The organism is Bartonella sp. AP30XZML, from assembly GCF_042195945.1.
Lineage (GTDB): Bacteria > Pseudomonadota > Alphaproteobacteria > Rhizobiales > Rhizobiaceae > Bartonella.
The window spans coordinates 1-56750 of the sequence record NZ_JBHIPJ010000113.1; the positions used below are offsets into that span (position 1 = coordinate 1).

Annotated in this window: 63 protein-coding genes, 1 tRNA gene, 1 other RNA gene and 2 pseudogenes; 22 read left to right on the plus strand and 45 right to left on the minus strand. The window is 40.0% G+C overall.

All coding sequences use genetic code 11. The features are described 5' to 3' along the window. Nucleotides 1-534 precede the first annotated feature (534 nt). Nucleotides 535-777: a hypothetical protein gene (locus ACFIL2_RS08595; protein ID WP_375631866.1), complete on the plus strand. Its 243-nt coding sequence runs from the start codon at nucleotides 535-537 to the stop codon at nucleotides 775-777. A 753-nt stretch (nucleotides 778-1530) separates the two neighbouring features. Here the strand turns inward: ACFIL2_RS08595 and ACFIL2_RS08600 are convergent. Together ACFIL2_RS08600 and ACFIL2_RS08605 are read right to left on the minus strand one after the other, a co-directional pair. After that, nucleotides 1531-2112, minus strand: a complete 582-nt coding sequence (locus tag ACFIL2_RS08600) for a disulfide bond formation protein B (RefSeq protein WP_375613594.1) — start codon at nucleotides 2110-2112, stop codon at nucleotides 1531-1533. A gap of 10 nt (nucleotides 2113-2122) precedes the next feature. Beyond that, the gene (locus ACFIL2_RS08605; protein WP_273790835.1) at nucleotides 2123-2275 is read right to left on the minus strand and encodes a DUF5993 family protein; all 153 of its coding nucleotides are present in this window, start codon (nucleotides 2273-2275) and stop codon (nucleotides 2123-2125) included. A gap of 819 nt (nucleotides 2276-3094) precedes the next feature. Here ACFIL2_RS08605 and purE point away from each other — a divergent pair. Both purE and ACFIL2_RS08615 read left to right on the plus strand, forming a co-directional pair. Next, a complete protein-coding gene (purE, locus tag ACFIL2_RS08610) occupies nucleotides 3095-3592 on the plus strand; it encodes a 5-(carboxyamino)imidazole ribonucleotide mutase (protein ID WP_375610656.1) in 498 nt (165 codons plus the stop codon). A gap of 1 nt (nucleotide 3593) precedes the next feature. Next, the gene (locus ACFIL2_RS08615) at nucleotides 3594-4814 is read left to right on the plus strand and encodes a 5-(carboxyamino)imidazole ribonucleotide synthase (protein WP_375680313.1); all 1221 of its coding nucleotides are present in this window, start codon (nucleotides 3594-3596) and stop codon (nucleotides 4812-4814) included. A gap of 195 nt (nucleotides 4815-5009) precedes the next feature. On the opposite strand, the gene ACFIL2_RS08620 is transcribed toward ACFIL2_RS08615, so the two are convergent. After that, on the minus strand, nucleotides 5010-5135 hold the full coding sequence (locus ACFIL2_RS08620) for a hypothetical protein (protein WP_375640053.1): 126 nt from the start codon (nucleotides 5133-5135) through the stop codon (nucleotides 5010-5012). 1056 nt (nucleotides 5136-6191) lie between these two features. Here ACFIL2_RS08620 and ACFIL2_RS08625 point away from each other — a divergent pair. The 6 genes from ACFIL2_RS08625 to ACFIL2_RS08650 all read left to right on the plus strand — a co-directional run bounded on the left by ACFIL2_RS08625 (nucleotide 6192) and on the right by ACFIL2_RS08650 (nucleotide 11754). Next, nucleotides 6192-6572, plus strand: coding sequence for a hypothetical protein (locus tag ACFIL2_RS08625; protein ID WP_375680314.1), 381 nt, complete (start codon nucleotides 6192-6194; stop codon nucleotides 6570-6572). A gap of 1386 nt (nucleotides 6573-7958) precedes the next feature. Continuing rightward, nucleotides 7959-8084: a type B 50S ribosomal protein L36 gene (gene ykgO, locus ACFIL2_RS08630; RefSeq protein WP_004863016.1), complete on the plus strand. Its 126-nt coding sequence runs from the start codon at nucleotides 7959-7961 to the stop codon at nucleotides 8082-8084. A 141-nt stretch (nucleotides 8085-8225) separates the two neighbouring features. Further along, complete coding sequence (locus tag ACFIL2_RS08635) at nucleotides 8226-9011, plus strand: tetratricopeptide repeat protein (protein ID WP_375633330.1); 786 nt, start codon at nucleotides 8226-8228, stop codon at nucleotides 9009-9011. 811 nt (nucleotides 9012-9822) lie between these two features. Beyond that, nucleotides 9823-9983, plus strand: a non-coding RNA gene (gene ssrS / locus ACFIL2_RS08640) — 6S RNA. A 325-nt stretch (nucleotides 9984-10308) separates the two neighbouring features. Further along, the gene (locus ACFIL2_RS08645; protein ID WP_375627769.1) at nucleotides 10309-10914 is read left to right on the plus strand and encodes a 5-formyltetrahydrofolate cyclo-ligase; all 606 of its coding nucleotides are present in this window, start codon (nucleotides 10309-10311) and stop codon (nucleotides 10912-10914) included. An 18-nt stretch (nucleotides 10915-10932) separates the two neighbouring features. Beyond that, nucleotides 10933-11754, plus strand: a complete 822-nt coding sequence (locus tag ACFIL2_RS08650; protein WP_375680315.1) for a TIGR00282 family metallophosphoesterase — start codon at nucleotides 10933-10935, stop codon at nucleotides 11752-11754. A gap of 333 nt (nucleotides 11755-12087) precedes the next feature. Here ACFIL2_RS08650 and ACFIL2_RS08655 read toward each other — a convergent pair whose 3' ends face one another. The 6 genes from ACFIL2_RS08655 to ACFIL2_RS08680 all read right to left on the minus strand — a co-directional run bounded on the left by ACFIL2_RS08655 (nucleotide 12088) and on the right by ACFIL2_RS08680 (nucleotide 16835). Further along, nucleotides 12088-12552: a helix-turn-helix domain-containing protein gene (locus ACFIL2_RS08655; protein ID WP_375640056.1), complete on the minus strand. Its 465-nt coding sequence runs from the start codon at nucleotides 12550-12552 to the stop codon at nucleotides 12088-12090. A gap of 171 nt (nucleotides 12553-12723) precedes the next feature. After that, nucleotides 12724-13263, minus strand: a complete 540-nt coding sequence (locus ACFIL2_RS08660; RefSeq protein ID WP_375677038.1) for a helix-turn-helix domain-containing protein — start codon at nucleotides 13261-13263, stop codon at nucleotides 12724-12726. 95 nt (nucleotides 13264-13358) lie between these two features. Beyond that, nucleotides 13359-13811, minus strand: a complete 453-nt coding sequence (locus ACFIL2_RS08665; protein WP_375640057.1) for a helix-turn-helix domain-containing protein — start codon at nucleotides 13809-13811, stop codon at nucleotides 13359-13361. A gap of 185 nt (nucleotides 13812-13996) precedes the next feature. Further along, nucleotides 13997-14389 (minus strand): helix-turn-helix domain-containing protein, encoded by a 393-nt coding sequence (locus tag ACFIL2_RS08670; protein ID WP_375677037.1) that lies wholly within the window; start codon nucleotides 14387-14389, stop codon nucleotides 13997-13999. Nucleotides 14390-15210: 821 nt separating this feature from the next. Further along, nucleotides 15211-16506 carry a UDP-N-acetylglucosamine 1-carboxyvinyltransferase gene (murA, locus tag ACFIL2_RS08675; RefSeq protein WP_375680316.1) on the minus strand — a complete coding sequence of 432 codons (1296 nt, stop codon included), beginning with the start codon at nucleotides 16504-16506 and terminating at the stop codon, nucleotides 15211-15213. 176 nt (nucleotides 16507-16682) lie between these two features. Further along, nucleotides 16683-16835 (minus strand): hypothetical protein, encoded by a 153-nt coding sequence (locus ACFIL2_RS08680; RefSeq protein ID WP_375607050.1) that lies wholly within the window; start codon nucleotides 16833-16835, stop codon nucleotides 16683-16685. Between the two features lie 176 nt (nucleotides 16836-17011). On the opposite strand from ACFIL2_RS08680, the gene ACFIL2_RS08685 reads away from it, so the two are divergent. Next, nucleotides 17012-17086: transfer RNA gene (locus tag ACFIL2_RS08685), tRNA-Thr, on the plus strand. 674 nt (nucleotides 17087-17760) lie between these two features. Here the strand turns inward: ACFIL2_RS08685 and ACFIL2_RS08690 are convergent. Together ACFIL2_RS08690 and ACFIL2_RS08695 are read right to left on the minus strand one after the other, a co-directional pair. After that, nucleotides 17761-17934, minus strand: a complete 174-nt coding sequence (locus ACFIL2_RS08690) for a hypothetical protein (protein WP_375617965.1) — start codon at nucleotides 17932-17934, stop codon at nucleotides 17761-17763. Between the two features lie 254 nt (nucleotides 17935-18188). Next, nucleotides 18189-18332 carry a hypothetical protein gene (locus tag ACFIL2_RS08695; protein WP_375653631.1) on the minus strand — a complete coding sequence of 48 codons (144 nt, stop codon included), beginning with the start codon at nucleotides 18330-18332 and terminating at the stop codon, nucleotides 18189-18191. Nucleotides 18333-19580: 1248 nt separating this feature from the next. Between ACFIL2_RS08695 and ACFIL2_RS08700 the strand changes: the two are divergent. Beyond that, nucleotides 19581-19814, plus strand: a pseudogene (locus tag ACFIL2_RS08700) (DnaJ domain-containing protein); the annotation flags it as partial. A gap of 508 nt (nucleotides 19815-20322) precedes the next feature. On the opposite strand, the gene ACFIL2_RS08705 reads toward ACFIL2_RS08700, so the two are convergent. The 5 genes from ACFIL2_RS08705 to ACFIL2_RS08725 form a co-directional block, all read right to left on the minus strand. Next, entirely contained in the window at nucleotides 20323-20460 is a 138-nt protein-coding gene (locus ACFIL2_RS08705; RefSeq protein WP_375633335.1) for a hypothetical protein, read from the minus strand. Between the two features lie 452 nt (nucleotides 20461-20912). After that, the gene (locus ACFIL2_RS08710) at nucleotides 20913-21677 is read right to left on the minus strand and encodes a YqaJ viral recombinase family protein (protein WP_375680317.1); all 765 of its coding nucleotides are present in this window, start codon (nucleotides 21675-21677) and stop codon (nucleotides 20913-20915) included. A gap of 526 nt (nucleotides 21678-22203) precedes the next feature. Further along, nucleotides 22204-22392, minus strand: coding sequence for a hypothetical protein (locus ACFIL2_RS08715; protein WP_375633339.1), 189 nt, complete (start codon nucleotides 22390-22392; stop codon nucleotides 22204-22206). Between the two features lie 2 nt (nucleotides 22393-22394). After that, nucleotides 22395-22784: a hypothetical protein gene (locus tag ACFIL2_RS08720; protein ID WP_375634523.1), complete on the minus strand. Its 390-nt coding sequence runs from the start codon at nucleotides 22782-22784 to the stop codon at nucleotides 22395-22397. 312 nt (nucleotides 22785-23096) lie between these two features. After that, nucleotides 23097-23414, minus strand: a complete 318-nt coding sequence (locus tag ACFIL2_RS08725; protein WP_273790852.1) for an XRE family transcriptional regulator — start codon at nucleotides 23412-23414, stop codon at nucleotides 23097-23099. 415 nt (nucleotides 23415-23829) lie between these two features. On the opposite strand from ACFIL2_RS08725, the gene ACFIL2_RS08730 reads away from it, so the two are divergent. Continuing rightward, nucleotides 23830-24900: a DUF1376 domain-containing protein gene (locus tag ACFIL2_RS08730; protein ID WP_375680318.1), complete on the plus strand. Its 1071-nt coding sequence runs from the start codon at nucleotides 23830-23832 to the stop codon at nucleotides 24898-24900. A 166-nt stretch (nucleotides 24901-25066) separates the two neighbouring features. Here ACFIL2_RS08730 and ACFIL2_RS08735 read toward each other — a convergent pair whose 3' ends face one another. Next, entirely contained in the window at nucleotides 25067-25300 is a 234-nt protein-coding gene (locus ACFIL2_RS08735) for a hypothetical protein (protein ID WP_375680319.1), read from the minus strand. A gap of 149 nt (nucleotides 25301-25449) precedes the next feature. On the opposite strand from ACFIL2_RS08735, the pseudogene ACFIL2_RS08740 reads away from it, so the two are divergent. Continuing rightward, a pseudogene (locus ACFIL2_RS08740) lies at nucleotides 25450-28140 on the plus strand (toprim domain-containing protein); the annotation flags it as partial. On the opposite strand, the gene ACFIL2_RS08745 reads toward ACFIL2_RS08740, so the two are convergent. The 6 genes from ACFIL2_RS08745 to ACFIL2_RS08770 all read right to left on the minus strand — a co-directional run bounded on the left by ACFIL2_RS08745 (nucleotide 28134) and on the right by ACFIL2_RS08770 (nucleotide 31371). Continuing rightward, nucleotides 28134-28694: a hypothetical protein gene (locus ACFIL2_RS08745; RefSeq protein WP_375679246.1), complete on the minus strand. Its 561-nt coding sequence runs from the start codon at nucleotides 28692-28694 to the stop codon at nucleotides 28134-28136. The pseudogene ACFIL2_RS08740 and the gene ACFIL2_RS08745 sit on opposite strands and share 7 nt — an antisense overlap. A 59-nt stretch (nucleotides 28695-28753) precedes the next feature. Further along, nucleotides 28754-29437 (minus strand): hypothetical protein, encoded by a 684-nt coding sequence (locus ACFIL2_RS08750; protein WP_375680321.1) that lies wholly within the window; start codon nucleotides 29435-29437, stop codon nucleotides 28754-28756. A gap of 90 nt (nucleotides 29438-29527) precedes the next feature. After that, complete coding sequence (locus ACFIL2_RS08755; protein ID WP_375680322.1) at nucleotides 29528-29713, minus strand: hypothetical protein; 186 nt, start codon at nucleotides 29711-29713, stop codon at nucleotides 29528-29530. Nucleotides 29714-29771: 58 nt separating this feature from the next. Continuing rightward, nucleotides 29772-30095 (minus strand): hypothetical protein, encoded by a 324-nt coding sequence (locus ACFIL2_RS08760; RefSeq protein ID WP_375680323.1) that lies wholly within the window; start codon nucleotides 30093-30095, stop codon nucleotides 29772-29774. Nucleotides 30096-30119: 24 nt separating this feature from the next. Next, nucleotides 30120-30743 (minus strand): hypothetical protein, encoded by a 624-nt coding sequence (locus tag ACFIL2_RS08765; RefSeq protein ID WP_375680324.1) that lies wholly within the window; start codon nucleotides 30741-30743, stop codon nucleotides 30120-30122. Nucleotides 30744-30801: 58 nt separating this feature from the next. Beyond that, entirely contained in the window at nucleotides 30802-31371 is a 570-nt protein-coding gene (locus tag ACFIL2_RS08770) for a hypothetical protein (RefSeq protein ID WP_375680325.1), read from the minus strand. A gap of 86 nt (nucleotides 31372-31457) precedes the next feature. On the opposite strand from ACFIL2_RS08770, the gene ACFIL2_RS08775 reads away from it, so the two are divergent. Together ACFIL2_RS08775 and ACFIL2_RS08780 are read left to right on the plus strand one after the other, a co-directional pair. Next, nucleotides 31458-32027: a hypothetical protein gene (locus ACFIL2_RS08775; protein WP_375679254.1), complete on the plus strand. Its 570-nt coding sequence runs from the start codon at nucleotides 31458-31460 to the stop codon at nucleotides 32025-32027. Between the two features lie 565 nt (nucleotides 32028-32592). After that, nucleotides 32593-32973 carry a hypothetical protein gene (locus ACFIL2_RS08780; protein ID WP_375640075.1) on the plus strand — a complete coding sequence of 127 codons (381 nt, stop codon included), beginning with the start codon at nucleotides 32593-32595 and terminating at the stop codon, nucleotides 32971-32973. A gap of 1112 nt (nucleotides 32974-34085) precedes the next feature. Here the strand turns inward: ACFIL2_RS08780 and ACFIL2_RS08785 are convergent. From ACFIL2_RS08785 to ACFIL2_RS08795, 3 genes are all read right to left on the minus strand, one after another. After that, the gene (locus tag ACFIL2_RS08785; protein WP_375679255.1) at nucleotides 34086-34226 is read right to left on the minus strand and encodes a hypothetical protein; all 141 of its coding nucleotides are present in this window, start codon (nucleotides 34224-34226) and stop codon (nucleotides 34086-34088) included. A gap of 84 nt (nucleotides 34227-34310) precedes the next feature. Next, nucleotides 34311-34586 (minus strand): hypothetical protein, encoded by a 276-nt coding sequence (locus ACFIL2_RS08790; protein ID WP_375681728.1) that lies wholly within the window; start codon nucleotides 34584-34586, stop codon nucleotides 34311-34313. Further along, nucleotides 34573-34773, minus strand: a complete 201-nt coding sequence (locus ACFIL2_RS08795; RefSeq protein WP_375680326.1) for a hypothetical protein — start codon at nucleotides 34771-34773, stop codon at nucleotides 34573-34575. The genes ACFIL2_RS08790 and ACFIL2_RS08795 overlap by 14 nt, the downstream gene beginning before the upstream one ends. 332 nt (nucleotides 34774-35105) lie before the next feature. On the opposite strand from ACFIL2_RS08795, the gene ACFIL2_RS08800 reads away from it, so the two are divergent. Beyond that, entirely contained in the window at nucleotides 35106-35429 is a 324-nt protein-coding gene (locus tag ACFIL2_RS08800) for a hypothetical protein (protein ID WP_375613621.1), read from the plus strand. A gap of 909 nt (nucleotides 35430-36338) precedes the next feature. Here the strand turns inward: ACFIL2_RS08800 and ACFIL2_RS08805 are convergent. From ACFIL2_RS08805 to ACFIL2_RS08835, 7 genes are all read right to left on the minus strand, one after another. Then, nucleotides 36339-37499: a DUF6990 domain-containing protein gene (locus ACFIL2_RS08805; protein WP_375680327.1), complete on the minus strand. Its 1161-nt coding sequence runs from the start codon at nucleotides 37497-37499 to the stop codon at nucleotides 36339-36341. Between the two features lie 10 nt (nucleotides 37500-37509). Continuing rightward, nucleotides 37510-37887 (minus strand): hypothetical protein, encoded by a 378-nt coding sequence (locus ACFIL2_RS08810; protein WP_375680328.1) that lies wholly within the window; start codon nucleotides 37885-37887, stop codon nucleotides 37510-37512. Between the two features lie 356 nt (nucleotides 37888-38243). Then, nucleotides 38244-38450, minus strand: a complete 207-nt coding sequence (locus ACFIL2_RS08815; RefSeq protein WP_375680329.1) for a hypothetical protein — start codon at nucleotides 38448-38450, stop codon at nucleotides 38244-38246. Further along, on the minus strand, nucleotides 38404-38562 hold the full coding sequence (locus tag ACFIL2_RS08820) for a hypothetical protein (protein ID WP_375680330.1): 159 nt from the start codon (nucleotides 38560-38562) through the stop codon (nucleotides 38404-38406). Before ACFIL2_RS08820 ends, ACFIL2_RS08815 begins: the two co-directional genes overlap by 47 nt. Before the next feature lie 24 nt (nucleotides 38563-38586). Then, the gene (locus ACFIL2_RS08825) at nucleotides 38587-38994 is read right to left on the minus strand and encodes a hypothetical protein (RefSeq protein ID WP_375680331.1); all 408 of its coding nucleotides are present in this window, start codon (nucleotides 38992-38994) and stop codon (nucleotides 38587-38589) included. A gap of 425 nt (nucleotides 38995-39419) precedes the next feature. After that, entirely contained in the window at nucleotides 39420-39977 is a 558-nt protein-coding gene (locus ACFIL2_RS08830) for a hypothetical protein (RefSeq protein WP_375680332.1), read from the minus strand. A 350-nt stretch (nucleotides 39978-40327) separates the two neighbouring features. After that, a complete protein-coding gene (locus ACFIL2_RS08835) occupies nucleotides 40328-40477 on the minus strand; it encodes a hypothetical protein (RefSeq protein WP_375680333.1) in 150 nt (49 codons plus the stop codon). 479 nt (nucleotides 40478-40956) lie between these two features. Here ACFIL2_RS08835 and ACFIL2_RS08840 point away from each other — a divergent pair, with 479 nt between their 5' ends. From ACFIL2_RS08840 to ACFIL2_RS08850, 3 genes are all read left to right on the plus strand, one after another. After that, nucleotides 40957-41520 (plus strand): NADPH-dependent FMN reductase, encoded by a 564-nt coding sequence (locus tag ACFIL2_RS08840; protein ID WP_375680334.1) that lies wholly within the window; start codon nucleotides 40957-40959, stop codon nucleotides 41518-41520. An 18-nt stretch (nucleotides 41521-41538) separates the two neighbouring features. Further along, complete coding sequence (locus tag ACFIL2_RS08845) at nucleotides 41539-42045, plus strand: short-chain dehydrogenase (RefSeq protein WP_375680335.1); 507 nt, start codon at nucleotides 41539-41541, stop codon at nucleotides 42043-42045. A 108-nt stretch (nucleotides 42046-42153) separates the two neighbouring features. Next, nucleotides 42154-42462, plus strand: coding sequence for a hypothetical protein (locus ACFIL2_RS08850; protein ID WP_375680336.1), 309 nt, complete (start codon nucleotides 42154-42156; stop codon nucleotides 42460-42462). A gap of 78 nt (nucleotides 42463-42540) precedes the next feature. On the opposite strand, the gene ACFIL2_RS08855 is transcribed toward ACFIL2_RS08850, so the two are convergent. The 11 genes from ACFIL2_RS08855 to ACFIL2_RS08905 all read right to left on the minus strand — a co-directional run bounded on the left by ACFIL2_RS08855 (nucleotide 42541) and on the right by ACFIL2_RS08905 (nucleotide 50073). Next, entirely contained in the window at nucleotides 42541-42717 is a 177-nt protein-coding gene (locus ACFIL2_RS08855) for a hypothetical protein (RefSeq protein WP_273790878.1), read from the minus strand. A gap of 597 nt (nucleotides 42718-43314) precedes the next feature. Further along, nucleotides 43315-43677 carry a hypothetical protein gene (locus tag ACFIL2_RS08860; protein WP_375640308.1) on the minus strand — a complete coding sequence of 121 codons (363 nt, stop codon included), beginning with the start codon at nucleotides 43675-43677 and terminating at the stop codon, nucleotides 43315-43317. Nucleotides 43678-43765: 88 nt separating this feature from the next. Next, on the minus strand, nucleotides 43766-44902 hold the full coding sequence (locus tag ACFIL2_RS08865) for a DUF6990 domain-containing protein (protein WP_375640401.1): 1137 nt from the start codon (nucleotides 44900-44902) through the stop codon (nucleotides 43766-43768). Nucleotides 44903-44930: 28 nt separating this feature from the next. After that, on the minus strand, nucleotides 44931-45296 hold the full coding sequence (locus tag ACFIL2_RS08870) for a hypothetical protein (protein ID WP_375680337.1): 366 nt from the start codon (nucleotides 45294-45296) through the stop codon (nucleotides 44931-44933). Nucleotides 45297-45524: 228 nt separating this feature from the next. After that, entirely contained in the window at nucleotides 45525-45887 is a 363-nt protein-coding gene (locus ACFIL2_RS08875) for a hypothetical protein (RefSeq protein WP_375680338.1), read from the minus strand. A 230-nt stretch (nucleotides 45888-46117) separates the two neighbouring features. After that, nucleotides 46118-46483, minus strand: coding sequence for a hypothetical protein (locus ACFIL2_RS08880; RefSeq protein WP_375636897.1), 366 nt, complete (start codon nucleotides 46481-46483; stop codon nucleotides 46118-46120). 2 nt (nucleotides 46484-46485) lie between these two features. Further along, on the minus strand, nucleotides 46486-46659 hold the full coding sequence (locus tag ACFIL2_RS08885; RefSeq protein ID WP_375636896.1) for a hypothetical protein: 174 nt from the start codon (nucleotides 46657-46659) through the stop codon (nucleotides 46486-46488). A 1173-nt stretch (nucleotides 46660-47832) separates the two neighbouring features. After that, nucleotides 47833-48165, minus strand: a complete 333-nt coding sequence (locus ACFIL2_RS08890) for a hypothetical protein (RefSeq protein ID WP_375677009.1) — start codon at nucleotides 48163-48165, stop codon at nucleotides 47833-47835. A gap of 198 nt (nucleotides 48166-48363) precedes the next feature. Continuing rightward, nucleotides 48364-48954, minus strand: coding sequence for a hypothetical protein (locus ACFIL2_RS08895; RefSeq protein WP_375677007.1), 591 nt, complete (start codon nucleotides 48952-48954; stop codon nucleotides 48364-48366). A gap of 48 nt (nucleotides 48955-49002) precedes the next feature. Then, on the minus strand, nucleotides 49003-49359 hold the full coding sequence (locus ACFIL2_RS08900; protein ID WP_375680339.1) for a hypothetical protein: 357 nt from the start codon (nucleotides 49357-49359) through the stop codon (nucleotides 49003-49005). 210 nt (nucleotides 49360-49569) lie between these two features. Beyond that, entirely contained in the window at nucleotides 49570-50073 is a 504-nt protein-coding gene (locus tag ACFIL2_RS08905) for a hypothetical protein (protein ID WP_375677005.1), read from the minus strand. Between the two features lie 1921 nt (nucleotides 50074-51994). Between ACFIL2_RS08905 and ACFIL2_RS08910 the strand changes: the two genes are divergently transcribed. Then, nucleotides 51995-52561, plus strand: coding sequence for a hypothetical protein (locus ACFIL2_RS08910; protein ID WP_375636890.1), 567 nt, complete (start codon nucleotides 51995-51997; stop codon nucleotides 52559-52561). 854 nt (nucleotides 52562-53415) lie between these two features. Here ACFIL2_RS08910 and ACFIL2_RS08915 read toward each other — a convergent pair. After that, complete coding sequence (locus tag ACFIL2_RS08915) at nucleotides 53416-53640, minus strand: hypothetical protein (protein ID WP_375633372.1); 225 nt, start codon at nucleotides 53638-53640, stop codon at nucleotides 53416-53418. Nucleotides 53641-54053: 413 nt separating this feature from the next. Between ACFIL2_RS08915 and ACFIL2_RS08920 the strand changes: the two genes are divergently transcribed. Beyond that, nucleotides 54054-54998: a YopJ/AvrA family T3SS effector serine/threonine acetyltransferase gene (locus ACFIL2_RS08920; RefSeq protein ID WP_375680340.1), complete on the plus strand. Its 945-nt coding sequence runs from the start codon at nucleotides 54054-54056 to the stop codon at nucleotides 54996-54998. A 326-nt stretch (nucleotides 54999-55324) separates the two neighbouring features. Next, the gene (locus ACFIL2_RS08925) at nucleotides 55325-56251 is read left to right on the plus strand and encodes a YopJ/AvrA family T3SS effector serine/threonine acetyltransferase (RefSeq protein WP_375680341.1); all 927 of its coding nucleotides are present in this window, start codon (nucleotides 55325-55327) and stop codon (nucleotides 56249-56251) included. The last annotated feature ends 499 nt before the right edge of the window (nucleotides 56252-56750 follow it).

Sequence of the window (56750 nt, forward strand, 5' to 3'; positions counted from 1 at the left end):
ACACCCTCTCTCCTCAACACCCCCACCTCTTCATCCCCCCAATCTTCTCTCCACATTCCATGCCATGATAAAATCATACACCCCACATAAAGTCCCAGCTTCCTTTTTTGCACATTTCCGTTTTTACGCTTTTACATATTTACAGAAAGCAGAAAATCTGTAAAAAATGCATTACACAATAACGTTTTCAACAACTGTCATTAAAATCTCGCCTCCCTTTTCATCTAACTCCCCCTATTTTCACTGAAATCATAGATATAAACCGCCCTATTATTGTATTGAGCAGCATAAAATTTTTCGAAAAATTCTAACGATCAAAAGGGTGCATAAGAAGCATTTTACGACTTTTAAAAGAATTTTTATTTACACCCAGTGCTTTTTTGTAACGTAGAAGAGCACATTTAATTAATTGACTATAAGAAAGTTTGAAATGAGAGAAGCTTTTCGTTTTTCTCGTTCAACATCCACAACGATAACTCCTTCTTATAAATCAATTTTTTTCGTAATACAAAACGCACCAAAAGGAATAGACTTGTGTTGCATATTCACGCGCTTGTTTTAAAGAAAGATCTCTCAACGCTCATCACACCCATTTTGCAAAACGCCGCCCGTAAAGAAATGGTAAGCCCCCATGAAGTATATAAAATCCTTTCAGCCCTCCCCTATCTTTACGCTTATGGAAAAACACGTTTACGCTTATGGAAGAACAAGGCCGGCATCATCACAAAAACTCTGCCAGCTCCCAATGTTGCAGACAGCCTTCGGTTCAAGAGATAATTCATTAAAGGCTTGCCTTTCTTGTACAGTTTTGACCCACATGCACGCCCCACCACTTATGATGTACAAGCCAAGTAATTTTAATTGATTTAATATGAGAGAACTGGTGATGAGAAATTTTATTATATTCAGCAACGCGCTTCACGGTAAAAAATGGTTATTTATTATTATAAATCAATATCTTAATAAAGAAGAGAGTCATCATCAAGACGCTTACCTTTTTCTAAAAAAAGGCTTCACACTGAAAGAAAACATCTAAAACTTAGATAAAAAAAAAGGTTTGCTTCTAATAAACAAACCTCTGCAGAAAATTATTCACATAACTTTCAAAATTTTAAATTAATCCCTCTAGAAGCAATAAAAACGCTTTAGAAGCACCAAAATGAATACAAAGATCAATTTAACACAACGTTAAGAAAAATCAAGAACAAAAAATTTTTATCGTTAATGCACCTTTAAAAAACGAGGCTTCTTAACCTACGCGGCTCAAAAGTCCGGGGCTTCTCTACAAACGCCTCCAAGCCAATCAATCCCTTCATCTCTCTCAAAAGACAGCATAAAAGGTTCACAGTACAAGTCTTCGCTAAAAAAATATCAATCGCCAGCGCTCATAAAAGCCAGCGTTGGTATAAAAGATCAGATTATCGAACAATCTTGCTAAAATGTCTTCCCAATAAATAAAAAAGAAGCGGATTCTTAAATATTTCCGCCTCTTTAACAATAAAAATTATGATGAGGGATTATTAAAAAATTTCAAGACTGTGAAGGGAACCAATTTGATAACAATTCATACCTTACAGGATCATCGGCACACTGCCCACCACCACATTCCAGTATGGTAGAAATCAAATTTGCCGCAATCAAAAACACAAATAAGAAACTTGCCGCTTTACTCAAGACTGGAAAAGGAGAAAATTCTTTGAACTTGTGTGCCAACTCGCCTAAAATCATGACAAATGAGACAGCAAAGATACAAAGGACAGAAATAATGAAAGCCCAAGTATAAAAATGCAATCCAAAGAATGTTGAACCATATCCTAAATCATCGGGTGTGATATGCAAAAACACTTGCCGTGCTGCCACAGCACTGGTTACCATACAACCAAGAATAACCATACCATAATGGGTATTTTTCACCTTATGGTGAATATTGAGTAAGAACCCACAACCTGCCAGCATCAATCCAACGCGCTGCAGCAAACAAAGGGGACAAGGTAACTCAAACTTTACCAATTGATAATAAAAAGCCACCACCAAGACAATAGATAACCCAAAGAGTCCTAGCGTATTCATAAAGATGACGAAGTGAGGATTTTTTTGTTCAACATGTTCCATGGCTATTCTCTCAAAAAGATAAATTTAAAGTAGAAGTTGCGTGATGATTGAAAGTGAGAAGAATGACAACGAATAAAATTGCCCACAAAGCATAACTTATATTTTTTTTGCCACACATAGTCGTTACTGCAGTACCTAAAGCGATTAAAAATGGAAGAAACATAGCTTTTAAATCTCCTTTACATCCGTTGTTTAACTCTTATTTATTTCAGCGTTCACCATATTACAAAATTGGGCAAAAAAGAGACCATGGATTTATTATTCACAATTCGTCACTCGCGATTGATATTGCCATTATATTTAAGTGAAAAAACGATATAATCGCTCAGAAGCACATCTCAACAAAAGCGTTAAAAGCACAAAAGCATTGATTATTCGCTTCCCCTTATATCAGCCATTGTTAAAGATATATCGACAATTATAAAGATTATATCCCCTATAAAGATTATATCCCCCACTCACAAAAGAATCACTTGAACAACAAAATAAATAGGCTTTGAAATCGAGAGATATACATCTCTTTTTTTCTCAAAAGAATATCCTCATTTTGCAACACATTTTTGACATAAAAATATCTTTTTCTCATAAGCAATGTTTCAAATTGCAACAGATTTTATATCATATGGTGATCTTGTTTATTTTAGCAAATAAAAAATAAGACATTTTTTTAAAAAAACTTATAATCAATGGCTTTTCCCCAATACATTTTTCCCTCTTATCTTAAATAAAAGACAATACCGCAAGCTCAACAGCCTCATGGGTCCCACGCCACCCCGTGACATTACCCTCCCCCTCACAAGAAGTGCTTCATGCCTTCAATACTTTAGTTTTTCATCTCTCGAGATCCCCTTTAAATTTTTAGCTTTCCGCCTTATTTGAAAAATAACTGTTTCTCTGTCATCAATTGGCTTTGCAAAAAGAATATAAAACTTTAAAAAAATAATGATAAAGAATCGCATTGAACCTTTGAAAAGGATAGAGAATGATGAAAAAATCATGTGATGTGGCGATTTTAATGGGGAGCCAATCGGATTGGCAAACGATGTGCCATAGTGCAGATATTTTGACGAATCTTGGTATTTCTCATAGTTCGCATATTGTCTCAGCACACCGAACTCCTGAACGCCTTTATCAATTTGCCAAAGAAGCAAAAGAAGCAGGGTTTAAAGTTTTAATTGCCGGTGCGGGGGGTGCAGCGCATCTTCCAGGTATGTTAGCAGCCCTTACTCCTCTTCCTGTTTTTGGCGTTCCAGTGCATTCTCACTCTCTTTCTGGTCAAGATTCTTTGCTTTCAATCGTGCAAATGCCAGCAGGGATACCCGTCGGCACATTAGCAATTGGCAAAGCAGGCGCAATTAATGCAGCCCTTTTAGCCGCAGCCGTTATGGCCGTTTATGACCATGATCTCGCCCAACGATTAGAAGATTGGCGTCAACAACAAACAGCCAATGTCGCCCAAACGCCTGTAACGGAGGTTTAAAATGGCACCGTTTTTCAACACCTCCTCAGCCAACGCCACCCCCTCCAACGCCACCTCATCCAACACCACCTCGTCCAACACTACCTTAGCCAACACCACCTTAGCCAACACCACCTCGTCCAACACCACTCCCTTCACCATGTTACCTCCAGGCAGCGTCATTGGTTTAATCGGGGGCGGACAATTAGCAAGAATGCTCGCCATAGCGGCTGCAGAATTAGGATTTCGAACCGTTATTTTTTGCCCTGAAGCCGATTGCCCAGCCGCTCAAACAGCAAACAACCATATTGTTTCCTCCTATGACGATATATCAGCTTTAGATCATTTTATTTCTCAGTGTGATGTTGTCAGCTATGAATTTGAAAATCTTTCGCTTCAAACGGTTCAATATGTAGAAAAGAGTAAGCCTGTTTATCCTTCTTCCAAAGCATTAGAGATCACGCAAGATCGACTTTTTGAGAAGCAATTTTTGCGTGATCAAGGGATTGGCACCGCGTTATGGCACGCTGTTGACAATTCTTCTTCTCTTCTTTCCGCTCTTGATACCTTAGGCGGACGTGGTCTTTTAAAGACGCGTCGTTTTGGTTATGACGGAAAAAACCAGATCAAGCTTGATCACCCAGATGAACAAACCCTTGACGAAGCCTTAAGGACTTTTCAAGAACAGCCTTGTATTTTGGAAGAAATAGTTCCTTTTTTATCGGAAATTTCGGTTCTCTCGGCCCGCACAAAACAAGGAGAACATATTTTTTATGATTGCCCTGAAAACCAACATAAAAACGGAATTCTTCATAAATCCTTTGTTCCATCACATATTCCACTTGACGTGCAAAAAGCAGCTCAAGAAATCAGTGTAACAGTCATGGATGCCCTCGATTATGTTGGTGTTCTTTGTATTGAACTTTTTGTCTTAACGAATGGTCATCTTTTAGTGAATGAATTAGCACCGCGTGTCCATAATTCTGGTCATTGGACACAAAAGGCATGCATAACTTCACAATTTGAACAGCATATCCGTGCTATTTGCGGACTTCCCTTAGGTAGTCCCTATCGCCATAGCGATTGCCAAATGACCAATCTTCTTGGTAACAATTTTAGCACGTTAAAATATTTTCTGAAGCAAGAGCGCACCTCGATCCATTTATATGGCAAAAGCACTGTTCACCCCAACCGCAAAATGGGGCACATCATCCAATTACTGGGACCAGCCAACAAATCTTAAGCCCACATATATACAAATACTTTTTCACACTTTTCCCCCCAATGAACTGTAAAAACAACTTCTCCCCCACACCGATAACCATCGGCTTCAAAAGCGCCCCTAACCTTTTAATTCGCCCCTAGCAGGGCTTCACGCCCTCCTACAAGCCCTGCTCTTTTAAAAACATCACCTCTTTCCCCTCCAAACCGCTTCATCCTACACGAACATCTCATCCGCCCTCAAAAACAACCTCTCCCCCCCACACCGATATCCAAGCAGCACAACAAGCGCTCCCAACCCTTCAACTCCACCCCCTAGCTCTTCTCCCCTTCCTTTTCTCAAAAATATCCCCCCACGGCTAAAAACAATCCACCAGCCCCCAACTTCCCCTCAACGGATACCTTCCACAGCATAAATATTCCCCTATAACATACGCAGCCCCTTCATTTTTCTTTTAATGCCAATCTTTAAGAAATAGACTGATCTATTGCACCCCATAGATACCAATCCCCATGATTGCGCTTTTATTGTCTCTAGCTTCTCTTCTTATGTTCATTTTTTCACAAAAGCATTTTCACAAAAGCATCGTTTTGTTTTCCATAAAATCGCTGCAAAGAGGTAAAACGTATTACTCTCCCCAAACAACTCTCGAGAATTCGTCCCAATATCAGCCAGACGATAGCCCCCCTCCAGCATAGCAACTTTCTTCTTTTTCTCCTCTCTCTTTTTCCTTCAACGGATAGAAGATTTTCTCCTTTCGTTAATTCCCCCAACACATTCCTCGAAAAGGTTTCCTGAACTTCTCCCCAAAGGCTTAAGTTTCTTCTTTTCAGATCAATTTTTCTTCTCTCACAAAACCCTCCCCTTTTTTAGTGCATCAATTTTCTCACCTTTTAATCCTGTTAAGATAATGAATTATAAGGCACATCACCACCGTATAATGCGCATTGATTTTATGGCATCTTTTTATTGCATCTCGCACAATTCTTTATGAACTCCCCTTATCGTAAACGCACTTTGTTTACGCATATTCTTAACCACCCATAAGAGATTGTCTGTAACTCTCTAATCCTGCTCAGCAATAACATTCGTCACCCCCAACAGACCAGCGCTTCATGAAGTTCCCACAATTTTTCTCAATCCAAGCTTCTTTCAAGAGCACCTAATAATTTATAAATATAAATGTTTATTTTATTATCCTGATAAAGCTAAACTATACTTTTTAATACTATCATTTTAACACTATCAGTGCCTTTAAAACGCTCATTGTGCGAAAAAATACTTCATTTCTAACAATAATAAAATAATTTCGCTTGTATCTTATCTTAATATGTGATTAACGTTCAGCACAAACTTAGATCTTTTTATAGCAAAAATACCATACAAAAGGGGAAAATAATGGAGGGGATCTCTTCAAACAAACTCAAAAATGAAAACAATGAAAATAAAGAAGAAACTTTAAATGAGGCACAGTCTGTTCCTCCCCAAAAACGTAAAGGGGGTCCATTTAGACATATGTTGTTCCTTTTTCTTTTAACTTTTCGTAAACCCATTGTTTTCGTAACGAAAATCCTGTCGATAGGCTTTTTATTAATGACAGGAATTCTTTGTCTAATATACCTCACAGGAGGAAGAGAAACACTGCCCCTATTGATCGGGATACCAATGATCATTACGTCAGCTCTCTTTGGCATTTGCAAAATGTATATAAATTGGTATTATGACATACTTTTATTACGTCTATCGCCAGACAATGTGAAGCTTTCACTCTTTCAATAAACATCATCATAGACCACCCTTGGGAAGGTCAAATTTTTTCTGCAACATGGATATTAAAAGGAATTCAAACTATCCACATTCAAGAGCCAAAGTGTATTCTCAGTATACTGGCTCCCTTATTGGATAATTTGAATTCCCCATCTGCTCGACAATATCCAGCACTCCACCCACGTAGAAATAATTGGGTTGCAAAGAATCATAAACTATTGCCTTAAAAGAGAAATTTATGCATAATCTTTCACTCTAACCGCACAGATTTAATCCCTCATTAAAAGTACAGAGCGCTCCGTCCCTGATCTCCACGTCAAAGATATAATTACAGGATATGATTACAGCACTAAGCTTATCCATTCCCAAACCAAATATCCTCTCACCCCTCACGTAAAATAAAAAGCCTCAAACAGAAGACACTTGTGTTGCCAATTTACGCACTTGTTTTACCACGCGCTTATTTTAAAGAAACATTTGGCCAATGCACATTGCCCCACCACTTCACAACAGCAGCCCCGGTCATAGAGCATAAAAACTCTCGATAATAACTTAAACATTCATAGTGCACCACCCTCTTTAAACTTATGAAGCGTAAACGCCAACCTCATCATACCGCTTTGCCAGTCTCCAATGTTACAACACTCTTAGCATTTGAAAGCATTCATAAAAGACCGTTTTATTCCTTATCTTCAAGTATCTTTACCATAAATCAATCCCGCTTGTGATATGCAAGCAGCGAATGCTATGCTTAAAGATACACAGATTTGCAATGAGAAAACCTTAAGACTATGCGAAACTCTTATTTTACTATGTTTTCTCTGAACAATAGAAATTTATCCTTATCAATTCATCATCATGCGGTTTATTTTTTAGGTTTTAAGAATAAGCCTTAAGAATATCCTCATACACGAACAAAAAACACCTCATGTTATAAATTTTACATGAGCCTTACTAAACGATGATATTTTACGAAAAAACAGGATTATTTTCTCACAAATAGGAAGCTTTTACTTTTTTTCACTCTTTGTGCTTTTTTGTGTCCTTCTTTTTACGAGAAAATTTTTACCTCCAAGGCAACCATTAACACACACTATAGGAATTTGTAAGGGATATACCCTTGACAAGAATAAGACTTCTTGTTAGATCTCTCCTACTTTTTTGCAATTTTCACTTATCGTTGTGCTAATGAAGTGGTTAGTGCGTACCTTAAGAGTACGCTTTTCTTTTTGTGATCACAGTGAAAAAGTGTATCGTGTGATGTTATGATGCAAGTACGATATCGCAATGCAATGCTCATTAAAGTGAGCAGTCTATTGGGGTTGTGGTATTGTATTTTCGTATTTTAATATTGTATTATAGTATTGTGTTACGTAAACTATTTAAACGGTGAATATGATGAAAATTAAAAATTCGCTTAAAGCACTAAAAGAGCGCCACCGTAACAATCGTTTGGTGCGTCGTAAGGGTCGTGTTTATATTCTTAATAAAACGAACCCACGTTTTAGAGCACGTCAGGGCTAATTTCTTTAGGGTCAATGTTTTTATGCCTACTTTAATTGTAGGCTTAAAAATTTTTTCTTGCGTTTTTTTGTTATAAGTCCGTTGATTACAAGTCTAGTATTTGATAATATTTGGTGATTTATCTTTTGGGGGCTTGTTTTTATGGATTCTTCTATTTTTTTAAAAGCCTTTCGATTTTTTCAGCTGCGTTTTTTCTGTATTTTCCAGCGCGCGTTTTTTCTTTCTTTTGTTGGCGTTTTTTGTTTTGTTCCCTCGAGCTATGGGCAAAATCCTTCTTCTCTTCCTGAAGATCGGCCTTCTCCACAATCGCTTTTACCGTTAGATGATCTTATTCCCAATTCTCCTCCCTCCTCCTCAACGCCCTCCGATTCTGATTCTTCGGCGGTTATTCTTGAAGATCTTGACAAAGAGCAGCTTTCCCATGTTGACAGAGTTAAGCAGCGCAAAGAAGCAGAAATTTCACGTTTACTCAAAGAATTGAAATATTGTGCTGATGTTGCTAAAGCGAAAAAGATCAGTCAACAGCTTCAACATTTATGGTCCCAATCGGGGAGCGAGACGATTGATCTTTTGATGTCATGGGCTGAAAATGCACTCAACAGCGACGATTATGGACTTGCGCTTGATTATATTGATAATGCTCTTGCACTTTTACCTACTCATGCTGAAGCTTGGATAAGACGCGCTTGGATTCACATTCAACTGAACGATTTCAAACTTGCCCTGCTTGATCTCAACCATGCTCTTGAACTTGAGCCGCGCAATTATAGTGCTTTTTTTGAACTTGGCGTTGTCATGGAAGCAACGGAGCGTCCAAAACTTGCTCTTAAAGCTTATGAAACAGCATTGGATTATTATCCACAAATGCGCAGGATTCAAAAGCGCGTGCAAGCTCTATTAGACGAACAATCACCACAAGCTCTTTGAAACCATTCAAAAACGAGACGCTTTACGGCATCCTTTCAAACCTAGATAAGACACAAGCCGGCTTCACATTCCACTCAATAAACTGCCCCTGCTTATAACCACACCATCACCCCCCACACAATTCACAGTACTTTTTTTGAATTTTGACTTTTTTGTATTGAAGGCATCTTCCAAACACTGCCAATATACTCCCTACAGAATTTCTTCTCATAGCAAGCAAACGCTTCCACGCCGGAGTCCTCTTCACGCCGTTTCTTCTTTTCACACCTTCCATCATGGATAAAAAAAATTTGTAAACACGATCCTCAAAAAATACTTTTTGAAAAAAGCTTAAAACATCGCTTAGCGCCTCTGATAAACTATCATCATCTGTTTTTTATTTTTAAGCTTCAACCATAGCAGCACATACCGTATCGGCTCTCCTTCACCCCTCAAAGTTGATAAAACAGCCCTGAAATATGGATTCACAAAGCAAAAACTTCAAAGACGCAACACCAATTCAACCAACATCCTTGAATAAGAAATATTTCCCTTCAAACCTCCTCCAAGTATTCCCGCGAAACATAAAAATCAAGCATTGTCCCAAAAGAGCCAATCAAGCCATTGCCAATAAATCGTTCTGCGTCACTCAAACACCCACCCCCACTCATATTTTTTGCTTTTTTACTTTGAATAAGCCATCCATCATACAGCCATTTCGAGCAGCCACCAGCAAGGTTATAAAAACTCTCCTGAAATACTTTTTGAAAAAGAAGAGAGCGAGGTTATTTTATCTCTAGCAGAAGCTCTGAAATTGTTTTATATTAAGGAGGGTGTTCTGCGCTTCTCGACAGGAAATAACGTATTCCTGAGACCTTAATGATCTCCAAGGGAGCTGTCCCTGATCAAGCCCGTGGGCTTTTTCATATGGCGCCCACCTATTTGTATAGGTTCCCGGGATTAGCTTTTTCCATCGGCTGTTGTGGATCACCCTTTTTTACATCAAATTTTTCCAGCTAAAATTGAGAGCGTCTTTTTACATAAGACCAATGACGATACTCTTTTCAAGAAATAAAAATTACGATAGGCTTTATTTTGTAGAACAGACAGCACTTACAAATAATCCCCTCTGTGAATCTGCTTCATCCCTTCGCACGCAAGCAGCGCAAAAGCGGCTTGTTGCACCAAGATACCCCCTAAAGAGCACACACTTTTTTCATGCTTTTTTTTCATGAGCACAGCTCTTGTCCTAACAGAGATTTACAAAACGCCAACAATGGATAAAATACCAGCATCTTATAAAATAATTGACGAGACAATGACAAATAATCCCCTCTATGAATCTGCTTCATCCCTTCGCACACAGCAACGCAAAAGCGGTTTATCGCGTCGTGATGCTCTTTTAACAGAAGAGCGTGCACTCTTTTCACAGCGTGCTTGTTGCCACTTTATTGAATACCTTGAAAAGAAGGGAACCGATTTTTCACGCCTCATTTTAGCAGGCTATTGGCCCATTAAATCGGAAATTGACCCGCGTCCTTTACTGGATGCTGTAGCGTTACGCGGTGGGCATTTAGCCTTACCAGCAGTTCTTGATTCCACCACCATGATTTTCCGTGCATTTTCGCCCAGCACGATTTTAGAGCCCATGCGTTTTGGCACCTTTGGTCCGGGTGCAGACAATGGCGTTGTTGCCCCCAATAATATTATTGTTCCGCTTTCTGCGTTTGATCGTCAATGTCACCGTCTTGGCTATGGAGGAGGATACTATGACCGTGCTGTTGCAGCTCTTGAAAAACAAGGGCATCAAATGACATTATGGGGCATAGGATTTTCATGTCAGGAGGTTTCCTCTATTCCCGCAGCAGAACATGATCTACAGGTACAAGGAATTTTTACAGAAAAAGGTTTCTTAAAATGTTAAAATGTGATTAAAGCGCCTATGCGTTTTTTATTTTTAGGTGACATTGTTGGTAGCACAGGCTGTAAAGCTGTTTTTGAACACCTTCCTCAACTGATTGAGAAATGGCAGCTTGATTTTGTTGTGGTAAATGGTGAAAATGCCTCTGGTGGTTTTGGTCTCACACAAGAAACGTATCAAGATCTTTTGATAACCGGTGTTGATGTTGTCACCACAGGTAATCATGCTTTTTCTCACAAAGAAGCATTGCAATATGCCCATGAGAGTGATCGTTTTTTACGCCCTGCCAATTTTTCGAAAGAAACTCCTGGAAAAGGTTCTGGTGTTTTTACGGCAAAAAATGGCGCCCGTGTTCTTGTCGCCAATCTGTTGGGCAACGTTTTTATGCCGTGTAAAGTAGAAGATCCATTTGAAACAGCGGAAAATATTCTGCTTGCCTGTTCGTTGATGGAGCAAGCCGATACGATTATTTTTGACTTTCACGCAGAAACGACAAGCGAGAAGCAATGTTTTGGCCATTTTCTTGACGGTCGTGTGAGTGTTATCGTTGGCACCCATACGCATATTCCCACGGCTGACGCGCAAATCTTAGAAGGTGGGAGCGCCTATTTAACAGATGCAGGCATGTGTGGAGATTATAACTCATCTCTTGGAATGGATAAAGAAGAACCCTTACACCGTTTTCTTTATAAGACGAAGCAAGATCGTTTTGAACCGGCGCGTGGTCCCGCCACCCTTTGTGGTTTAGCGGTTGAGATTTCAGATCGCACCGGTTTAGCAGAAAAGGTCTCGGCGGTACGGATTGGTCCTCATTTAAAGCCTGAAGTTCCGGGTTTTTGGTAGCTTCTTTTAAGCCACCCCTTTGATAGTTTCTTTCCAAGATTTCCTTTTGAGAACTCTATTTGGCAAGACGACTTTTCCAGCCCTTCCCAAATCCCTACTAAAAACACCCCGCCCTCCAATTTACCTAATACAGCAACTTTTCTAGCACAAACAAGTCACTCTTTTTAAAAAAATAAAGGATAAAATTTTTCGTGATTTTTTAAACGATGAGAAGGAGGTTTTATTTCGACATTTCTGCGGGGGGGGGAGGAGAAATGTTAACCCCCTTCTCTAAAAAGAGCTTTATATAATAATTTATTATTTAGCAAGAGCCTCTTTAATCTTTTTTTAATTCTAACGAAAATTTAATCTTAAAATTGCTTTCTGCTTTTTAAGTTTGAGCTCTCTAAAACTTTTCAAAAGAATGTGCTCTTCTTTGCTTGCGATCCTTTCATCACAGCAATACAAGACGTTTTCTTTTGTCGAGAGATCAGCGTAAAAAAAGGAAATGGGAACATTAAGAATGTCGGCAATTTCCTGTAAACGCCCAGCTCCTATACGATTAGAGCCTTTTTCATATTTTTGGATTTGTTGAAAAGTCACCCCTAACTGGCTGCCTAATTTCTTTTGCGACACTCCCAGCATTGTTCTTTTAAAGCGAATTTTTCTGCCTATCGAAATATCGTTAAAGTGTGGATTTTTAGTTTGCACTTCAAGCTCCCCTACCGGTTGCGAGCGCCTCTTATGCGTATTCCGGGAGTCAAAAACACTGAGTTCAGTCAGCTTTTTTGCTTTTAGTGCTAGAGAGCACCTGGACATGGCAAAAACTCCCGGAATCTCGCAATACTTATAAAGCAGGCTAATGTCTCATCTTGGATTTTCAGGCTTTGGGTTCCACCATTCAACCACACTGTACGACGAGAACCTTGGTGCTTGTTCATAAAATAATTTCTGGAGACCAGCAATAAAATTTAAAACAGTGTTTTTATCTCATGAGACAATCAAACACAAAATTGCCTTCTGTTTTTGAGGTTTGAGCTCTCTAAAACTTTTCAAAAGAATGTGCTCTTCTTTACTTGCGATCCCTTCATCACAGCAATACAAGGCATTTTCTTTTGTCGAGAGATCCGTATAGAAAAAAGAAATGGGAACATTAAGAATATCGGCAATTTCTTGTAAACGCCCAGCTCCTATACGATTAGAGCCTTTTTCATATTTTTGGATTTGTTGAAAAGTCACACCTAACTGGCTACCTAATTTCTTTTGCGACATCCCGATCATTGTTCTTTTAAAGCGAATTTTTCTGCCTATCGAAATATCGTTAAAGTGTGGATTTTTAGCTTTCACTTCAAGCTCCCCTGCCGGTTGCGAGCGCCCTCGCATTGGTATTCCGGGAGTTGAAAGAGCTGAAACTTGACTCAGCCTTTTGCTTTTAGTGCTAGAGAGCACCTGGACATAACAAAAGCTCCCGGAAATCCGGGATATCCATAAAGCTGGATAAATACGTGTCTCAAGTTTCGGGTCTTTCATTCCCTGTTGATCGCTGCGTAGACGACCAAAACATTCTCTTACCAATAAAGTAATTTCAGGAAATTAGCAATAAAATTTAAAACAGTGTTTTTATCTCATGAGACAATCAAACACAAAATTGCTTTCTGTTTTTGAGGTTTGAGCTCTCTAAAACTTTTCAAAAGGATGTGCTCTTCTTTACTTGCGATCCCTTCATCACAGCAATACAAGGCATTTTCTTTTGTCGAGAGATCCATATAGAAAAAAGAAATGGGAACATTGAGAATATCAGCAATTTCTTGTAAACGCCCCGCCCCTATACGATTAGAGCCTTTTTCATATTTTTGGATTTGTTGAAAAGTCACACCTAACTGACTGCCTAATTTCTTTTGCGACATTCCGATCATTATTCTTTTAAAGCGAATTTTTCTGCCAATCGAAATGTCATTAAAGTGTGGATTTTTAGCTTTCACTTCAAGCTCCCCTGCCGGTTGCGAGCGCCCTCGCATTGGTATTCCGGGAGTCAAAAACACTGAATCCGAGTCAGCTTTTTTGCTTTTAGTGCTCATCGCACCTGGACATAGCAAAAACTCCCGGAATCCCGGGACACCTACAAGAGTAGGTTCATTTTTACGCTCGGATTTTAGGGGTTTTTGAATCCCTCTTGGTCGCTGCGTAGACGACCAAAGTTACCCTTTAAGGTATAAAGTAATTTCAGGAAATTAGCAATAAAAATTAAAACAATGTTTTTATCTCATGAGACAATCAAACACAAAAATGCTTTCTGTTTTTGAGGTTTGAGCTCTCTAAAACTTTTCAAAAGGATGTGCTCTTCTTTACTTGCGATCCTTTCATCACAGCAATACAAGACGTCTTCTTTTGTTGAGAGACCGGAGTAAAAAAAGGAAATGGGAACATTGAGAATATCAGCAATTTCTTGTAAACGCCCCGCGCCTATACGATTAGAGCCTTTTTCGTATTTTTGGATTTGTTGAAAAGTCACACCTAACTGGCTGCCTAATTTCTTTTGCGACATTCCGATCATTATTCTTTTAAAGCGAATTTTTCTGCCAATCGAAATATCGTTAAAGTGTGGATTTTTAGCTTTCACTTCAAGCTCCCCTGCCGGTTGCGAGCGCCCTCGCATTGGTATTCCGGGAGTCTGAAAGTACTGAGTTCAGTCAGCTTTTTTTGCTTTTAGTGCTAGAGAGCACCTGGACATGGCAAAAACTCCCGGAATCCCGGGACACCCACAAAAGTAGGCTAATCTTATGTACTGAACTTTAGGGCTTTCAGACCCTACTGATCGCTGCGTAAACGACCAAAGTCACCCTTTAAGGTATAAAGTAATTTCAGGAAATTAGCAATAAAATTTAAAACAGTCTTTATTTTATGAGCTCCACCCCCGCCTCTCAAACTTTTATGCCCGCTCGTAAAAACTCCAAAACTATGAGATAAACCCCACGTTCATTGAGGAGATTAACAAACCTTGTTTCTTGAGATTAAGCCCTCCGAAGAGAGAGAGATTAAAGAACACCTCAAAGGGATTTACACGGTTAATCGTTGGATTTTTGCACCAAAACGGACTAATTTTTCTTCTAATCTCTCAAATCCACGATCAAGATGATAAACACGATTGACGATTGTTTTCCCCTTTGCTGCCAATGTAACAAGATAAGAGGGCTGTAATCACAAGAGAAACAACAAGCGCGCGCAAATCCGTGCGCTTAACAGGAGCCCTTTTCAAGTTCTCTGTTCCACGAGACGGTTGCCCTCTCGCCCATCAAGCTTTATTTGCGCCCTCAAGCAATTGAGTTATTGAACATGCATAAAACGATTTTCGAAAATCTCGTCTCTGTAATTTCGCGCGCTTCCCTCAACCCCGTGTCATGAAAGCATGCCCCCACACAACAGCCACCCCCCAAGCAACCTCTCAAAGCCATTCTTTGGAGCATATCTTTGAAAGCTTTACACTGTGATACGTTGGATTTTTGCACCACAACGGACTAATTTTTCTTCTAATCTCTCAAATCCACGATCAAGATGATAAACACGATTGACGATTGTTTCCCCCTTTGCTGCCAATGCTGCAATCACAAGAGAAACAGAAGCACGCAAATCCGTCGCCATGACAGGAGCCCCTTGCAAATTCTCTGTTCCATAGACAGTTGCCGTCTGCCCATCAAGCTTTATCTTTGCCCCTAAGCGATTGAGTTCTTGAACATGCATAAAACGATTTTCGAAAACCGTCTCTGTAATATGCGCGATTCCTTCAGCCCGTGTCATGAGCGCCATGAATTGCGCTTGGAGATCGGTTGGAAAAGCAGGATAAGGTCCTGTTTTAATATCAACGGGCATAATTTTGGTGTTCTTTGGATTTCGCTTAATATGAATTCCTTGAGGTTCTATTTGAATCTCAAGTCCTGTTTTTTGGAGCACCTTAAGCACTTTTGTGAGATGATTAGGATTTGCATTTTTAAGAAAGACATCTCCTCCCGTCATAGCAACAGCCATTGCATATGTTCCCGCTTCGATTCGATCAGCAATAACGCGTACTCTAGCACCGTTGAGTTTTTTAACCCCTTCAATTGTAAGCGTTGTTGTTCCTTCACCGGTTATTTGAGCCCCCATAGCATTCAGGGTTCGAATAAGGTTTGTCACTTCTGGCTCACAAGCCGCATTCTCAAGAGTGGTTGTTCCCTTTGCCATTGTCGCCGCCATCAGCAGCACATGGGTTCCACCAACAGTGACTTTAGGGAAACGATAGTGAGCACCTTTTAACCCCTTTAGCGCTTTTGCATGAACATATCCATTTTCGATAGTAATCTGTGCGCCTAAAGTTTTAAGTCCCTCAAGGATAAAATCGACAGGCCTTGTTCCAATAGCGCATCCTCCAGGAAGCGAAACATAAGCCTCTGCGCATCGTGCAAGCAGAGGTCCGATAACCCAAAAGCTTGCACGCATTTTTTTCACCAGTTCGTATGGTGCCCGTGTTGTGGCTATTTTTTGCGCCGTAAAATGAATTGTTCTTGAATTCACACATTCATCGTTAAACTCTTGTCCATCAACGGCATAACCAACACCATGATTATTGAGAATACGAATAAGCAATTCAACATCGGCCAGATGCGGAATATTTTCTAAAGTGAGCGTTTCTTCTGTTAAAAGCGCCGCAATCATAAGAGGTAATGCAGCATTTTTTGCCCCAGAAATAGGAATTGTTCCTTGAAGTTTTTCTCCCCCAACAATTTGAATAGAATCCATCGTGTTTTCCCTCTTTTCCTTTGTGCCTGCCCTTCCAAAGGATTGTCCCCCTTCGGGAAGTTATGCTTTATTAATCGTTTTAGAACGCATTCTAACTATGAGAACAAATTATTGAGAAGTTTGGTTGCAAAAATTTACTAAAAAATATTTTTTTGCATTTTAGAGCTTTTTGCATTTTAGAGCTCTGGTTGTGCTCTTTTTCGGCTTTGCTCTTTTCGACGTTTCAGGTTTTGACGCAATTGTTGTGCCAATCTTTCTTGACGTCGTTTTGCTTTTTCATCTTGATGATTAATTTCATTTTGTTTTTGTTTTTGATGCATTTGTGTCATTGCGCAACCTTTTAAACAGTGTTGAGCTTCTATCCAAGCAACTCATAACCTTAAATATTTAAGCATATAAGAAACATACGTCATGACATAAGATACGTTTTCTTGCAAGAATATACAAATGTTCTCTTGCCTATTTTCTGACAATATGGCACAAGACAGCGCAAAGATTGAAAAGGGCTGCGGTAGCTCAGTGGTAGAGCACTCCCTTGGTAAGGGAGAGGTCGAGAGTTCAATCCTCTCTCGCAGCACCATTTTATTCTTCTTTTGCCTCTCTCTTCTTGCCCTTATAAGTCTTCCCTATAAGCCTAAATCTTTTCCCCCAACCTTCATCGGCTTCATCAAGTCCTCCATCCTTTAAACCATGCGTTTCAATAGCCTCAAAATCAGTAGCTTCAAAATCAATGGCTTCAAAATCAAGAGCCTCAATGACACACTTAATCTCTAAAATGCCTTACGAACGGCTTTTGAAATTGACCGCCCCCCAAAGAATATCCCCCACCCCTTGCCTCCCCCCTCTTTCATTTCTGTAAGATTGTCCCCCTATCCTTCTCTTTACCAAGCCTCACTGTTGCAACAGCTCTTGGCGCTTGAGTGCGATATAAGCATTTTTATTTTTTCAATATTTTATTTCTTGAATATTTTTCCCCACAAGCTCACCCTGTTTGTAATATGCAAACAAACGATTTTACTTGATTCAATATAAGAGCGTTTGAATAAGAAAACTAAAAACATCTCACACTATTTCGGGCTCTCATTGAAATTCAAATTGAATCTCAATAATGAATTATTATAAACTCATTGTTTGAACATATCCCATTGATACCTTTATCCGCCGAAAAACGAATAATCTTATCTTTCTAACCTCTCTATCCACCTCAAGCAACACAAGCATTCCCTCTAAAAATTAGAATAAGCTTCATCGATCTTATTCGTCATTTACAACAGATCTAACAGAGCCATTTCCAGAACCTCCTCTCAACTCAATTCCTTCCCCATTCTCCCCACCCCTTACCAAAAGCAAAAACCAAACAGTGATAAAGTCCCTCTCAATAAAGCTTTCACTAAGCCACCCCACTCTCCCATATGGCAAACATCTCATATAACAGACATCCCCATATACTAGGCATCCCATATACCAGAAAATTGATAGCCCGCCGTTTCAAAGAAGATCCCTCATTGCCAATTTTATACACTATGATTTTCCACGTGCTCTAAGCCATCCCTCTTTCAACACGCATCTTTTTTATACGAATACTTTAATTTATACAGATAGCGTTATTCCTCTTGCATAAGAGCCCCAAAAGCGAAAAGTTCTCCCCCTCTATTCTATTGAAATCAATCACCCCTCTTCGCTTACAGTTCACAAGCAGAAAGATCCGTATGGCGAGAAACTTTCCAAGAAAAGCATATCTCTTCGTAAGAAGCCTCCCAGTAAACGAGATTATGAATCGTCTCAAGAGCTACAGCCCATGCCGCAATTTTGGCAACGGGCCCCAAATAGTACCAACTTACTTTTTCATAAAGTAAGATAGGGTGCGCAATGTTTATAATCTCTGGGGGTATAATCTACGGACTTTATAATCTACGGGGCTTGACCGTTATACCCCTCACGATATTATTCACAGGCGCCAGTATGAAATTTACGAACGCCGGCATGAAATGGGTGTGAAATGAGCTTAGAGCGAGATATCTTTATTAAAACAAGTGCGTGAATGTACAACAACAAGTATATTTCATTTGGAGTATTTTGGATATTGCCTACTCCCCCCACCCTAGGACAACCATTTTGGCTACAGATCCCCTTATATTTTCTGCTGTCATACCTCCTCCAATAAGCTAAAACCCCACATATGCGGGGTTTTAGCCAGTACCACACCTTTATTTAGACACATTATGATTATTATAACCATTTTTATTAAATACGTTTTTACATATATTTTCAACACAAAAATAACACATATTGATTTATTTAACAGAAATGACTTATAAAAGCTTGTTAGAAACAAAAGCCAATAAATACCCTCTGTTTAAACACTTTATTTGCTATAGCAATAAGCACTGTTTTATTTACGCATCATACAACGAGTGGATGTACAACAGATGGTCTTTTTGTTGGAAGTACTTCTCCGATCAATTGTATTTCAAAAGAATATATAAGACAGAAAATAAAAAAGAAGCTATTAGAAAAAGAACGCGAAAGAGAATGGTTAGAGCTTGAACAATTTTCTGTTAGCGCTTGTCCAAGTGGAAAATTTCCTGTTTATTATGGCGTTTCTATTATCGATTGTGTTTCAGAGGAAGAACTAAAACAAAATCGTTTTAATAATGAAATTAATATAATGAACTTATTCCTGCAATGGTTTATCGTAGCACTCGTAATAACAACGATAATGTCTGTTCCCATAAGTTTACTTTGGCGTTTTAGATTTAAGGTTCCTGCCTGTTTATTTACAATAATGACAACCTTGGCTATTATTGCCGTCCCTTTTACATTTGATTTATCGTCTCTCTTTTAATCTATTTTTGTAAAAAAATATTTCTAAAATATTAAAAACACCCTGCATTTTTAAGCGTTTTGAACTGTATCTCCTCTCATTTAGAGACAATAGCCCCAAGTACAGCCATGCCATTCAATACGATTTTAACCATATTTCTAACATAAAAATAACACATGTTGATACATTCAAAAGAGATCAATTAAATGATCTTGTAAAATAAGAGCAATACACAAAGTGGCTGTATTTAATGATAGTCAATGAAGACGATTATTATGGAATTCTTGGTGTAAGCTACGAATGCAACGATAAACAGATAAAATCTGCTTTTCGTAAATTAGCTCTGCAATACCACCCTGATCATAATTCTAGTACCGAAGCAGAACAAAAATTCAGAAAAATTTGTGAAGCCTATGAAGTTCTTAAAGATCCTCAAAAGAGAGCTGCTTACAATCAGTTCTATCATAAAACTTTTAAAGATAATCACAAGGCTTCTGAAATTAGTAGAAACCAAGAGAACAGACGACAAGATAATACCAAGCGTGTAATTGATAGTATCGCGTATGTAATTTTCATTATTTGTGGAATAATACCTGTAATGTATTTTATAATTTTATTTTACATGGAAGATATTCTGAATAAATAAGTATAGGGTTATTAATTCTCATAAGCATAAAAGGATATTTGGTAAAGATTGGTGCATTTATCTTCGGGCTCATACTAATATCATTTATCAAATTTATATGGAGAAGTATCTATTGATCAGTGCTTTTGAAGAGCTTTAAGATCAGCCCCACAGTGAATTCACAAAATGTGGTCATTTTTGATTTTCTATAACAAGGTAGTGTAGAAAAACATAAAGATTATAATATCTCTATCCGTTCTTTCCCTATTCTCCCGTTTTCCCTACCCTTCTATTTTCTTCCACAACCTGCCCCCCAACCTTTCCCCAACGAGCCTACTTGACTCCACACAGGCTTTTTCTCATGTCCCTACATCCTTTTCCCCATATTGGCTAAAAAACGCCCCTCAAACGACTCTTTCCCAAAAAACAAAAGCACCACAAGAACCATTTCCTCTCCAATAAAAAAGCACTTGTCCGGCAACTTAGCCATCATGGGACCTTTCATCGCGCCCCCAAACACGGCACAACACAAAAGCGGCCAGAACCGCACCCCACATCCCCTATCTCACTTCCCTAACATCTTCCCCCAAAGTACTTCCTTATCTCTCTTATTTTTCACTTGACTGCCCCTCTGAAACACCTTCTTCCATTTTCCCAAGCAATAGCTGTCACGCGAAGTCTCTCTCCCTTCAACACCCACCTGCTTTTCCGCTTACTTCTTGCCTTATGACTAAGCTTGCCTCTCCTCAACGCTACACAAGATCCCTTCCCACCCCCGTCTCATTCTCGTTTTCCCCTCCAGCATACGTCTTGTCTTCATTCCAAGCACCCTTTCCCCCATTTCCGACCATGCTTTCACATTCCTGTCCCCTAAGTTCGCTATGCTCCCTGCTTCCCCTGTTTGGCACCCTCCTCCAACATAAAAACCAACTCTTTTCCCCCTCTGCTCTTTCCTTTTTATAGAACTTTGCCTCTCCTCAACGCTACACAAGATCCCTTCCCACCCCGTCTCATTCTCGTTTTCCCCTCCAGCATACGCCTTGTCTTCATTCCAAGCACCCTTTCTTTCCCCTCCTTCAAAGCAATTTCTGTTCTTATATGAAAACCTGTCCCAACAGATTTAATTTGCTGTACCATCTTCTCCAACGCCTCATTAAAACGGTTAATTTCATTTTCAAGTTTGCAAATATACGCTTCATCACGATAAGCCCGTTTAATCAAAGCGGGCATATCCGGCCAATAGAGCATTAAATCCACCCATTCGCGTTGAGAAATCCATAATCCCCCTTGACATTGTGCTTTATGTTCTGCTGGAAAGCTCTTTTGCATGAAATGAGGGATTAAAATTTCAGGTTTTTTTGTTTTAATTTCTAATAAGCCATTTTTTCCCACAAAAGCATCGGGGGAAAATCCTTGTCCGCGATCATCTGCCAAAACAAAGCCAATACATTCAGGTTCTGTATGTGTAAGTTTTCCATAAAGCTGTCGTGCGATTGGTTCTAATTCAGTCCCGCGTCGCTGAGAAAGCGTTGTTCCTTCATCAACAGTTTTTCCTGTAATTCTTTCTCCCGCCAATTTCATCATCACACTCTGATAGCGTGACGTTTTTTGCCCCTGTTTTTTTTGCGCCATAACCATCTCAAACAAAGAAGCCGTAATCAAACCATTACGCACTTTCTGCCATTCTTCTGTTCCTTGAATACAATCGATAATGATTGGCATAGTATTTTTCCCCTTCATCTTTAAGGTGTTTTGTAATATATCCTCTTTAAAGCATTCACCTTTTTTTAAGCTGTTTCCCTCACACGGACTAAAGACAACAACATCCTTCAATATTGTGCCCTAAAAAAACACAAAAACCGGCTCTTTTCCCCTTGAACTTGCCTTTTTATAGGTTGGAACCTGTCTGTACTGCTGCTTTTCTTCCCCCTAAGCCTTCATTTTTGTTCTCCAGCATGCTTTCCGTATCACTCCAAGTCACTGAATGACGACCTGTCCCACCATTGCCTTATCCCCCTAATGAACCAGCCGGCAACTTCCCCCACACAAGCGCCCACAATTCCTCATATATAGGCTCTTTTCTTCATACCCCCCCTTTCCATATCGGCTAAGAAAATCCCCGCGCAAAGCTCTCCCCCCAAAGCGGCTCCCCTAAGCTTCCCTCCAAGAACGAAAGCATAACGTGCACCATTGTCACCGCAATGAAAAAGCACTTTGGCCCATCATTGCGGCTTCTTTTTCAACCCTGCTACTGCACGACGGAAAAATCATGGCGGCAATATTCTTCCTCCAATTTTTTTGCCATAGACTGAGCCACCTCTTGCGATATAAAAAGTATAGCGTTGTGTTTTTGTGGTTCGAGTCTGATTAAATTTCGCACATTTCCAGCATAATAAAGCGGAATCCCTTGATACGAAGTCTTGAGATAACTTGGCATGTTTACCACCAATAATCTGTCAAGACATCACATGGGCGTAAACGATGCTGTTTTTCATAAGAGCCATAGAGATTATCTTCATAATCGCAAGCCGCTCTTTCATTCAAACAAGCATGATAAGCTTCACTATTCAAAATGAAGGGCTGCAATTGTGTATTTTCTTCATTCATTTCATGATTTTCGACATAAAAATCAGCGATTTGTTCCGTAATATCTTCAGCATGAGAAGTTGTCAGATCGAGTCGTAAAACTCTATAAACAGTTTCACATTCTTCAATCAGTTCGAGCACTTCTTCGATTTCGTCGATTGGTCCTTCATAAGTACAAGGATTTTCCTCTTCGCATAAAACGACAATGATTTCATCCTCTTTAACGAATGAAATATTTTTCATGATTTCCCCCTTTAGATAGTTGATAAAGCATAGCCTTGTCTTGACAAGACTAAATATAGCGTTAGTCTTATATCCTCTATAGGAGAGATGTCAACCATTTTATCCTTCATAAAAGATATATTTTAAATATCTACGGGGTTCAAATGACATATGTAAAGAAAAATCTATTATTCTTTGTTCCTCTCATGCCCCTTTGTTGTTCTCTATTTGTTCTTACAAAATTGCAATTATAAACACACAGGAGAGATAAAATGAGTGACATAATATTAATAAAACACTGGAGTCGCCTTGATTCAAAAGCACAGAAGGAAGTTATTTTGAAGCTTCGTCAATTGGTCGCCGCAAAAGAGTCAAAATCGCCTGTCTCTCTTGCGGAGAGAGTTTCGAAATAAGCTCTATAAATTCTTTATCTTCAGGGCTAGCCCCTTTCCCGTAAAGAATATAATTCATACTGATATTAATTTCGTGACAAATTCGCGAGAGAGATTCGATTGTTGGTTCTTTTCCTTCAGAAAGAATAGAATGAAGGTACCCCGCGCCTTTACCGGCAGCGAGGGAGATAGATCTTTTTGACCGCCCACTTTTTTCCAAAGCGATTCTTAATCTTTGACGCCAACCATCGATATTCATAATTTCACCATATAGCGCGTCTTTTTAAAAAAACACGTCCTTTTTATAAAACGGGCTTGCAATATCCTCTAAAAAGGATAAAATTAAGGAAACAAATTTTACTTTTTAGGGGGAATTTTTTTTATTTTTAGATCATAAAAACACTTTAACCACCCTACCGGATATAAAAGACCACCTCCAAAGCTTCTGCCCAAAAGCAAGTACGTTGAGAATGTGTGGTATTCTTTATTCTTTCCATCACCGCAATCTTAAATCGTAAGTTTGCATGCGCTTCAAGCACAGCCAATCATTTATAAGCATCGTAAAGAAGCCTCTAGTCATCATCGAACAGAGCCAAAAGCAACACAAGTTAAATCCTTATTTGAGCTTTTATCATCAATAAAAATGTATAAAAAAGAAGAAAGTAGATTGCAGTATGAAACACGCTAATCAACAAGAAACTCCTCATTATGAATCGTCTAGGCTTCCATATGTTTGTTGGTATCAAAATGACTTTCTAGGAGGTGTACGTGGGATGCGCGCACACGAAATTGGAATCTATACGATTCTTCTCAATGAAATGTATGCCCGTGGCCGACCTTTAGAAATATCGAAAGAACGTTTAGCGCGTCTTTGTGGTTGTGACAAGCGAACTTTTGTTAATGTTTTAGAGATGCTCATCCAAGAGGGTAAGATTTTAAATTTAGCCAATGGATTATGGAACAAGCGTTGCGAAAATGTTTTTCAAGAGCGTGAAAAATTGCTTGAACAAAAATCCTTTGCGGGTCGTTCTTCGGCAAAAAAACGCAAGAAAATCAATGCAGAGATGCAACAACTGCTTAACGAAAGTACAAAAGATGCTGCACAAAACTCAAAAGCTCAAAAGGCAGAAGAAAAGGAAACACCTTACGGTGTTTTAGAAAAGAAAATTTTGTTTGATGAGACAGAACCTTGTTTTTCCTGCGAAGAGAGTTTTGAACAAAGCGATCACCCATCACCCTTATCGGCTCTTGATTCACCTCTCCCTTCTCCTCCACAAGAAGAAACGGAGCAAAAAAACGCCTCCTCTTTAAATGCTCCCCAAGCCGAGTTCACTCCCGCCCCTATCGCGCAAATTGTCACGGGGGAAAAAACAAAATCTGCCACCACTCTTCCCCCCAGCAATCTTCCTGCCTCCGTCCCTCCTTCTTCCAACAAAAAAACCACAACCTCAGTTGCCAAAGGGCATCGTCTTCCTGAGCATTGGCAAGCAGACATCAAGGCGGCAGTTTCAGAAGGCTTGAGTGAGAGCCAAGCCCATTGGCAAGAAAAGAAGTTTCGCGACTATTGGCAAGCCAAGGGCGGCAAAGAAGCACTCAAAGTAGACTGGCAAGCCACATGGCGCAACTGGTTTCGCCGTGAGATCGAACGGCAAGAACAGCAAAAACAGGGAGGCTCCTCATCTTTTACCTCTGAGAACAACGACACGCTTTACCGCAGTTTGATCAACTATAGCGACAATTTTTGACATCACACAAACAACGTATTTTTCAAGCACGCGTGGGAATAAAAATGTTTCAAAACCACAACAGCATCGGACAAAATAACACAGAACAAAACAAAGGGCGGCAAAACAACAATGAAATAAGCTCTTCACACAGCAAAACGAGACAACATCGACCATTTTGCTCTCATCACAAAAGCATTTTCCCCACGCAAGGACCCCCACAGGCACCCCCCAATACACACCCCAACAGGACTCCAGCATGCACCACCCCCTCACAGGCATATCCACCCCACCCTTCTTGCACCCCCTTCCTCTTTTCCACCTTCCTCCTTTTCCCAAGGCGCCACTTCCCATGCTCTTGGCAAACAGACATCAACAGAGCCATTTCAGAAGGTTTGAGTGAGAGCAAGCCCTTTAGCAAGAAAAGAGCGGCAAAGAAGCTCTCAAAGTAGACTGGCAAGCCCCATAGCACTACGGGACTTTACGATCAGATCAAACGGTGAGAACAGCAAAAACAGAATCCTCACCTCCCACATCTTGAGAAAAACGACAATAATATCACGAATGACCATGAGCACAATTTTTGAAATCAAACAAAAACTTATCTCACAAGCAGATAGAATAGCAGAAATGCTTCTTCCCCAAGGGCACAAACGAGGCAACAATTGGATTGTAGGCAACACACGTGGTGAAGCTGGTCAAAGTTTATCGATTTGCTTAAGTGGTAGTAAAGCAGGACTTTGGTATGATTTTGCAGAAGGCACTGGAGGAGATCTTTTAGACCTTTGGTGTGAAGTCAAAGGCATTAGCCTTTCTCAAGCCTTAGAAGAAGCACGCGCGACTCTCAATCTGACACGCCCCAAACCCTTTATGGCGCCCCATCGTTCCTATCGCCGTCCACCGATTCCTACAGGGCAGAGCCCGCAGAATCTTGTAAAAAACTATCTCCATGAAGAACGCCGCATTCCTCTAGAGATTATAAAGCGTTACCGCATAGGAGAAAATGGCGAAAAAATCATTTTCCCCTTTTATAAACCCGACGGCACCCTTGCTTTAGTCAAAGAACGGCTTGCGCAAACGGGAGCAAAAACAAAACCAACAGCCTCCCAATGTGAACCGATTTTATTTGGTTGGCAAGCCCTTTACCCCACAAACCACGCCTCCACGCACACATCCCAGCAGGCATCCCAACACACCACCTCAACCAACCCCACCTCCACACAGGCATCCCAAAACACCCCCTCAACCAACCCCGCCTCCACACAGGCATCCCCGCACACATCCCAACAGGTAACCCAACACGCACCTCAGCAAGTATTCCAACACACACCCCAGCAGGCACCCTCAACCAACCCCGCCTCTACACAGACATCCCAAAACACCACCTCAACCAACCACCCCTCCACGCACACCCCCCAGCAAGCACCCTCAACCAACCTCACCTCTACACAGGCATCCCAAAACATCGCCACAACCAACCTCACCTCCACACAGGCATCCCAAAACACCCCCTCAACCAACCCCGCCTCTACACAGGCATCCCAAAACACCCCCTCAACCAACCCCGCCTCTACACAGGCATCCCAAAACATCGCCACAACCAACCCCGCCTCTACACAGGTATCCCAAAACACCCCCTCAACCAACCTCACCTCCACACAGGCATCCCAAAACACCCCCTCAACCAACCCCGCCTCTACACAGGCATCCCAAAACATCGCCACAACCAACCCCGCCTCTACACAGGTATCCCAAAACACCCCCTCAACCAACCTCACCTCCACACAGGCATCCCAAAACACCCCCTCAACCAACCCCGCCTCTACACAGGCATCCCAAAACATCGCCACAACCAACCCCGCCTCTACACAGGTATCCCAAAACACCCCCTCAACCAACCTCACCTCCACACAGGCATCCCAAAACACCCCCTCAACCAACCCCGCCTCTACACAGGTATCCCAAAACACCCCCTCAACCAACCACCCCTCCACACACACACACCAACAGGCACCCACACACACACACCAACAGGCGCCATTTCCCATTCTTTCTTCAACAAACCGTACCATTGTTATCACTGAAGGAGAAATTGATGCACTTTCCTTAGCCGCCTATGGATATCCGGCGGTCTCTGTTCCCTTTGGAGGAGGCAGTGGAGGCAAACACAACTGGATTGAAAATGAATTTGATCATTTAGAATCTTTTGAAACGATTTTTTTAGCCACCGATATGGACAAGCCCGGAGAAGAAGCAGCCCGTGAGATTGCCAGCAGGCTTGGACGCCACCGTTGCTACCGTGTCCGTTTACCCCTTAAAGATGCCAATGACTGTTTAACCGCAGGGATCGATAAAGCCACCATAAAAGCCGCCTTTTCCTCAGCACAAAGCTTTGCCCCAGAAGGTTTACGGCGCGCCTCAGACTATAAAGATCAAGTGATTGGGCTTTTTTGGCCAGAGCCTGAAAAACATCTTGGTTATACGGTTCCCTATCCTAAACTGAAGGACAAATTGCATTTCCGCCCAGCAGAATTAACGCTCTGGAGTGGTGCGAGTGGTGCAGGTAAAAGCCAATTATTATCAGACTGTATTCCCCATTGGATTGCACAAAAGAGTCGCCTTTGCTTAGCGTCTCTAGAAATGAAAGGAGAACAATCACTTCGCCGTTTAACCAAACAAACGGGCGGCTTAGAACAGCCTACAAAAGAGACAATTGAACGGATTCTTCATTTTTTAGACGAAGGGCTTATTCTTTATGAGCATGTTGGCAAATCAAGCGTTGACACCTTGCTTGATGTCTTTGACTATTGTCGTGCACGCTATGGCTGCGATCAATTTATCATCGACAGTCTCATGCGGCTTGGCATTGCCTCTGATGATTATGCAAGACAAGAACAAGCCGTTTATAAAATGGTTGATTGGGCTGTTTTAAACAGTGTACATATTCACCTTGTCGCCCATGCCCGCAAAGGCGGTCTGGATAAAGATATCCCCAGCACAGAAGACATTAAAGGCGCCTCAGAAATTGGTGCTAATGCCTTTAACATTATCACCATTTGGCGCAATCGACCGTTAGAAGACAAAATCTTTGCCGCTTCTCTCGCACAAGAAAAAGCAGATTTAGCAAAACGCCCTGGCGTCATTATGAATATTGCCAAACAACGTTCTGGTGATTTTGAAGGCAAAATAGGGCTTTGGTTTGATCCCCAAACCTACCGCTATCGCTGTTCTTTTGAACAATCATTCCCTCGACGTTATCTGTAATACCCCATAAACCCCACTCTCTTTAAAAACGCCTCCGCCTTCAAACGCGCACGCCTTGCTCCGACAGAAACAACAGGAAGGATCAATCCACAAATGATGAAAAACACCCAATCCTTCGCAAACCAAAGCCTGCTCAACCCTAGATTCTCTGCTCCCAAACGCAAACAAAAAAAGAACGCTCCAACAACGGCGCAAAACACCACCCCCTTCAATAACCACAAACAACGCGTCACCACCCCATCTCGCCGCCCCCTCATATGCAAAATTAAGAACCACTCCAACAGTGCAGCAAACACGATCCCCATCAAGGACAGGAGTCCCCATGGTATGTCCATACTCTCCATCCCCCAAAGAGCTAAAAAAAGAACGACTCCTAAAATGCAATAAAACAGCACTTCCTTCAAAAAGAGGGAAACACCAAAAATACAATAAAACGCCGCCCGCCACCACGGAATATCGAAGCGCTTGGAAACTTTATAAGTACCAATAACGACAACAATAAAAAGGTAGGAAAACACCAATAACAGCAAAAAAAACAAATCGTTCGACATCACATACCCCTCACAGCAAGCCCATTAAAGATCACACCCATAAGACAAAAAAACACCCCCTACTTTAAGAACCAAGCCCATAGAACACGCGCACGCCTTACACCCTGATAAATCAAAGGAAAAAGAAATCCAACAATAAAGGAAAACATCCCATCATTCGAGAACCAAAGCCAGCTCAACCCTAGATTCTCTGCTCCCAGACGGGTAAAAAAAAGGATTAGTGCCAAAATGCAGCAAAACAGCACAAAATTCAAAGCACGCAACAACCTCTGTAACACCGTATCACCTTGCTCGCGTATAAAGAACCCCAAGAGCACTTTCAACAATACAGTCAAGAGCAATCCCTTTAAGAATACCGCCCTTATGCTATCCATATCCCTGACGCCCACAGCAGCAAACCACAGGATAAAGCCCATCATGCAACAAAACATGACCGCCTTCAAGAACACTTGCCAAGCAACAGGCATACTCTTGACATCCAGATGCACCAAACCAAGAACAGTTGCAAAAATGCAAGAAAACACCGCCCCCTTCAAGAGCAGCTCCCCGTCAACAGCGCGCCTGCCCACGCCCATATAAATAAAACCAAGGTAGGTGGCAAGGGCGCCATAAAGCACCACCCATCTCCAAAACATCCACCCTGTAACAGAGCGACGCTTTGCTCCCTTATAAATAAAAATCAAGGCTAGAGCAAAAAAGCAGAAAAACCAAGGCAACAGCCAAAACATCACATCGTTCGACATCAAATACCCCTCACAGAAAGAACATCAAAGATCACGCCCATAGGAAAGAGAAATGCTCATTCTTTTTAAGCCCCCCAACAGTACACGCACTCACCTTATACCTTCATAAGCAAAAAAAGGAACAAGTCCAATAGTGCCCAGAAACACCCCATTGTTCAAGAACCAATGCGTGCTCCAGCCCATATGCTTTACTCCCACATGTGCCAATCCAACAACAGCTCCAACAACGCCACCAAACGCCAGCCCCTTCAAAAACATGTCCCGCGCAACCACCATACGCCCCGCTCCTTTATTAAGTAAAAATCAGAGACCATGCCAAAAATGCAGCAAAAGATCAATCCTTTTCAAAGAATGAAAGCCTAAACCCAAGACGCTTTGCCCCTAGACAAATAAGCCCAAGGACAAGACCAAAGACAATGCCAAAAAGAATGTAAAAAACCCACTTGTTTGAAAACCACACCTGAGCCAAACCAAAATGCTCAGCTTTCGCATAAACAAACTTAGAGGTCACGCCAACAAAGAATGCAAGCACCCCACCCTTAAAAAAGTCCTTCCTTGTAAACCCGAAAAACCTTATTCCCACATAAATAGAAACAAAGGCGAGAGCCAAAGGGCAGAAAAACCACAACCACTGCCAAAACATCACATCGTTCGACATCAAATACCCCTCTCAGAAAGAACATCAAAGATCACGCCCGTGGAGAAGAGAAATGCTCATTCTTTTTAAGCCCCCCAACAGTACACGCATACACCGTATCCCCTCCAGAGCAAAAAAAGGAACAAGTCCAATAGTGCCCGTAAACACCCCATTGTTAAAGATCACAAACCAGCGAACCCCCATATGCTTGGCTCCGTTATACGCCAATCCAACAACAGCTCCAACAACGCAGCAAAACACCAGAAACCTCAAAAAAGACACCCCACGCGATATCCCCTTACCCCGCATCCTCATAAGCAAAACCAAGGACAGGTCCAGCAATGCAACAAACACCGCTCCTATCACTAAAAATTCCCACGATATATTAAAACGCTTCACTCCCTTATAAGCAAAGCCAAGAACCACTACAGCAATGGCGCAAAACACCACAGCCTTGAAAAACACGCCCCACGATACAGTCCTACTGTTTGCTCCCACCAAAATAAAACAAAAGGTCGCTCCAGCAATGCAAGAAATCTCCACCCCCTGCCAAAACACCTCCCACGCCATAACCGGTCGCCCCGCATCCTCATAAGCAAAACCAAGGACCAAGCCAATAACGCAGAAAAACGCCAGCCCCTTCAAAAACATGTCCCGCGCAACCACCATACGCCCCGCTCCTTTATTAAGTAAAAATCAGAGACCATGCCAAAAATGCAGCAAAAGATCAATCCTTTTCAAAGAATGAAAGCCTAAACCCCAAACGCCTTGCCCCACGATAAATAAGACCAAGGACAAGACCAAAGACAACGCCAAAAAGAATGTTAAACACCCACCTGTTTGAGAACCACACCCAAGTCAAACCAAAGTGCTCAGCTTGCTTATAAATAAAATCAATGACAGCAGCCAAAATGAAGCTCAACAACACCATCTTGAGGAACAAACCCTTCGTTACACCACGCCGCTGCATTACTTCATAACCCAACATAAGGAAAATACCGGGAATGCCATAAAACGCCACAGCCCGTAAAAATACGCCCCACGTCATCCCCAACGCCTTCATTTCCACATAAACAGCCACAGAGACATAGGCCACAATACAGCTAAACACCAATCCCTTCAGAGACAAAAGCCCGCGCAACATCATGCCACTCCCCATCAAGCCATTCAAGGAAAATCCACCATGCGACAAAACACCCCTCTTTTTAAGAGCCAAATCCATGGGGCTCCCACACACAAGCGCAACAGTCCAAGTCACCCCCAAGAGCGCATACCCAAACGGCACACTCCAACACATGTCTTCCTCTCATCCCCCTCTTTTGCCTAGAGCAAGCAACATTTTTTAAAAACGAGAAGCAAAATTAAAATTTTTAAGGAGATGCTATGACCCATAAGCAGAAAAAAAATACGCAAACCTGCCCGCTTGATCATCAAAATCAAGGAAAGCACGTTGGTCATTTAAAGACGCAAGAAATCCCTGTTGAAACAAGTAATCCTTATTTTAAACCCAATCATCGAGAAAGTTCCAGCAATCCGCGCACCATCAATGCCATTGCCAATGCACAAAGCCATCCCATTGCCCTTTTATATGCGAAAGGACATCTCAGCAAAGCCCAATATAAAGCAGCAGAACGTTTTTATTTTTACTGGCGTCAAAGCCAAGCCGATCTCCACATGAGCCTTGACTACACCCGTGAAAAGGTTTCCTGTAGCCAAGGGTACACACACCCTATTGAACGTCAAATAGAAGCCTCCAATCATTTAAGAACCATCAAAGTTCAACTGGGTATTCTTGGCTATTCACTGCTTGAACGCGTTATCGGCTATGGACAAGCGATAAAAGAATTAAGTTCTTCAAAACGCAAACAAAACTCTCTTGCCGATCATTTACGAGATTGTTTAGACTTGCTCGCATTTCATTGGGGATATGCAAACCATAAACATTTTGAATAATCCCCCTCCTCGCCATTTTAAGCGGCCTCCCATGTTGCCCCCGCCCCCTCTAAAGCCCTTCCCACACACACGGGCTCAAGCATTGAGCAGCTCTCGCCCCCATTTCCATTACCTTGCCCCCCACCCAAAAGGACAATACTTCACCCCCCACACACATACTTAAGATACACCCTACACTCTTAAAAACAAAAAGCCTTCCCCCATATCAATCCTATAATCATGGGGGCTCTTAATTCGTTTTTGATTGAAGAATATTCTCAAGATGCTTGCATGCATCATAATATTTTTTAAATATAGCTTAATTAATATCGAGTCTTAAAACAAATATTCAATTGAAAAAAGTATTATGTTTTAATGCAAAATGACAAAATTTTTTGTAAAAAGTATTTTTTATATTGCTATTTTTTCAATTCTCTGCTAACTATAATGTGGTAGGTTCTTTAAGTATGATTTTTTTGTATTTAGTACGGCCTTTTAAATTTATTCTTTTTTGACACGTCCTGCGAGTCAATGTTAAAATTCTCCTACTTTTTGGTCCTCTGATTGCGACGGAGGACTTTTTTTTATGACTGTACTTTTTTATAACTGTATTGTCTTCAATCACTTCCTTATGAGCTTTGTGATATTCCTCCATAAGGTCTACCCGCAAAATAGATCATTCTTTTGTCAAATTGACTTACGTTCCATTCTCAAAGAACAAAGATTCTTAACTCAATCTGATTTACAAACAGCTTGGATACACTTCCCTCTTGGTTTTCCATTCCCTCTTGGCTTCCATTCAGGATTTTCCGCTAAACTCAAGGCGCAACAGAAGCTTGCTCTGTCTCAAAAATTCACCACGCCCTTAAAAAAACACTTAAAACATATCCAAGGAAGCTTGCTTCATATCACCAAACCTCACATGACAGTGTTTTACGGCATAACAGTTTACGGCATAACAGAATGACTTAACTATTGGATAACTTTCTTTATCGCCCCCCCAACAGGTTGATGTATCACGACAACATATTGATTTATAATCATCATATCCCGTTATCCATATAAAATTAAGAGACGCTGATATCATAGGGATTCTCTCATTTTAAATTTATTTCATGTTGCATCAATCAACACCTTGTCTTTTCCACATTACAAACATGAGAGACATATGAAATAACGCACTTCAAAGATTTCAAAGATAAAGAATCAAAATGCCTCTTATGAACACGCTCAAGAGCCAAAGGCTGTCATCATATGAGGCGCGAATAGTATGATAATGTGCTGGCTTTTCCTTATGAGAATTTAAAGAAAGGCTTATCCACTTCACAAGAGATTTCTCCATTATCAGATTTACCAATATCCCCAATCACCAATATAATTGTGATGATAAGATAACATAATGTTTTTAAACAAGTAGGTAAGTGTGCAACACAAATATATTCCATTTAGAACATTCTGTTTTATGTGAGTCGCGTAAACTCCCATTAAAAACAAAATCCCTATGAGAAAAAATCTAAAGCGTGAAGATAAAAACATGAGACAAGTGTGATTCCATTCAGATATTGCTCTTTAACCGTCAAACCGAATAAAAATAGATCCGGAAAATATGTTAATCTTCCTACCTTAAGAGATAAACTAAGAATATAGACAACATCTCTCCTAACATTCCCCTTTTTCTAGCATCGCTTAAGAAGCAAAAGTTATACAACTTATTTTGTCATATTATAAAGCACTGTTTTTTAAGGCGGTATTGAAGCAGTTAAAACAATTGAAGTGTTTAGCCAACGCCATCGCCATTAGCAAAGCTAAAAAAACAAACTGTTGAAAAGCCGTGCATATCTTGTGTAAACACAAAAAAAACAAGAAAAAGGCACAAAAATATCTCAATTTTTATAAAAATAATCAGCGTCTTTTACGATTGTATTGACGAACAACCCTTATCACATAATCATCTTAAATATTGAGAATAAAGAATGAATAGCCCTCGCAAATACAGCAACCTATCAATATAAAATATAAAAACAAATCTTTTGGTTATCTCTGTTTCTTATGGAATATGCCTTTCCCTATGGATGCACTTCAGCCTCCAAAGAGTGCATTCAATCCATGGAAAGGATGCACTCCGCGCCTTAAAAAGAGTGCATCCTTCCCCTCAACGGATACCGCCGAACCCTCATAAGGCAGTATCCAATCTATAAGAGGATGCACTCTAGCCTTCAAAAGAGTGCATCCTTCCCCTCAACGGATACCGCCAAACCCTCAAATAAAGCAGTATCCAATCCATAAGAGGATGCACCCTAGCCCTCAAAAGAGTGCATCCTTCCCCTCAACGGAAACTGCCAAACCCTCATAAGGCAGTATCCAATCCATAAGAGGATGCACTCTAGCCCTCAAAAAGAGTGCATCCTTCCCCTCAACGGAAACTGCCAAACCCTCATAAGGCAGTATCCAATCCATAAGAGGATGCACTCTAGCCCTCAAAAAGAGTGCATCCTTCCCCTCAACGGAAACTGCCAAACCCTCAATAAGGCAGTATCCAATCCATAAGAGGATGCACTCCGCGCCTTCAAAAGAGTGCATCCTTCCCCTCAACGGAAACTGCCAAACCCTCATAAGGCAGTATCCAATCTATAAGAGGATGCACTCCGCGCCTTAAAAAGAGTGCATCCTTCCCCTCAACGGAAACTGCCGAACCCTCAATAAAGGCAGTATCCAATCCATGGAAAAGATGCACTCCGCCTTCAAAAGAGTGAATCCTTCCCTTCAAGGGTTTTACTCAATTTTCATCGCATCTCATTTTTATGAACCCTCATTTTTATGAATCCTTGGTCAAAGGCACAAAAAGAAATTTTCTAGCAACTATTGTATCACCCACCTTATGGGATTCCACTTACCTACAGAGCTTTCAAACTTTTTTACGCCTTCATAAAATCGAATCTGAAAGAATTCATTAAGGCAATTAAGAGTAAATTTTGTCAAAATATAGACAAAGTTTATTCTTTTTTGTGATTGTTGTATTTTTACTATAGTTATTTAAATCGAATTTATATATGATACGTATCGATATTTATTTATCGAAATAAATATAGGAGAAAAACTATGAATATCAGATATTTTTTCATAGCTGGGGCTATTACAAGTGGTTTAGCTCTCGCGATTCAAAAATCTGATCGTATAGTCAATAAACAACCCTCTCCTATTGTTGCTCCTTATACTATTGAGAAAACAAATTTACAGTTTGTTAAACAAGTAAGGGACACATCGGATACATTGAATATACTGAGAGTCAGTAATAGAAGCGCATCAGAACAAGCATCAATCAACGATATATACGATAAAGCAGAAAATTTATTGAATGCAATAGCTGGTTTTTTAGGATCACTTATTATATATTTCGTACAACTTGTTGCTACTAGAATATAAGATACAAAAAGTTCTTAAAGTAAGGTTATATACATTTTGTATATATTGTAAAATTTAAATAAAAAGGCCCTTTATAAAATGGGGCCTTTTTTAGTTTAATTTTTCCTTTGTTTTAGTTTAGTTTTTATTGTGTTTTTATTTTTATTGGCCAAATATCATCGCCTTCAAAAATGCCATTTTTACTTGTCTTACATCTCAAATGACAAAGGCTCTAACTCCCTAGCTTCGCTCCCATAGCGCTTTCGTTAATAAGGGTCCGCAATCTTCTTGTTCTTCCCAAAAATTCTTCTGTTTTCAAGAAAATGACCAAGCATCTCCTCTGTCATCGGATTGGCTTACAGATCTCCATGAAGCAGACTGAAAAACACAAAAACACCATAACTTTTTATATCAATATCACCATACTGAAACACTGTTGAAGCTTAACAAGCGCTGCTTCATTGGCAAGGACTTCTTAAAAAGACAAAAAATACCTCAAAGGCAAAAGAGCTTAACACTGCTCAAAAATGCCATTTTTTGCCTTCCTCTCACCTCAAATGACAAAGGCTCTACCCCCTAGCTTCCCTCCCATAGCACTTTAGTCAATAGAGCTTCCCCATAGCGCTTTAGTCAATGGAGCTTCCCCTCATACCGCTTAAATAAGGCGCTTGAATAAGCAATGATTTATGAGCATTTTCTAACAAAACAACAGAACAGTCTTAAAGAAGAGAGTAGAATTTATAATTGATTTTTCTCCCCTATTCTTGAGGATCAAGCCATTTCCAGTCTATTTTTTAAAATCTTGGCTATTATTCTTGATTTTTTGAGCCCTTTATTTGGCTCTGGTAAGAAAGATGTGAAAGCGTCTCAATCATGGCGCTTTCACATCTTTTAAATAAGAGTGCTTTCCTTCAACAGGAAAGTACAACACTAATCAATTTTTATATCCATAAATGCAGGTTCACCATCTTTAATATAAGTAATATCAGGAGCATGTTTTACCCCCTCTGCTTCAAACACGAATTGTTCATCACTCACATCAAATCCTTGTTCCCTTAATTCTTGTTTTTTCTCCTCGACTAATTTTTTATGCAAAGCGCGTTTTTGATTACACGTATTAGGGGATCTCACTCTGAAAAGCTGATAGTCCATGGCTATGGACCACTTCTCAGCAACCCGTTCCAGTAGATCGTAACTGAACTTTCCTTCCCTTTTCACTTCTTGAGCAATCACCATCGCGCGTTCCAAATGGACTTTTTCAATGGTTTCATCAAAGCCAAGCTTCTCCCCTGCCGTAAAACTTTCGTCATAAGAAGCTAAAGTCTCAACATCGCCCAGCAAGGCAAGAGCAGCAAGATGCAGCAAAGCATAAGGTGCGAACTCTACGTCTCCATCCGTTGCCCATGATAAAGAATCTTTTTCCCAAGGGGGAATACCATATTGAGAGCGAAACATTTCATGCAAAGAATCATCTTCCATTGTCCATTTTAAAGTTTTATCGAGTGCTTTCTTTAAACGCTGGGCGCTCACTTTTTCTTCAAAAATTTCCAATCCATTGGGTACAAAATTCATAAATACCGTTGGCACAACCCCAGAATTATGAGGATTAATCGTCTGACAAGCCGCCGCAAAAATACCGCTCATAATTAAAAGTCCGCGATCAAAAGGCGAAAATTCTTCCACTCGTTTCTCGTTATAGAGAAACTGCACTTCACGATCTGGTAAAAAGAGGGTTGCCAAATAATCTCCCTTTCCCTCGATTTCCACCGACCATCCCAAGCTTTTTAAAAGCCCTGTTGCACTTTCTATCGTGAGAATTTCATCATCATCATAATCGGCAGAGAACTCTTTTTCCTTTAGTTGCAAACGCCTCTCCTGCACCACGGCTTCATCTTTCCAAAACTGCTGCGTTGCAAGATCATTTTCTTTAAGCACTCTTTCCAGCTCGCCTTTCACTTGGAAATTCATTTTCATCCGTTTAAAGACAGAGGTATAAAGAGCTAAAACAAGCATGATAATGATCATGCAAATAACAATCATCACCCAAAACAGGGGATCTAATAGAAATACGGCTATAGGATCACTGTTCATTTTTCCCCTCTCAGTCTTTACAAAGCCCGTGCGACAGAGAGCTTATGTGCTCTCCTACAGAGATTGCTTCTTCTAGTTTCTGAATATTTTTGTACAACTCACCCGTCACTTTGGTGCGAAGCCGTAACATAACCGGAATAAAAATAATGACACAGACCGTTATGGCGACCGTCGTTTTAAAGAGAACGGCATGCACAACATATTGCCACCCTGTCAGCTGCCAATTTAATACACCTGGTATTTCTAGAACCATTCTCCAGATGATAATGAGAACCGCAATAGCAAAGATAATTTTATAATCCTTTGCTGAGAGCAACACGTGCTGGAGCGAAAAAGAATGCGCTCCTTTATGCGTTTCTTGCTCTGATGCCCAATTTTGCTCCTTCATGTATTCCCCTCTCACTCTTTGAAAAGACCCCGTGTGACAGAGAGCTTATTTGCTATCACACAGAGATTGCCTCTTCTCGTTTCTGGATCTTTTTTTCCAATTTACGCATTATGATGATGCAAAACCCAAATACCACCGGAATAAAGAAAAGTACACAGGCCGTTATGGCTTACGTCATAATAATAAAAATTATAATATTCTTGCTACCTTGCCCCCCTCTTACCTTCCTCACATCTCAAATAGTGAAGATTTTCAAACCACACCAATCTATAAACAATAGTCACAATTCAGCTTTTTCTTTCTAAAAATTCTCCTATTTTCAAGAAAATGACCCTGCAACCCCACTTCAATAGGATTCATTTCAAAGCTTGAATGAACAAGGCTCCTAAAAATACGAAAACAACCCATATACCGCGTGCCCCTACAAGCAAAACCGTTCCTTCCTCACGTCTCAAACGATAAAGTAAGTCCCAAGCACTCACTCTAGGCTCTAAACCACACGGGCTCTTATTCCCTTTAATCAATACTAATCCATAATCGGCTTTTCTTCCACTCAATGCCATCCTCAACACCACCATTTAGAGCAATGTTTACGGACAACCCATAAAGAGCACCAAACCATCTCAGAGGCAAAATGGTATAGAGAGCAATCCCTATAAAGGTTGAATCTCTCATAATTTCTTCATTATTTTTCCCCTCTCATGACTTCTCAAACGCTATATCCTGTTCTTGCAAGACGTTTTTCAGTTCTTTTCTTAAACAGCAATACACTTTCACCTGCTTAAAGACACCATAATAAAGTTGTAAAATCCCCACGGGAATAGCAGCAAACCACAGTGTCACACACATAAGCACGAGAACAAATATCATGACAAGAATATCACCCCTTTTTTCTCTATCGCCTTTTTTATACCGATCCTTTTGATCGGTTATTTTACCCCGTTGCTGATCTATTTCTTTCAATTTCCGAATATTTTTTACCAACAAACGCCACAATATGATGCAGAGTATCAACATAACTGGGAACAAGACCCAAACACACACTGTAATAACTTGCCAAAACGCACACAGAGAGAGAAAAAGAGGTGTATCCTGCCACCCTGTCAAGTTCTCTTGGCTACCCAAGGATGGAAGGAAAAAAATCCTGTTGCACAACTCAATAATGAGTGAGAGGAAATAAATGACAACATGCTCTTGCACAGAAAAATACTCTTTCCCAAAAAAAGAGCACAGTCCATTACAAAATGCTGAATTTTTCCCCTTCATTGCTCTTCCTTTTTTTTATGAAAAATGCATTTCTTTATCTCATGCCCGCTCTTTTAAGAACCACGAAAAGTACAATGCATCGCGCTTCCCTTATTTTCAACAAACAGCCCTGATTTTCTAAAAGCGTGGTTGCTCTTCCAAATGATTAAGAACATCTTCCTCATTACAAACGAAAATAGGCTAACCTCTTTGCCTGTTGATTTTCCAACCATCCCCTCTTCATGTGTCACGAGCTTCCAAATATTACCTCTTATCCCTCACGATAGCTACACAAGCGCCTTGTCACTCTCTTTTCTTATGCGTTTTAATACCCGTTTCACTCTACAATACGTTCTCACGCGCTTGAAAACAAAATAATAAAATTCTAAAATGAGCATGACAACACCCGCAGGAAAAAAGACGTTTAGCAGAAATATCAACCAAAAGTATACGATAAAAAAACTGCTTATTCTTTCTCTATTGTTTTTTACTGGATTATTTTGTTGATCGGTTGTGTGCCCCCGTTGCTGGATAGCCTCTTCTAACTGCTGAATCTTTTTTTTCAACAAATACGTTAAGATGAGATAAAGCACCAATAAAATAGGCATCAAGGCAACAACACACACCATGATGACTTCACGCAGCACAAAAAACGCCAAAAGAGTGCTATCCTGTGATACACTCAACGGCCACTTGGATTCTAATGGGATCAAAAGAGCTTTATAACCTATCCCAATAAGGATAGAAATAAGACAAATAATCATATGATCTTTATAAGAACAAAATGATTTTCCAAAAACAAGAGAGCACCGTTTGTTATAAAATGTGGAATTTTCCCCCTTCATTTGCTCTTCCTTTTTATGCAACTGTTTGTCCCTAACTTTTATAAGGACACGCATAATCTCTCAAGCACAATTGCATCCATTGTCGTCAAACAGAATACCCCAGAGAACACTCGTATTGCATATTTATGTTGCCAATAGTTTTGCCAATTCACGTGCTTGTTTAAAAAAACATCTCTCAACACTTGTAAACCAACACGCATCACCCCCATTTCATGAACAGCCCTCATGAAGGGATAACAATAGCGCCCTCATGAATATATCCCCCTTACTATAAAATCTATCACCACCATTATTTCAATAAAAAGTGTAATCCGGCGCCATGGCTCCCCCTGCTTGCCTCTACGATAGCCTTACCCTCCCCTTGCGACAAGCCATACTCGTTCCTCAACACGGACAACCCCCATTAAGCCTAAGGCTCCTACAACAAACCCACCCCTGCCCCAAAAACAGGCATATCTAGCTTCTACGATAGTCTTTATCCCTTGAAAAGACAGAAGCATTTTTATTCTTTTCTCAATTGTTTTCCGCCCACTTAAGACATAAAAAAAGGAACTTCCATTGATTTGCAAATGATCGCGCAATAAGAACATTTGAAATGAGAAAATCTTACAACTTTCTTATTTCAATTAAAAAGGCTCAATGATCATTATAAATCAAAATATGACGATACATTCCATTTTTCATTAGAGTTCTTGCAAACCAATAGCTTAGAATATATTCATAAAAGCGCTTCTGAAACAGTGAAACAGAAGCTACTTTTGAGATCAAGCGTTTTAATATTAATGAAAGCACTAACATTCTCTTCAAGTTTGAAGTGTTGTTTTGTCAACAATCTTGTTAGCATGGATTGATTCTATAACTATGCGGTATCATCACAACTGCTCTTTATGGACAGCATAATGGTACGCGCCATTTTACTCACAATTCTTTATAAGCCTTGCGTTATAGGCTTGTGGGGAAAAGATAAAGGAGAATCCTGTTGAATATAGCAATTATTTTGGGGTCTGTGCGTCAACCTTCCTTAACAAGAACTTTAGCCAATTATTTAGCCGATTGCCTCATAAAGCGGGATGCATCACTTCAGTGGGTTGATTTGCGTGAACAGCCCTTGCCGATGACAGATCCAGATTATCATCAGCAGGTTGAGGCTAATCCAAGTGCTGCGGTTCGTAAGTTTGTAAAAACCATTGCAGCGGCTGATGGCGTTATTCTAGCAAGCCCCGTTTATCAAGGGTCTTATTCAGGTGTTTTAAAAAATGCTCTTGATAATTTGGGCTATAATGCCTTTTTAAATAAACCTGTTGGGCTTATCTCTCATGGAAGTACCACTAAAAAATGCGCACAACCGTGTGAGCATTTATTGCCGGTAGTGCGCACACTTTATGGTTATGCACTCCAATGTCAAATCGCCTCTTCCACCGAAGATTTTTCCTCAGATGATGAAGGTCGTACTTGGAAAGTTATAAGTGAAGAGATACAAACCCGTTGTGAAAGGCTTGCTGATGAAATGTGCTTATTTTTAAAGCAAAGAGGTGAGATTTAAAGCAAAGAGGGAGGGATCATGAAAAAAAAGGATGCGCACTATCGTTATTTAGTGGTAGGGGGCACAGGGATGCTTGCCCCTTTGTATCAATCACTAGAGCCGCAAGAAGTGATTATTGCTGCACGCTTTCTTTCCCATAAAGTCCAGCTTGAGGCATTGCAAAAACAGCATATGTGTGTGCCATTGGATTATGATTGTGCAGCATCAAAGGCACAATTTTTAGAAGCTGTGAAGCAATGGCATGATCTAAAATATTGCATATTATGGATTCATTCACCTGCCCATGCATTTTCTTGCGCATTAATTGAGCAGTTAGCTCTTTTGCCTAAACCACCATGTATTCTTCATATTCTTGGTTCCAACACGCATGATCATTTGATCCTCGAGTGCGCGCGCAAAAACAAGGTTGATTTTATCCCCATTCAATTAGGACAAAAAACAACCCCCAAAGGTTCACGATGGCTGACCCATCAGGAGATAAGCCAACAGGTACTGGATGCCATAAAAAACCATATGAATAAATAAAACTTATGATCAATACCTCTTGCCATGCAAAGAAGCCGAGCCCCCTCAATCTCTATCCATACCCGAACATCCTCTTGAATAGCCCATACTCTCTACATCATAAGCTTTGTGAACGAACAGTTCCCCTCCTTTACGCCTCTAAACAGCATCCTTATATCAACAGCTTCAGAACCAAACGTTTTTTCCTCCTCACACGGGCTTATCCCCTCCCCACAACCATCACAGCCCTTAAGCAACCACACACACCATTTTACAGTTTCACGTTTTTACGATTTTGCAAATTCACAGAAAACAAGCAAACTGCCGATCAACAGCCCCATTAAAGCCTATACAAGCCTATCACCAGCCTATTACAAACCTACCATCAGCCTATTCATTGCCATCAGCCTTTTTCCCCCAGAGATCAGCGTAAAATGAGAAAAACAATCGATGCCCTGCTCCCAAGTCATGAAGCAATGGCATGATCTAAAACTTATGCCCCCCATGACACGAGCACTACATGCGCTTTTTCAGCGCTGCGTTTAATTGTTTGGTAACCTTGTAATACGAGATCAAACGCTTGATAAAAGAAATATACAGTGCCACAATGGGTATTGTTAAGAAAAAATCAAAAACACCCCCCAGCAGAATAATCAAAATCACCGTCCAAGCTGCCGCCATTTCGTAATGCATTTTATCCCCTTCTCTTTATAAATTGATTGATTGGGTTGCTTCAGTCACTTCTTCCAACTGCTGAATCTTCTTTTTCAATCGATGGGTTAAAATTTCACGAAGGATCACAACAACAGGGATCGTTGCAAAAATACATACCGATAAAAAAACCAGAAAAGCAAGAGAATGGCAAAATATTCAAATCTGCTCTCATCTATCTCATCTATCCCTTTAAAGAAAATCACATAGACATAAGCTTTGAAAAATATAATGATGAAAGAGAGGCATGCGTGGAGGATATAATCTTTGCGTGAAAAAGCGAGCCATTTTTTTAACGAATAGAAACTTATCTGTGTTTCTAGTGCTAAGTTTTGCGGCACTCTCTCTTTTTCTTTTTCGCTTTTTTCAAAGAAACAAAAACGCTGTGGATGTTTTTTCATCAAACGTCTTTGTTTTTTCACTCTGTAATAGAGCCTCAAACGCTTGATTAAAGAATAATAAGGCGCCACAATAATCATATTCACAAAAATGGCAAAAACTGTAACTGCATTTAGAAGAAAATATCCAACCGGCAGAAACAAAATAAAAAACGCGATCTCACCCCTCATGCGTATAACCTCATTGATTAATCTCTTGCTGCTTTGTTTTTTCTTTTAGTTTTTTCAATCTGCGCTCTTTAAAACGATAAATCCCCCACAAAATAGGAAGGGGTGTGAGAAGACAAAACCATATCAACACTGGTAAGAGAAAAATAAGAGAACCAATTCCTTCCCATCTTGTCCATTGCAACGGCTGTACCAGAGATTTTGCACCCGCAGGAACTTCTAAAGCCATCATGATAAGGCATGTATAAAACATGATGAAAAAGCGGTGCCCTATTATTTTACACCGTCCCACCCCTTTACGCATTTCCACTGAAGACACTATAAATTTTCTAAATGAAAAGAAAGACACTTCAAATGTTGCTTTTTTCTCCTGCATTGTTCCCCTCTGCTTTTACGCTTCGCGCTTTTTACGCATTATTTTCAGGTTTAAGCTCTTTTTAATTTATCTAAACTCTTTATTTTTCTCAATAATTCTTTTCATCAATCCTAATTTCTACATCCATATATTCTAACTCCCCATCCTTTATGTAAAGAATATCGGGACGATAGTTTTTTCCATCAACCTCACAAATCGCGTCCTTTTCATAAACAAAATATCCCTGTTGCCTTAATTCTTGTCTTTTTTCCTCGATCAAATTTTCATAAGAATCTCTTCTTCTATTGCACAAATTGGGATCTGTAGCTCTAAAACATTCATAGCTTTCTACCTCCATGGAAAAATCCTTTGCCGCCTGTTGAAGCAAATCGTAACTGGGTTGCTTTGTCTTTTCTACCGCCTGAGCAATCACCATCGCGCGTTCCAGATGCTCTTCTTCGATGCTTGTTTCAAAGCCCAGCTTCTCACCTTCCATAAAGCTTTTGTGATAAGAGTGTAAAGTTTCAACATCGCCCATCAAAGCCAGAGCCGCAAGATAACGCAGGGAATAAGAAGCCAACCGAGGGACCACAGTTTTGTTTTCCCAAGGCAGGATTCTATATTGAGAGTGAAGCATCTTGCCAAGATCAACCTCAGTCATTGCCTTTTCTAAAGTTTTCTCGAGTGCACGACGTAAACATCCAACGCTTACCTTTTCTTCAAAAATTTCCACCCCCTTCACATCAAAACTCAATTCAAGAGCAATCAAGCCTCCAGAATTATAAGGGTCTATCGTTTGGCAAGCCGCCGCATGGATACCAGAAACCACCGCAATTGCACAATCAAATCGCGGATACCCCTTCTCAGCATTATAAAGAAACTGCACTTCACGATCTGGTAAATAATAGGTGGCCAAATGATCTCCTTTTCCTTCAATTTCCACCTTCCACCCCAAACTCTTTAAAAGCGCCGTTGCACTTTCCATCGTTAAGATTTCCTCATCAGAAAGAGAAAACTCTTTTTCCTCAGATAACGGCTTAATCATCGGCGTTGCTCCACTAGACGGCTCAAAAGCGACAGGTTGTTCAAGCACGCGGCTTAATTCTTTTGTCACTTGGCAATACAGTCTCACCCGCTTGAAAGTAGAGTAATACAATGCCCAAATAAACATCACGACCACGGCAGAAAGCAGCGTGAAAAGCGTCAAGCCCACACCCCACGAGAGTACAACAATAATATCCATCATTTTAATATCTATCATTTTCCCTGCCCCTTCATGCGCTGTTTTGTTGAGAAGCGGCTTTTCTCCGCTTCCAGATTGCTTGCTCCAACATATTGATCTTTTCTTTCAACAGAACCGTGAAAATGATACGAACCACAAAGGCAACAGGGATGAACAAAAAAATAAACCATGATATAAGCTCCATAATTAACGAGAGAGCTGCCACGACATCCCCTTCCCACTCCGCCAACTTCCACCCAAGCAACATGGGTACGAAGCGAAGAGCCGTTCTTAAAGCTGCCACAATGAAAGCAATACAAAAGATGACTTTATAATTTTTGCGTGTCAGAAACGCTTCTTCAAGCGCAAAAGACCGTGGTTCTTTATCCAATGGTGAATTTTTTCCATTGCCCCTCATTTTTTATCCCTCATTTGTTTCAATTTCTAAGTCATTTTCATGAACCGAAGCTTTCGTCCTCACAATGAATGAGGGTTCATCAATATCAAGCGTTTGTATCCCTCATCTTTTATAAAGACAATATCAGGGGTGCTTTTTTTTCATCACCTTCAAACATCGCACGAATAGAAACTCTCCTACAACACATAAGAATATATAAAAGACCAGTATTCATTTTCTGCCCTCCCTTCACGCGCTGTTTTGTTGAGAAGCGGTTTTCCTTCGCTGCCAGATTGCTTGCTCCAACTGCTCGATCTTTTTTTTCAACAAACGCGTAAAGATGATACGGACCACAAAGGCAACAGGAATGAGTACAAAAATTAAATCTAATATAGCCTGCACGATGCAAAAGAGAACTGTTATGACATCCCCTTCCCACCCCGCCAACTTCCACTCAAGCCACATTGGTATGAAGAGAGCCGTTCTTAAAGCTGCCACAATGAAAGCAATACAAAAGATGACTTTATAATTTTTGCTTGTCAAAAACGCTTCTTCCAGCGAAAAAGACCGTGGTTCTTCATCCAATGATGCATTTTTTCCATTGCCCCTCATTTTTTTATCCCTCATTTGTTTCAATTTCTAAGCCATTTTCATAAATTGAAGCTTTCGTCCTCACAATGAATGAGGGTTCAATCAATATCAAGCGTTTGTATCCCTCATCTTTTATAAAGACAATATCAGCGGTGCATTTTTTTCCATCACCTTCAAACATTGCACGAAGAGAAGTGCTCCTACAACACATGAGAATATATAAAGACCTGTATTCATTTTCTGCCCGCCCTTCACGCGCGGTTTTGTTGATAATTGTTTTTTCTTCGCTGCCAAATTACTTGATCCAATTTATCGAGCTTTTTTTTCAACAAACGCGTAAAGATGATACGGACCACAAAGGCAACAGGAATGAATACAAAAATTAAATCTAATATAACCTGCACGATGCAAAAGAGAACTGTTATGACATCCCCTTCCCACCCCGCCAACTTCCACTCAAGCCACATGAGTAAGAAGAGAAGAGCCGTTCTTAAAGCTGACACAATGAAAGCAATACAAAAGATGACTTTATAATTTTTGCTTGTCAGAAACGTTTCTTCCAGCGAAAAAGACCGTGGCTCTTCATCCAATGGTGCATTTTTTCCATTGCCCCTCATTTTTACCCCTCATTTGTTTCAATTTCTAAGCCATTTTCATGAACTGAAGCTTTCGTCCTCACAATGGATGAGGGTTCAATCAATATCACGCGCTTGTATCCCTCATTTTTTATAAAGACAATATCAGCGGTGCATTTTTTTCCATCACCTTCAAACATCATGTTTTCATCACTCACAGTGTACCCCCTATTGTCTTAAGGCTTCTCTTTTCTCCTCGATCAAATTTTCATAAAAATATCTTCTTCTATTGCACAAATTTGGGTCTATGGTTCTAAAATTCTAAGTGCTCTTTTTATTTTCAGGAAGATAAGCTGCTTTCCAAAGAAGAAGCAAACGAGTGCAAGAAAATCGTAACGAAGTTGCTTTGTCTTTATGACGATTTGAATCATCTAGCAAAACCGGCCCAAATAGATTTTTTCGATATTTTTTTTCAAAGCCCAAACTTTCATCTTCCATAAAGTTTTTATGAGAAAGCTGCCAAATGTTAACATCAGCCCTCAATACCAAAGCCCCAAGGTAGTGTAGCAAAGAAGAGTCCACTTGAGAGATAGAACAATTTCCTTTTCCCAAGGAAGGGTGTTCTATTGAAAGCCAAGCACGCGGACAAGATCAACCTCATTCATTGCCCTCATCGAAAACTTCCTCAAGTACACAGCATAAATGCCTTACGCTTACCTCTTCCTCAAAAAATTTCCAATCCCTTTGCCTTAAAATCTACCCCTTTGCCTCAATGCCTCGTTGTCAATCTGGCCCCCCCAAAATGATAAAGCCCTAAAATGATAAGGATTAATTATTTGGCAAGCCGCCGCATGGATACCAGCGCCTCTCACAATTCCATAACCAAATTGCACAAAACCTTTTTCATCCAGAGAGAGAAACTGTCCTTCACGGTCTCGTAAATAAATAGATGTCCCTCTTTTCTTTCAATTTTCTCCCTCCACCTCAAGCTTTTTAAAAGCACTGTTACACTTTCTATGGAGCAAAACGTGTGCTTTTGGCTCACCTTCTCTATGCGTCTTGCCTCTCCACCTGCAAAAAATGGGCTTTTCTTCCCCAAACACCAGAATATCTTTTGCTTTAAGTATAGATTTTTCGCTCTCAATATCGCTTGGTAAGACACATTTTTATGCTTGATAAAAAGAAAATAAGTTACAAGATTTTCTCTCTTTAAGAGAACAACAGCAAGTAAAGTCCAAGAGCAGCCCCTCTTCATTTTCCCCCCAGCACTCAAGCAAGAGCCTCAATTTTTCTCAAAAACACGACACAAATATAAAAAGGCATAAAACGAGAAGTGTCCCCCATGCTCCTTAATGAACAAGTCAAAAGCAAGGCTCAACGAAAGCCTCTCTTCACTTTTTCCCCTCGCTCATTTTCCCCTCACTCACATCATATAATATGACGGGAGCTCCTTTCTGCTCAACCTCTTCTTCTAATTGCCGTATCATTTTGTTCAACTGACGGGTCACGATAAAACGCATAATAAAAACAATCGGTAAGAATAAAAAAGTACAGGCAAGCAGCCATGCCAGTGGCTCGAATACGACAAGAGAAACAAAGTCCTGCCCTCTCCATATCTTAACGACAACAGTTATAACTATTGGAGCAGTCGCCATGACCGTAGAAAGATAGAATATTTTTTTATAGTCTTGCCAAACAAGAGAAAGCTGCTTTTTATCAAACATTCTGCTGCTTTTTATTTTGGGGAGTTCTGTTTTAAGGCGATATCGCGTTCATTCAGCACGCATTTCAGTTCCTTTTTCACGCGACAATAAAGCCGCGCACGCTTGATAAACAGGTAATAAATGACAACGATTGGCACCCATATTAAAACATTTAAGAGCGTAAAACACAGGAAAGAAATGGCTATTAATGTTATAAGACTACTCGTCATTTTGTCCCCCTTTCACATTCTGCATACGCATTGCCTGATCGCGTTGTTGTATCGCTTCTTCCAATTGTGGAAGTATTTTGTTCAATTTTCTCGTTAACTTCATGCACATGATCCCAATGATCGGAGAAAAGAGAAGAATCCCTAACCATAGAAGGCCATAAATAATGCGACCTATTGAAAACCGCGGTATTATAAAACTGACCATACTATCCTTCCACCATACCAAATGTACGATAGAGAAAGCAAATTGCAAAACGGTAAAGAGGATAAAAATAAAAAGAATTATTTTACATTCTTTTGAATAAAGAGGCAGAGATTCTTTAAAGTTAAGAAAGCGTATTTTCGCATCAAGGGTCTTATGCGCGAGATTGTGTCTCTTCATTTCTCCCAGATCATTGCGCAATTGTTGTATGGCGTGTTTTTGTTGCGTCGTACTCTTTTTCAAGTCTTGAGCGAATTTAAAAGATAACCTCATATGCTTGATCAACAGGTAAGGAAGCCTGATCATAACCATAAACATTAAAATGGCAATAATGATGCCCCCTAAAAAAGCCAAATGTTGTAGTATTATAATGCTCACTTTTTTCCCCTATCACATTGATGTGGAATTATCATTTTCATTCTCTTCTCAAACAAATGTTTCTAATCTCTTTGCTGTTTTTTTCACGCCATAATGAAGGAGACTATGGAGAATTAAAATAACAGGCAAAGTGATGGCACTACATACCAAAATAAACAAAAACGGCAGCGCTTCAATCAATAACAAAAAAAACAACGGATTATTGTGTGAAACAATCGCATATCGTATAGTAAAAGACGAAAAAAGCACAGCATGTATAAAAAGCGCAACTACAATGAAAGCCATCCAAGAGATTATTTTATAATCTTTTTTTGAGAGAAGCAAAGATTCTTGAAAAGAAAAGGCACGCAACTGTGTTGCAAGAACTGTATTCTGTCCTCTCCATCCTGCCTGATAATGCCTCAAATTCTGCGCTGCACCCTTTTTTAATTTCCTTCGCATCTTACATAACAGTACTGCCCGTTTTATCAAAGAATAATAAATGGACAAGATGATCTTCACGGTAGAAAAGAGTATCATGCTCCACGCAGAATAAATAACGATAACTATCCCTAAGGAGATCAATAATGTAGTTATTAAAAGAGGCATTATAGAAGTGATCACTTTTCCCCCCTATCATATTTTGTTGAGAGATTGGTTGTCTAGCTGTTTCTGCTCTGGTAAGTTTTCCCATTGTAGCATCATTTCCTTCGCATCCCGTTTAAATATGGCGTTAAAAATAGAAAAGAGCGGAAACAACCCAAAAAGAAAGCCAAAAATTATTTGCGGCAAGAGACATAAAAAAGCCCAAACACCATTCCACCCTAAGTTACGAAGAAATTCGATCGCAGGAATCTGTATAAAACTCTGACTCATTTCTTGAAAATCTTCTTGTTTCATTTTTCCCAGTGCTTGGAGCTGTTCCTTGGATATAACGTGAAAAAATTCCAAAGGGCTCATATAGGCAGACGCGGAAAAAAGCACCAACAAGAGGATAGCCAAACAACAAATGATGATATAATCGCCTGTTGAGAGAGCCATCCATTTTTTGAAAGCTTCTGATTGATCCAACACTGGCTGCGATACAAAAGCCTTATCTCCCTTATAGGCAGATTGGTGTTGTGATTTATCTTCGATCATACGGATACTCCCCCACTTCTAAAATTCCCACTCTTCAATATTTGATAGCACGCCACCAGCGCGGTAAATTCGCTTAGCACCCTTCTCAGAGTAATGCAAGCACTATAATCTCCCTTCTAAATATTTTATTCATTGCCCTATACGCGCTGATACATGCGCGCTTACAAGCCAAAACACCCCTTTTCCCAAGGAAGGGTGTTCTATTGAAAGCCAAGCACGCGGACAAGATCAACCTCAGTCCCAAATTAACCTTAGTCATTGCCTCTTCTCAAGCTTTCTCAAGTACACGACGTAATCACTGGACGGCTTACTTCTTCCTCAAAAAATTTCAATCCCTTTGCCTTAAAGCCTCGTTGTCAATCTGGCAAAGCCCTAAAATGATAAGGATTAATCATTTGACACGCCGCCGCATGAATACCAGCGCCTCTCACAATTCCATAATTAAATTGCACAAAATCTTTTTCATCCAGAGAGAGAAACTATCCTTCACGGTCTCGTAAATAAATAACAGTCTCGTAAATAAATAGATGTCCCTCTTTTCTTTCAATTTCCTCCCTCTACCCCAGGCCCTTTAAAAGCATTGTTGCCCTTTCTCTATAGAGTAAAACGTCTTGATCAAGAGGACTGGCAAAATGTGTGATGCTATAGACTTTCTTCTTCACAAGCGTAAAAATGGAAGTGTGCAATAGATTTTATATTATTCAAACTTTATATGGATTTCATTGGGGACTTTATCGTTATACCCTTCATGAGCACCCTTGCAAAATGGGCAAAAGAGAGCCCTAAGACATGGCTCTTTAAAAAGCAACACAAAACAAAATCAAACAAGCAATCGATTATCCAGTATGAAAAACGTGCGACAAACAACCTTAATCCTCATTTGAAAGCTTCTTAATCAAAAAGGCTTCATTTTAAAAATTCTTCATTAAAGATGAAGTATTTCACAGCCCCCACATTGATACAGCCCCTACATTCATCAAGGCATCTCTTATAAAAGCATCTTTTTATAAAGGCATTTGCCACTTATAAAAACAGCTTCTTTCGATAATGCATTCCGTCCTTTAAACGACATCCCCTCGTCTTATGATGAGATCCATTAAAACGGAGATTTTTATACTCTATAAAGGATACTCATAAAGGATACACCAAACAAAATAGCGAGATCATTCACAGTTTATTTTAAGCCGATAAACGATATTTCATTTGAAAATATAGGGCATCTTATGCTATTATAATAGAATGCGGAGGTTTGCTTTTTGCCGCTCTCTGCCACTCAACAGAAGACAACATATCTCTTATAAAGGATAAAAGTATGCTTAACAGCGTGATGTATATCAAATATCTTGGGAAAGCCCCCAACAACAAAAAAATAAGAGAACCTAAATAAAAAGCTTCCAACTTAAGAAAACAATGACCTTTCAAAAGTGGAATTGAAAAATTTTCACAAAGCGCTCGTGAAAAAAGAGACAAATAATCCCATTAGAAAGACGATGACATGCCCTTGAAATCCATTGTTATTTTTTCATTCACATTTGACAAAAATTTTCCTTCAATTTCTCAAGAACAGTTAAGAAATATTTAGAAAGCAAATAATCCGCTATCAATAAAAAATAAGCATGATAGGGGCGGAAAATAAGACTGATAGGGATAAGATAAAAAAGGTAAGAAACCACCTTAAAGATGATTTTTTCGCCCCACACCGTTGCTTTTCTTTGCATTTAAAACGCCTTTAGTATCGTTTGTTTTTTGATCTGCAACGGCTGATATTTCCCAGTATTTGCTCACTCCCCCAGTATTTTCCTCCTTTTAAGTATTTTCCCCCTCTTAAGTATTTGCTCCCCCCAATATTTGCGCCAAGTGCTTTTTACATCACTGTCCCCCATCAACAGACAGTTTCTTTTTCATTCAAATGGTTAAGTTCATGAAAATACGTAAAAAACGCAGTAGATCGAAAATAACAGGAAAGCGAGAGCCCAATAGCTGTATTTCACGTGCCCAAAATTCCAGCGAATCTGCGCTTCAATCTGCGATTGAAATGCGTGCAAAACACTTTGGTTTAAGCTTCGAAGAAGCGAAAAATCCGCTTGTCGGAACCTATATTGGGCGTCTTTGTTTGCTTGGCTATAAAGAGGCTTCATCAGGCATCAGTAAAGAGCAATATGACACGGCGCAACAATACTTGCAAATTAGAAACGACTATTTATGTGCAAAAGGTTTACCAAACGGTTATTATGATGGTTTTACGCACAGCGCATCAGATGAGAAAGCAAAAAAGCAATGGGTCCAAAGAGCAACCGAACACTATGAAGCTATGCAAGAAGCGATTAAAGAAGCACAATATCTACATCGTCAACACAACTTTCATGCGGCATTACACTATCTTGTTATAGAAGATCAACCGCTGCCTAATCTTGTTGGTTCGTTGCGTATTATTCTTGATGCCCTTTATAAACATTTTGACAGTTCTACCCAAAAGAGCCTTGGCTAAAACACCCATCATTTCCTCCCCCTCACAGGATAAAGATTCTCCCCCTCCTTTATAACATGCCTCTTTATAACCAGCGCCTTTGTAAAGGCCCCTTTGGCAAATGACACTTGAGATCCACTGAGCTTGCCCTTTCATAAAATTTCATGGGTTAACAAGCTTAAAGCGCACAACAAACAAGCTTAAAAATATCCACCACGCCCTTAAAAAAATACTTCAACTGTCAAAGAGACTTAACCTTATATCTACCCATACCTCACTTATCCATGCCTCAAAGGACAATATTTCATGGCATATTCACGGCATGGGCAGGATAAATATTGCCCCCTCTTTAAAACAGCAACATTCTCCCCTCTACCCCCCATTGTAACAAATCACCCTCATCATACGCTTCCCCCAATATCGCGACATCCTTAGCTCTTCAGATAATTCATTATCGTCATTTTACATCTTTTCTTGTACAATTCTATATGGCTCTTCTGATCTTATGACGGACAAGAGCTATGGCTTTTATTTCAGCATAATCTGGGTTTCTCATTCAAGATAAATAACGATAAAATATCCACTATAAATAAATAGCTTATCATTAAAACAACCCGTTGATTTTTGACACAATTAAAAGCATCATCCCTTAAACGAAAGAAAAAGCCCCTACCAACAATCTCCTCCCTCATCAACAACTGCACCGATAACCCTCCCCCCCCATCACATCACCACTAATACGACAGCCAGCATAGCCCCAATTCACCCGCACAAATCGCCAACACCTAAAGCTTTGCCCCGCAAACACCATCCAGCCACCGCCTTCCCAATTTCATCAATAAAATACCACGGATTTCAAAACCACAATTCTCCCTTCATCTTGTCCCCTCCTTTCTCAAAGGAGAAAATGTTTTTTGCCACATCAAAAACTTTTCCATTAAAACAAGATATTTTGCTGCATAGCCAATGAATGAGCTTTTTTCTGTAGATTTTTCCCGCGATAAAGGAGGAAAAATAATCGTTTTGCGGTTGACAGAATCTGAAAAATCGTATTTAATGACGGGTGCGGTAAGGGGTTTTCTGTGTCCAGATTTCATCATAAAATTTTCGCATTATTATGGGCTATTATAAGTTATTATAGACTGTTATAAAACAGTGTGTCTTGCGACAATGTTTAAAACTTTACGGTTTGAAGGTATCTTTCGTCTTTTTCTGACTGTTTTCTTTTGCATCACCCAATTTGCATCACCAACAACTCTATAATTTTGAGATTTTCAAAACAAGCCGTATTCACGGGCTCCCAATAGAACGCCCTAATAATCCCCCCATAAAATACCAATATAATACATCACAGCAATGATGAGCAATACACGCATAAAAATATGAAAACGGCATCATTATGCTCTCATCGCCTCACCTTTCAAGATGCAAAGGCTTGTTTTTCAAAACATTGTTTAGCCAAAATTGAAGAAGATAATATCACCTATCGATCATCAACATAGAGGCTAAGATTATGAAGCCACAAGATTCTCCCCCACCTCATTCCTCACAAACACCAGAAGGAGGAAGCGCACCTGAAGGAGCGCATGCAAATGCATCATTAGACACTCTTACTGCACATTTAGAACGGCTTAACATTGAAAAAATAAAAAACACCCCTTTCAACCGTGCCGAGTTAAAAGATATTGTTACTGGTTTAGAACAGCATAATGCCGATGGCAGTTGGATCAAAAATTATTATGATATTTTAGATCTTTACATGATGCCAGCCTTGGTCGATCAAGCAAATCGTAAATATCCAGAGATGAATCTCAAACTTACAAGCCCCCCTGACGGCTTTGCCCTTGCACTCAAAGAAACGCTCGAAAAGGGCATAAAATCTTCTAGGCTGATCGTTAACGCACAAGATAGGGGAATTCATTTTGCGGTTGTCGATCATCAAACCATTGATAATAAAACATCTTTGATCTTTTTTGAACCGACCTCACTGCGTGACACGCTCCCCGCCTTACTTGCATTAAGGACGCGACAATCCATTGAACATCACCAATTGCCTAACATTCATTTTGCCATGGCAGAAATGAATATTCAACGCAGTTCCTCTGAATGTGGGATGTTCAGCTTAAGCCTTGCCAAAAAGCTTTATCTCGAAACTCAAAAGTTGGAAAGACTGCACAAAGATAATATTAAGGGTGTGTTATGTGAACCAGACACGCCTTTACCTGCTGAAAAATTAGATCCATATCTTCCAGCTCGTTTATACAAACACGTGCAAGGCAGAAGACGTCTTAAGGAGTATTTAACAGCCAATCCAGACGCGGCACATGAAAAAGTAAACAAAAAAGGCGAAACCCTAAACGAGAGGTTTGAGAGAAGCTTGGTAGCAACAGAGGGAAAAACTGTTTCTGTTTCACAACACAGAAAAAGAGCCACAGAATACAAATCTCTAATGATATAATAAGCGTTTTGGCCATAGCCATATTCCACATCCACAAAGAATGAAGCTCTGCGGCTTTACGGTAAGATATAAGTTGCTGTTAGCAAATCTTCTTTTGAGGTAAAGATGCAAACAGTAAGCAACGTGATCTCTTAAAAGACAAAAAGATACCTTACCTTTGACTCTGAAAAGCGGGGGATTTTGTCTTTCGTAACAAAAATTTTTTAAAATAAAGATGATTTCATCTCTTTGTTTTTTTTAGATAAAAATCTTTCCTGCAAACATTGTTTAGCCAGAATTGAAGAAGATAATATCACCTATCGATTATCAATATGGAGGCTAATAGTATGAAGCCACAAGATCCTTCCCTCCCTCATTCCTCACAAACACAAGAAGGAACAAGTGCAAATGAATCTTTAGAAGACCTTATTGCACGTTTAATGCAAAGTTCCATCCAAACAGAAGAAGAACATGTTGCACCGAGTTCTGACGAATTAAAAGATATTATTACAGGCTTAGAGAGAGATCTTGTCACCGGCCGTTGGATTAACTCTTATTATGAAAACACAGATATTAGATTGATGCCGGCTCTCGTAGAAAAAGCAAACAGCAAATATCCAGAAATGAATCTCAAATTGGCTCTTACAGCAGAAGAGTTTTCGCACGCACTAAAAGAAGTCGTTGAGAGCGACGCAAAATCTGCCCGATTTATAGTCAATTCGGGAAGCAAAATCCACTTTGCCGTCCTTGATTATAAAAAAGTTGATGACAAAATCTCTTTGATTATGCTTGAACCTACAACCTTTCAGAATATCACGGCTTGCAAACTAGGGATAAAAATAAATCAAACCCTTCAATGTCTTCAACTGCCTCCTTATTCTTTTACCACGGCAGAAATGGATATTCAGCGAAGCTCTTCTGAATGCGGGATGTTCAGCTTAAGCCTTGCCAAAAAGCTTCATCTTGAATCTGATAAATTAGCAAGATTGCACAAAGATAATGTTAAGGGTATATTATGTGAACCCAATTCATCTTTATCTGCTGAAAAGTTAGATTCCTATCTTCCAACCACTTTTTATAAACACACACAAGGAAGAAGACGTCTAGAACACTATTTAAAAGTCCATCCGGAAGCTGAACATGAAACAGTCAACAAAAAAGGCGAAACCCTGAGGGAGAGATTTGAAAAAAACTTAAGAGAAACAGAGGGAAAAACTGTTTCCGTTTCCTCCCACCAAAAAAGGCTCACTGAATACAAATCTTTAACGATGTAAGTGAGGCTTTTTCCATATTCCTATTCATCAAAGAACGAAGAGAGGCTGCTTTACAGCTAAGATTTCTCTAAGCAAATCAGCTTTTGCGCTCATAAAACAAAAATAGCCAACAACTTTCCTCTTAAAGAAAAAACACCATTGTCCTATAAAAACCAGCCCCTCTTAAAATTGTATCAAAATTCTACAGCTCTTGTTAGCCTAAAGCTCTGTGTAACAATGAGACTATTTGGATAAGCAAAACGTTTGATACATAAAATATTTAATGCTTTCGTCTTCAGTAAAAGCATATGTCTTGTTTTTCTGAGAGTATCCACTTCGTATCTCAAGCCCCCCACATCAATACCATACGACGAACACAACCGCAATAGATCACGCTTATCGTGCATCAACCCAACAGCTGCCCGCACCCTAAGAAGGCTCCATCAAAAACACCAGGACAAGCTCTTAAAATCTACAACCTCTCTTAACGGAAAACACCAGCCCAACCATTACCCCACTT

Bases quoted from the DNA above. Each gene is read 5' to 3' on its own strand.
- ACFIL2_RS08765 (WP_375680324.1), bottom strand. From the start codon at position 30,743: ATGGTGGTTGCGCGGGACATGTTTTTGAAGGGGCTGGCGTTTTTCTGC.
- ACFIL2_RS08775 (WP_375679254.1), top strand. From the start codon at position 31,458: ATGACCCATAAGCAGAAAAAAAATACGCAAACCTGCCCGCTTGATCAT.
- ACFIL2_RS08770 (WP_375680325.1), bottom strand. From the start codon at position 31,371: ATGTGTTGGAGTGTGCCGTTTGGGTATGCGCTCTTGGGGGTGACTTGG.
- ACFIL2_RS08710 (WP_375680317.1), bottom strand. From the start codon at position 21,677: ATGCCAATCATTATCGATTGTATTCAAGGAACAGAAGAATGGCAGAAA.
- ACFIL2_RS08655 (WP_375640056.1), bottom strand. From the start codon at position 12,552: ATGTCCAGGTGCTCTCTAGCACTAAAAGCAAAAAAGCTGACTGAACTC.
- ACFIL2_RS08665 (WP_375640057.1), bottom strand. From the start codon at position 13,811: ATGAGCACTAAAAGCAAAAAAGCTGACTCGGATTCAGTGTTTTTGACT.
- ACFIL2_RS08780 (WP_375640075.1), top strand. From the start codon at position 32,593: ATGACTGTACTTTTTTATAACTGTATTGTCTTCAATCACTTCCTTATG.
- ACFIL2_RS08860 (WP_375640308.1), bottom strand. From the start codon at position 43,677: ATGCAGGAGAAAAAAGCAACATTTGAAGTGTCTTTCTTTTCATTTAGA.
- ACFIL2_RS08890 (WP_375677009.1), bottom strand. From the start codon at position 48,165: ATGTTTGATAAAAAGCAGCTTTCTCTTGTTTGGCAAGACTATAAAAAA.
- ACFIL2_RS08755 (WP_375680322.1), bottom strand. From the start codon at position 29,713: ATGGTGGTTGCGCGGGACATGTTTTTGAAGGGGCTGGCGTTTGGTGGC.
- ACFIL2_RS08670 (WP_375677037.1), bottom strand. From the start codon at position 14,389: ATGCGAGGGCGCTCGCAACCGGCAGGGGAGCTTGAAGTGAAAGCTAAA.
- ACFIL2_RS08875 (WP_375680338.1), bottom strand. From the start codon at position 45,887: ATGAGGGGCAATGGAAAAAATGCATCATTGGATGAAGAACCACGGTCT.
- ACFIL2_RS08725 (WP_273790852.1), bottom strand. From the start codon at position 23,414: ATGAATATCGATGGTTGGCGTCAAAGATTAAGAATCGCTTTGGAAAAA.
- ACFIL2_RS08915 (WP_375633372.1), bottom strand. From the start codon at position 53,640: ATGATGAAATCTGGACACAGAAAACCCCTTACCGCACCCGTCATTAAA.
- ACFIL2_RS08750 (WP_375680321.1), bottom strand. From the start codon at position 29,437: ATGTCGAACGATGTGATGTTTTGGCTGTTGCCTTGGTTTTTCTGCTTT.
- ACFIL2_RS08680 (WP_375607050.1), bottom strand. From the start codon at position 16,835: ATGACACAAATGCATCAAAAACAAAAACAAAATGAAATTAATCATCAA.
- ACFIL2_RS08800 (WP_375613621.1), top strand. From the start codon at position 35,106: ATGAATATCAGATATTTTTTCATAGCTGGGGCTATTACAAGTGGTTTA.
- ACFIL2_RS08920 (WP_375680340.1), top strand. From the start codon at position 54,054: ATGAAGCCACAAGATTCTCCCCCACCTCATTCCTCACAAACACCAGAA.
- ACFIL2_RS08820 (WP_375680330.1), bottom strand. From the start codon at position 38,562: ATGAGAGATTCAACCTTTATAGGGATTGCTCTCTATACCATTTTGCCT.
- ACFIL2_RS08880 (WP_375636897.1), bottom strand. From the start codon at position 46,483: ATGAGGGGCAATGGAAAAAATGCACCATTGGATGAAGAGCCACGGTCT.
- ACFIL2_RS08855 (WP_273790878.1), bottom strand. From the start codon at position 42,717: ATGCATTACGAAATGGCGGCAGCTTGGACGGTGATTTTGATTATTCTG.
- ACFIL2_RS08870 (WP_375680337.1), bottom strand. From the start codon at position 45,296: ATGAGGGGCAATGGAAAAAATTCACCATTGGATAAAGAACCACGGTCT.
- ACFIL2_RS08705 (WP_375633335.1), bottom strand. From the start codon at position 20,460: ATGAAAGGTCCCATGATGGCTAAGTTGCCGGACAAGTGCTTTTTTATT.
- ACFIL2_RS08745 (WP_375679246.1), bottom strand. From the start codon at position 28,694: ATGTCGAACGATTTGTTTTTTTTGCTGTTATTGGTGTTTTCCTACCTT.
- ACFIL2_RS08650 (WP_375680315.1), top strand. From the start codon at position 10,933: ATGCGTTTTTTATTTTTAGGTGACATTGTTGGTAGCACAGGCTGTAAA.
- ACFIL2_RS08660 (WP_375677038.1), bottom strand. From the start codon at position 13,263: ATGAAAGACCCGAAACTTGAGACACGTATTTATCCAGCTTTATGGATA.
- ACFIL2_RS08830 (WP_375680332.1), bottom strand. From the start codon at position 39,977: ATGAAGGGGGAAAATTCCACATTTTATAACAAACGGTGCTCTCTTGTT.
- ACFIL2_RS08715 (WP_375633339.1), bottom strand. From the start codon at position 22,392: ATGCCAAGTTATCTCAAGACTTCGTATCAAGGGATTCCGCTTTATTAT.
- ACFIL2_RS08720 (WP_375634523.1), bottom strand. From the start codon at position 22,784: ATGAAAAATATTTCATTCGTTAAAGAGGATGAAATCATTGTCGTTTTA.
- ACFIL2_RS08645 (WP_375627769.1), top strand. From the start codon at position 10,309: ATGACAAATAATCCCCTCTATGAATCTGCTTCATCCCTTCGCACACAG.
- ACFIL2_RS08790 (WP_375681728.1), bottom strand. From the start codon at position 34,586: ATGCACTCTTTTGAAGGCGCGGAGTGCATCCTCTTATGGATTGGATAC.
- ACFIL2_RS08615 (WP_375680313.1), top strand. From the start codon at position 3,594: ATGGCACCGTTTTTCAACACCTCCTCAGCCAACGCCACCCCCTCCAAC.
- ACFIL2_RS08865 (WP_375640401.1), bottom strand. From the start codon at position 44,902: ATGATGGATATTATTGTTGTACTCTCGTGGGGTGTGGGCTTGACGCTT.
- ACFIL2_RS08625 (WP_375680314.1), top strand. From the start codon at position 6,192: ATGGAGGGGATCTCTTCAAACAAACTCAAAAATGAAAACAATGAAAAT.
- ACFIL2_RS08845 (WP_375680335.1), top strand. From the start codon at position 41,539: ATGAAAAAAAAGGATGCGCACTATCGTTATTTAGTGGTAGGGGGCACA.
- ACFIL2_RS08905 (WP_375677005.1), bottom strand. From the start codon at position 50,073: ATGATCGAAGATAAATCACAACACCAATCTGCCTATAAGGGAGATAAG.
- ACFIL2_RS08805 (WP_375680327.1), bottom strand. From the start codon at position 37,499: ATGAACAGTGATCCTATAGCCGTATTTCTATTAGATCCCCTGTTTTGG.
- ACFIL2_RS08600 (WP_375613594.1), bottom strand. From the start codon at position 2,112: ATGGAACATGTTGAACAAAAAAATCCTCACTTCGTCATCTTTATGAAT.
- purE (WP_375610656.1), top strand. From the start codon at position 3,095: ATGATGAAAAAATCATGTGATGTGGCGATTTTAATGGGGAGCCAATCG.
- ACFIL2_RS08605 (WP_273790835.1), bottom strand. From the start codon at position 2,275: ATGTTTCTTCCATTTTTAATCGCTTTAGGTACTGCAGTAACGACTATG.
- ACFIL2_RS08815 (WP_375680329.1), bottom strand. From the start codon at position 38,450: ATGGCATTGAGTGGAAGAAAAGCCGATTATGGATTAGTATTGATTAAA.
- ACFIL2_RS08925 (WP_375680341.1), top strand. From the start codon at position 55,325: ATGAAGCCACAAGATCCTTCCCTCCCTCATTCCTCACAAACACAAGAA.
- ACFIL2_RS08835 (WP_375680333.1), bottom strand. From the start codon at position 40,477: ATGCTTCTGTCTTTTCAAGGGATAAAGACTATCGTAGAAGCTAGATAT.
- ACFIL2_RS08760 (WP_375680323.1), bottom strand. From the start codon at position 30,095: ATGTCGAACGATGTGATGTTTTGGCAGTGGTTGTGGTTTTTCTGCCCT.
- ACFIL2_RS08690 (WP_375617965.1), bottom strand. From the start codon at position 17,934: ATGAGATGTTTGCCATATGGGAGAGTGGGGTGGCTTAGTGAAAGCTTT.
- ACFIL2_RS08810 (WP_375680328.1), bottom strand. From the start codon at position 37,887: ATGAAGGAGCAAAATTGGGCATCAGAGCAAGAAACGCATAAAGGAGCG.
- ACFIL2_RS08910 (WP_375636890.1), top strand. From the start codon at position 51,995: ATGAAAATACGTAAAAAACGCAGTAGATCGAAAATAACAGGAAAGCGA.
- murA (WP_375680316.1), bottom strand. From the start codon at position 16,506: ATGGATTCTATTCAAATTGTTGGGGGAGAAAAACTTCAAGGAACAATT.
- ACFIL2_RS08730 (WP_375680318.1), top strand. From the start codon at position 23,830: ATGAAACACGCTAATCAACAAGAAACTCCTCATTATGAATCGTCTAGG.
- ykgO (WP_004863016.1), top strand. From the start codon at position 7,959: ATGAAAATTAAAAATTCGCTTAAAGCACTAAAAGAGCGCCACCGTAAC.
- ACFIL2_RS08635 (WP_375633330.1), top strand. From the start codon at position 8,226: ATGGATTCTTCTATTTTTTTAAAAGCCTTTCGATTTTTTCAGCTGCGT.